Below are 56,666 nucleotides of genomic sequence, written 5' to 3' on the forward strand. Positions count from 1 at the left end.
TGACGACGGGCGGCACGCCACGCACATGCGTGAGCTCGGCAGTCACCCCGAACGGTGAGACGACATGCTCAACCGCGTCGGCGAGCACGGGACCCGCAAGCTCGGCCGCCCGCGCGTCGAGGCTGCGCAGCGTGCCCTTGAGCAGCCCCCGCGTGGGGATCGCGTTGTGAGCCTCCCCCGCCCGGATCGTGCCCCACGTGAGGTTGATGCCCGAGCGAGGGTCGAGCCTGCGCCCGAGGATGACGGGCAGCTGCGTCGCGAGCTGTGCGAGCGCCGCGACGACGTCACCCGTGAGGTGCGGGCGCGACGTGTGGCCACCCGCGCCCGCGATACGGATCGTCACGGAGTCGGACGCCGAGGTGATGGGGCCGATGCGCGTGCCCACGAGCGCGACGTCGAGCTTGGGCTCACAGTGCACCGTGAAGATCCGCGCGAGCCGCTCCGTGACGCCCTGCTGGAGAAGATCGAGCGCTCCCCCGGGCTGCACCTCCTCGGCCGGCTGGAACACGAGCCGCACCGGGTGCGGGAGCGGCGCCTCGCGGTGGAGCCGGGCGAGCGCGATCCCCGCACCGAGGACGGCCACCGTGTGGACGTCGTGCCCGCACGCGTGCGAGACGCCCGGGACGGTCGACGCGAACGGCAGGCCCGTCGACTCAGGCACGGGCAGCGCGTCGAGGTCGGCACGCAGTCCGACGCGCGGCCGTGTGTCACCTTCCCCCGTCGTGCCGACGTCGCACGTGAGGCCCGTCCCCGTGAGCATGCGCGGGACAAGACCCTCGGCGCGGAGCCGGTCGGCGACGAGCGTGGTCGTGCGCACCTCGGCGCGCGCGAGCTCTGGGTGGGCGTGGACGTCGCGCCGGAACGCGACGAGCTCGTCGGCGAGTTCGTCGACGAGCTCGCCGAGACGTCGGACCGGTGCGGTGCTCATCCTCCGAGGCTATCGCCGCTGGCCGGCGCAGGCCCGGAGCGTCCGCGCCGGCCAACGGCGCCGACCGAGTCAGAGCAGGTCGTCGCGGCCGCGGTCGCGGACCGCGTCGACCGCGGCCTTGACCTGCTGCGCGCGCGCACGCGTCGTCACGAGCACGACGTCGTCCGTGTCGACGACGACGACGTCGTCGAGACCGAGGACGACGATCTGCCGGCCCGCAGCGGGGACGACGACTGACCCTGCGCTCTCGATGCGCAGGACCTGGTCGACGTCGCCGAGGACCTTCGAGCCGCTGCCGTCGACCGCGGGCAGGAGCGCGGCGAGGGAGTTAAAGTCACCGACGTCGTCCCAGCCGAAGTCGCCCGGCACCATCGCGACGCCGCCCGCGGCGGCGACGGGCTCGGCGATCGCGTGGTCGATCGCGATCTTCTCGAGCGTCGGCCACACCCGGCCGAGGACCTCGGCACGCGCGGGCGTGTCCCAGGCACGGGCGACCTCGCGCAGGCCGTCGTGAAGCTCGGGGCGCTCGCGCGCGAGGTGGGCGAGGAGCACGTCCGAGCGGGTGAGGAACATCCCGGCGTTCCACCGGTACTCGCCCGACGCGAGGTAGCCGCGGGCCGTCGCCGCGTCGGGCTTCTCGGTGAAGCCGCGGACGCGCCGGACGCTGGGCGCTCCGGCGAGGCCGAGCGGCTCTCCGCCGTGGACGTAGCCGAACGCGACGGACGGTCGCGTCGCAGCGATGCCGATCGTCGTGACGTAGCCCGCGCGTGCGGCCTCGATGCCCTCGCGCACGGCCGCGACGAACGTGGGAGTGCTCGTGATGACCTGGTCCGCGGCGAACGAGCCGAGGACCACGGGGCCGTGGCGCTCCTCGAGGACGGCGGCAGCGAGCCCGATGGCCGCCATCGAATCGCGCGGGCTCGGCTCCGCGAGCACGTCGTCGGCGCCGAGCGCCGGCAACTGGCCGCGAACGGCGTCGACGTGGCGGACGCCGGTGACGATCGTCACGCCGGCATCACCGAGCCCGGCGAGCCGGTCGACCGTCGCCTGGAGGAGGCTGCGCCCGGTCCCCGTGAGGTCGTGGAGGAACTTCGGTGCGCCGGCACGCGAGAGCGGCCACAGGCGGGTGCCCGCGCCGCCGGCGGGGATGACCGCGTGGAACGGCAGGTCGGTGGCGTCGACGCCGGCGGGGAGGGCTGGGGTCGCGGGAAGGCTCGTCATGGCGACGATCCTAGGCGCTCGGGTCACGAAGCCCACCCACGCCCTGTGGAGTGCGTCACATTTCTCGGACCGCCCCGCACCGTTCCGTCACGCGCGGCGCACGAGTCCCGCCGGAGAACACTAGAGTGGCTCCATGTGGCAGGACTTCGGTCCTAGTCCCATGTCAGGAACGACGACGCCGACGTCGCCGTCCGGAACTCGCCCCCGGGAGGCCCACCGTGCCCAAGGCACCAGGCACCTTGTACCGCGGCCGTGAAGGCATGTGGTCGTGGGTCGCGCACCGCGTGACCGGAGTGCTCATCTTCTTCTTCCTTCTTGTGCACGTGCTCGACACCGCGCTCGTCCGGGTCTCCCCCGAGGCGTACAACGCGGTCATCGGCACGTACAAGAACCCGATCATGGGTCTTGGGGAGGCAGGCCTCGTCGCCGCGATCGTGTTCCACGCGTTCAACGGCCTGCGGATCATCCTCGTCGACTACTGGAGCAAGGGCGCCAAGCACCACCGCACCCTGTTCTGGATCGCGATGGGCCTGTTCGTCGTGACCATGGCGGGCTTCCTGCCGCGTCACCTCATGCACGTCTTCGGAGGCTGACCATGAGCACCCCCACCATCGCCTCGCCGCGCTCCCCGTACGCGCGCCGCAAGACCACCCGGGGCAACTTCGAGCTCTACGGCTGGGTCTTCATGCGGATCTCGGGCGTCGTCCTCGTCGCCCTCATCTTCACGCACCTGTTCGTCAACCTCCTCGCGGGCGAGGGCATCAACGCGATCGACTTCGCGTTCGTCGCCGGCAAGTGGGCAAGCCTCCCCTGGCGGATTGTCGACCTCATCATGCTGTGGCTCGCGATGATGCACGGGACCAACGGCGTGCGGACGATCATCAACGACTACGCCGAGAAGGACCGCACGCGCGGCATCCTCAAGGTCCTCCTCTACTCGGCGTTCGTCATCGTCGTCGTCACCGGCACCCTCGTGATCTTCACGTTTGAGCCGTGCCCTGCGGGCGCTGACCCCGCACTGCTCGCGGACTTCTGCACGCAGCTCTGATCCCGGCCCACGGCCAGCCCCACCCGTCACGTCCCAGGAGGCATCAGAAGCGATGCAGACCCACCAGTACGACGTCGTCATCGTCGGCGCAGGCGGCGCCGGCATGCGCGCGGCCCTGGAGTCCTCGACCCGCGCCCGCACCGCCGTCATCTCCAAGCTCTACCCCACCCGCTCCCACACCGGCGCGGCGCAGGGTGGCATGTGCGCCGCCCTCGCCAACGTCGAGGAGGACAACTGGGAGTGGCACACCTTCGACACCGTCAAGGGCGGCGACTACCTCGTCGACCAGGACGCTGCCGAGGTCATGGCCAAAGAGGCCATCGACGCGGTGCTCGACCTCGAGCGCATGGGTCTGCCGTTCAACCGCACCCCCGAGGGCAAGATCGACCAGCGTCGCTTCGGCGGGCACACGCGCAACCACGGCGAGGCCGCCGTGCGCCGCTCGTGCTACGCCGCGGACCGCACGGGCCACATGATCCTGCAGACGCTCTACCAGAACTGCGTGAAGAACGACGTCGAGTTCTTCAACGAGTTCTACGTCCTCGACATCATCCTCGACAAGGAGCTCGCGCACGAGGACGTCGCCGAGGGAGAGCCCGTCTCGGTCGCAGGCGTCGTCGCCTACGACCTCGCGACGGGCGAGATCCACATCTTCCGCGCGAAGTCCGTCATCCTTGCGACGGGTGGCGCGGGCAAGATCTTCAAGACGACCTCGAACGCCCACACCCTCACGGGCGACGGCATGGCGCTCGCGCTGCGCCGCGGCCTGCCGCTCGAGGACATGGAGTTCTTCCAGTTCCACCCGACCGGCCTCGCAGGCCTCGGCATCCTCCTGTCGGAGGCGGCTCGCGGCGAGGGCGGCATCCTGCGCAACGGCGACGGTGAGCGCTTCATGGAGCGCTACGCGCCGACCATCAAGGACCTCGCGCCGCGTGACATCGTCGCGCGCTCGATGGCCAACGAGGTCCGGGAGGGCCGAGGCGCTGGGCCGAACAAGGACTACGTCCTTCTCGACCTCACGCACCTCGAGCCCGCGCACATCGACGCCAAGCTCCCCGACATCACCGAGTTCGCCCGCACCTACCTCGGCATCGAGCCCTACACCGAGCCCGTGCCCGTCTACCCGACCGCGCACTACGCGATGGGCGGCGTCCCGACGAACATCACGACCGAGGTCCTGCGCAACAACACCGACGTCGTCCGTGGTCTCTACGCGGCCGGCGAGGTCGCGTGCGTGTCCGTGCACGGATCCAACCGGCTCGGCACGAACTCGCTCCTCGACATCAACGTCTTCGGCAAGCGCGCGGGCGTCGCGGCCGCCGAGTACGCGGCGAGCGCGTCGTTCGTCGACATGCCCGAGGACGCCGCAGCCGCGACGGTCGCCGAGCTCGAGGCCATGCGCTCGCGACCCGACGGCGAGCGCGTCGCCGACCTGCGCCGCGAGCTCCAGGAGTCCATGGACCGCGGTGCCCAGGTGTTCCGCACCGAGGCGTCGCTCACCGAGACCCTCGCGGTCGTCAAGGATCTGCAGCGTCGCTACGGCAACGTGTCCGTCCAGGACAAGGGCCGCCTCTTCAACACGGACCTCCTCGAGGCCGTCGAGCTCGGGTTCCTCCTCGACCTCGCCGAGGTCGTCGTCGTCGGCGCGCTCGAGCGCAAGGAGTCGCGCGGCGGCCACTTCCGCGAGGACTACCCCGACCGTGACGACGCGAACTTCATGGTCCACACCATGGCCTACCGCCGTGGTGACGCCGAGGCCGCCGACGCCGCCGGTATCCCCCCGCACGAGATCCGGCTCGAGCCGAAGCCGGTCGTCGTGACCCGCTACCAGCCGATGGAGCGTAAGTACTGATGACTGCCACGATCGAGCAGACCGGCCCCGCGACGTCGGTGGGTGAGGTCCCGACCTTCCAGGTGACGCTCCGCGTCCGCCGCTTCCTCCCCGAGGGTCCCCGCGGCGACGAGTCGTACTGGGACGACCACGTCCTCACGATGCACGGCACCGACCGCGTTCTCGACGCGCTCCACAAGATCAAGTGGGAGCAGGACGGCTCGCTGACGTTCCGGCGCTCGTGCGCACACGGCATCTGCGGTTCTGACGCCATGCGCATCAACGGCCGCAACCGCCTCGCGTGCAAGACACTCCTCAAGGACCTCGACATCCGCAAACCGATCACGGTCGAGCCCATCAAGGGCCTGCCCGTCATCAAGGACCTCGTCGTCGACATGGAGCCGTTCTTCGCGTCCTACCGCGAGATCATGCCGTTCCTCGTGACGAGCGGGAACCAGCCGTCGGCCGAGCGCGTCCAGTCGCCCGAGCAGCGGGCCGTCTACGACGACACGACGAAGTGCATCCTCTGCGCCGCGTGCACGTCGTCGTGCCCCGTGTTCTGGACCGACGGGCAGTACTTTGGCCCGGCCGCGATCGTCAACGCGCACCGCTTCATCTTTGACTCGCGCGACGAGGCCGCGACCCAGCGCCTCGAGATCCTCAACGACAAGGAGGGTGTGTGGCGCTGCCGCACGACCTTCAACTGCACCGAGGCGTGCCCGCGCGGCATCGAGATCACCAAGGCGATCGCTGAGGTCAAGCGCGCGATGATCACGCGCGCGTTCTGATCCACGCGGTTCCGTGCGTCGGGCCCCGCTCACCCTGAGGGTGAGCGGGGCCCGACGCGTTGTGGTCCCGGTTCCCTCCCCCGCGACTCGTAGGCCCTCAGCACCATTCGATAGTGCTCACAACCTACAAGTCACCCCACAGCACCGACTCGTAGGCCCTCAGCACCATTCGATAGTGCTCACGACCTACAAGTCACCCCACACCACCGACTCGTAGGCCCTCAGCACCATTCAATGGTGCTGAGGGCCTACGAGTCGGAGAGGGATGGGGCGGGTCAGCCCAGCGGGAACGCGCGGCGCGTGCGCCAGACGCCGTCGTCGCCGTGCTCGTAGAGGTCGATCTCGGTGACCTCAAAGACCGCGTCGTAGTCGGCCATGCTCACGAACGCGGCGTCGAGCGCCTCGTCCGGCACCTCGTGCGCGACGGTGACGTGCGGGTGGTAGTGGAAGCGGAGCTCCTGCGCGAGCAGACCGCTGCGGACGCGACCCTCGAGTTGCTCGCACTCGGCGATGCCCTGGACCACCTGGACGAACACGACCGGTGAGACGGGCCGGAAGGTCGCGGCGCCCCGCAGGTGGAGCGTGAACCGCTCCGCATCCTGCGCGATACGTGCGAGGTGCTCCTCGACCGCGGGCAGGTCCTCGACGTCGACGACGGTCGGCCCGAGAAGCGTGACGTGCGGCGGAATGAGGTCCGCATAGGCGTCCCCCGTCGCGCGCCGGGCGTCGGCGAGCTGCGAGCCGAAGGGCTCGGGCACGGTGAGCGAGACACCGATCCGTGCCTGCCCCGCACCACGCTCGGGGATCCTCATCGCGCCGCCGATGCCGGACGGACAAGACCGAAGCGGTCGTAGACCCGCTCGAGCGTCGCGGACGCCACGTCACGGGCGCGCTGCGCTCCACGGGCGAGGATCGCGTCGAGCTCGGCCGGGTCGTCGAGGTAGCCCCGCGCCGTCGCCTGGAGCGGCGTGAGGAACTCGACGACGATCTCGGCGAGGTCGACCTTGAGGTGGCCGTACATCTTGCCCTCGTACTCGGCGACGATCTCGTCGATCGAGCGGCCCGTGAGCACCGAGTAGATGGTGAGGAGATTGGAGATCCCCGGCTTGGTGACGGGGTCGAAGCGGATCTCGCTGCCGTCGTCGGTGACGGCCGAGCGGATGTTCTTCCGCGCCTGGGCGATGTCACCGAGCAGCTCGATCGACCCCTTGCCGGACTCGGACTTGCTCATCTTGCGCAGCGGGTTCTGGAGATCCTGGATCTTCGCGCCGGCCTTGAGGATGTGGGCCTCCGGCACGACGACCGTGCCGTCGCCGAAGCGGGTGTTGAGCCGCATCGCGAGGTCGCGCGTGAGCTCGAGGTGCTGGCGCTGGTCCTCCCCGACGGGCACGAGTGCCGTGTCGTAGAGAAGGATGTCCGCGGCCATGAGGACGGGGTACGTGAAGAGCCCGACGGTCGTGCCGTCGTTGCCGTTCTTCGCAGACTTGTCCTTGAACTGGGTCATCCGGGCGGCCTCGCCGAAGCCCGTCTGGCACGAGAGGACCCACGCGAGCTCGGCGTGCTCGGGAACGTGCGACTGGACGAAGAGCGCGGCGCGCTCGGGGTCGACACCGCCCGCGAGGTACTGCGCGGCGGTCGCGCGCGTGCGGTGGCGCAGCGCTGCCGGGTCCGGGTTCACCGTGAGCGCGTGAAGGTCGACGACGCAGTAGAACGCGTCGTAGGACTCTTGGAGCGCGACCCATTGGGACAGCGCCCCGATGTAGTTCCCGAGGTGGAGCGAGTCCTGCGTCGGCTGCATCCCCGAGAGGATGCGCGGGGTCGTCGGCGTCGTTGCGGGCATCTGCCCATCATGACAGGTGAGAACGGTCTCCACGTAATCCGCGGCGCCGCTGTGGACAGCCCCCACCCGAGGGTCGGGCAACCTCGCCCGGGCGGTCGTCGTCAGGTCGCCTCGTCGTCGAAGGGCGCGGGCTCTCCCGCCGGAAGCGCCGGCTGCGCGGGCACCGTGGCACGCCCGAGGGAGGCGCCTGCCGCGCTCACGGAAGCGCCTGCGGCGGCGTTCCGCGACGTGCCGGGCTCGTCGAGGAGCGCCTCGCGCACGATGCGCCGCGGGTCGTACTGCCGGGGGTCGAGGGCCTTCCAGTCGACGTCGCCGAGTTCCGCCTGGACCTCCTCGTCGACGCGCTCGCGCACCTTCGTCACCTGGTCGCGAGCGGCGCGCACGAACTGCGCGAGCTGTCGCGCATACTCGGGCAGCCGGTCCGGGCCGACGACGAGCGCGACGACGAGGAGGATGACGACGAGCTCGGCGCCGTTGACGTTGAAGAGGCCGCTGCCCATCAGTCCGCGGCCGCCTCGTCGAGCACGACCGAGACGTCACGGTCCGCGCCGTCCTCGCGGATCGTCAGCACGATCTCGTCGCCCGGCGCGAGCGCGCGGATCGCGACGAGCAGCTCGTCCTCCTGCGTCACGGGACGCCCGTTGATCGCGACGATGATGTCGCCGGGCTTGATGCCTGCCTTGTCGGCGGGACCGCCGGGCGACACCGGGTGCTCGCCCGCGGCGACGTCCTCGGACCGCACGACGCGCACGCCCTCGCCCTCGTAACGGTTGTCGATGAGCGCACCGATGATCGGACGCGTCGCGCGGCCCGTCTCGATGAGCTGCTGCGCGGTGCGCCGCACCTGGTTCGCGGGGATCGCGAAGCCGAGGCCGATCGATCCGGCGGCGGTCTGGCCGGAGCCGGGTGCCTGCGCGATCGCTGAGTTCACGCCGACGACCTCACCTGCGAGGTTGACGAGCGGCCCCCCGGAGTTGCCCGGGTTGATCGCGGCGTCGGTCTGCAGCGCGTTGATCCACGATGTCGCGCCCTGGTCGCCGGCCGTGACGGGGCGGTTGAGGGCGCTGACGATGCCTGTCGTCACGGTGCCCTCGAGGCCGAGCGGTGCGCCGATCGCGATGACGGGATCACCGACGACGACGACCTCGGAGTCGCCGAGCGTGAGCGGCACGAGACCGGTGCGGTCGACCTTGACGACTGCGAGATCGTAGCCCTCGGTGCGCCCGACGACGGTGCCCTCGGACTCCGTCCCGTCCGAGAAGGTCACGGTGATCGGAGAGGTACCGGCAGCACCGGCGACGACGTGGTTGTTCGTGATGACGAAGCCGTCGGCCGAGTACACGAAGCCTGAGCCGGTCGCGACGCCCTGCTGGCCCCGGACCTCGAGCGAGACGACCGAGGGCAGGACGGCGGCCGCCACGCCCGCGACCGATCCCGGGGCGCGGTCGGTCGTGCCGCCTGACGGTGTTCCGGGCACTTCGACGACCTCCGCGCGGCCCGAGCCGCCGTCCGCACGCGCATCGAGGAATACCTCCATACCGACCGCGCCGACGGCGCCTCCGAGCAGGCCGAGGACGAGCACGCCGACGATGCTGCCCGCGCCGAGCCCGCGCCGCGGCGGCCGGGGACGGCCGCCGGGCACGACCCGGGGAGCGGAGCCCCAGCTGCCGGGGGTGCCATAGGGCTGCGGAAGGCCTGGGTGGGCTGCCTGTTCCTGGCGCGAGCCGCCCGACGGTGCGCCGTACGGCGACGCGGGAGCGCCGTACGGTGACGTAGGTGCGCCGTACGGAGCGCCGTACGACCGGTCGGGAGACGCGAACGCTGCGGCAGGCGCTGCGGGGCGCTGACCGTACGGGACCGACGGCGACGAGGGCGCGGCTCCGGCAGCAGCGGGCGGCGCGTACGGTGACGCGGGCGGTGGCGGCACCGGCCCCGGAGGCACCGCGGACCGACCCGCGGGCGTGTGTCCGGGCTGCGACATCGGTTCGATCATCGGGAGATCTCCTGGGTGAGCACGGACCAGCCGCGGGCGACACGTGCGACGAGAGGGCTGCGTTCGTCGTCCTCGAGGGACGCGAGCACGTCGAGCGCAGGGCCGTCGTCGTCCGGCGCGTAGATCTCGACGACGACGTCGCCGACCTGGGTCGCGACGTGCCACGGCTCCGAAGTCAGCACGTAGACGGTGCGGCCCGCGACGCTCACAGCCGTGTGCTGCGCGAGCTCCGCCGCGAGCGTCCCGCGGCGTTCGACGACGATGACCGGCCCGGCCGGCGTGTCGAGGTCGAGCTCGAGGACGTCACGCTCGCTCCGGTGGCTCGCGAGGCTCACGCCGTCGGGCAGCCGCGCTGGCACGACCCAGCCGCCTCGTGCGAGGTCGGCGAGAACCGTGGCCGAGCCCGTCGTCGCCGAGATGCCGACGACCCCGGGGACGGGAGCGAGACCGAGCGTGCCGAGCGCCGAGACACGCTCCGGGTCAGGGTTGACGAGCGGGGGCCTGCCGAGCTCGGAGAGCCCGACGACGCCGAGGCCGACGACGGCGACGGACGCCGCGGCCCACCGCCACGCCCGGCCGCTGCGGCGAAGGTCGCCCGTGAGCGCGGGGAACGCCCGCCCGTCGGTGTCGGGGCGCAGGTCGGGGTGGCACTCGCGGCGCGGCGCGGGCTGCGTGGGAGGCGCAGGGCTCGCGCCCGCGAGGATGCGTGCCGCGAGGTCCGGTCCCGGCGCGACGTCGCGGGCCGCGAGGAGCATCGAGCGCGCGCGACGCTCGTCGCTGAGATCACGGGCGCAGTCTGCGCACACGACGAGGTGGGACTCGAGCCGCTCAGCCTTGGCAGGCGGCAGCTGCCCGTCGACGTAGGCGCTGATCCATGCGCCGAAGTGGCTCGTCACGGGTGAGCCTCGTGCGACGCGGCCCCCTCGTGGGAGCGCCGGTGGGCAAGCTGGGTCCTCAGCTGTACGCGTGCCCGGTGGATGCGGGAACGCACCGTGCCGAGCTTGATGCCAAGCGTCACCGCGATCTCCTCGTACGAGAGTCCTTCGATGTCGCACAGGACGACGGCCGCCCGGTACTCGGGCGCGAGAGCGTCGAGCGCCTGCTGGATGTCGAGGTCGAGGTTGCCGTGCTCGAAGCCGCGCTCGGGCTCGATCTCGGCGGACCCCGGCACCCGCGACGCGTCGTCACCCATCGCGTCCATGCGGATCCGCTGACGGCGGCGGGCGCCGTCGAGGAAGAGGTTCGTCGTGATCCGGTGCAACCAGCCGTCGAAGTTGCCCGGCTCGTACCGGTCGAGCGACCGCAGCACGCGGACGAAGACGTCCTGCGTGAGGTCCTCCGCGTCGTGACGGTTGCCCGTGAGCCGGTACGCGAGACGGAAGACGCGCGCTGAGTGGTCCTGGACGATCTGCTCCCAGGTCGGCACGGTGGTCTCGACGTCGCTCACCGAGCCAGTCTCTCAGGTCGACCGCGACCGCGTGAACCGGGTGCGCCACGGGCGAACACGCGTCGTCGTACGCCTGGCGCTCGCAGCGCCCAGCGCCTGCTCCCGTGCCGGGCGCGAGCACGGCGGTAGGATCGGCCCGAGGGCCGGTCGCGCGTCGCGGCGGCCCCGATCGTCCACGAGGAGGACATCATCTCCAGCGACAAGACCCTGGCCTGGGACTACTGCGAGGACTACGTCGTCGAGGACGACGTCCTCCTGCGCGCGCGTGAGCGCGCAGCCCAGTACGGCTGCCACGCGATCGCGCCCGGGGCGGGAGCAGTCCTGCGGCTGCTCGCGGCGACGCTGCGCGCCCGCACGGCCGTCGAGGTCGGCACGGGGACGGGGGTCGCGTCGCTGTGGCTCCTGCGTGGCATGGACGCGGACGGTGTCCTCACGACGATCGACCCCGAGGCCGAGAACCAGCGGGCTGCCAAGGCCGCGTTCGCCGAGGACGGCATCCGTCCCGAGCGTGCGCGCACGATCAACGGTCGCCCGCGCGACGTCCTGCCGCGGCTCGCCGACGCCGCGTACGACCTTGTCCTCGTCGGCTCGGATTCGCCCTCGGCCGCCGACCACGTCGAGCAGGCGCTGCGGCTCCTGCGTCCTGGTGGCGTGCTCGTCCTCGACGAGGCGCTCTGGCGAGGCCGCGTCGCGGACCCGGCGCGGCGCGACGAGGCGACGACGATGGTCCGCGAGATCGGGCGCTCGCTCCGCGAGGACCCGCGCGTCCTGCCCGCGATGATCCCGTCGGGCGACGGTCTGCTCCTCGCGGTCCGCCGCTGACCCACCGCCCTGACGACGAACCCCGCCGGCACGGTGTGCAGACGGGGTTCGTGCGTTCTGTCGGCCTTCGATGGCCGTCGGCGTGTCAGTCGCGTGCAGCAAGACCCTCGAGCGTGCTGAGGAGGAGCCGCGCGCCGAAGCCCGTCGCACCCGCAGGGACCTCGTGCGACGCCTTGTCGGCGTGCGCGGGTCCCGCGATGTCGACGTGCGCCCACGGGACGTCACCGACGAAGCGCCGCAGGAAGAGCGCTGCAGTGATCGCGCCGCCGCCACGCTCGTCGGCCGGCACGTTGCGGAGCTCAGTGACGGTCGAGCCGAGGCGCTCGTCGTACTCGTCGACGAGCGGCAGACGCCACACGGCTTCGCCCGTCGTGCGTGCGGACTGCTCGATCGTCGTGGCGAGCGCGTCGTCCGTCGCGAGCAGCGCCGCCGTGCGCGGGCCGAGCGCGACCGCGGCCGCACCCGTGAGCGTCGCGACGTCGATGAGGGCGTCGGGCGAGAACGTCGAACGCGCCCACGCGATGCCGTCGGCGAGCACGAGCCGCCCCTCGGCGTCCGTGTTGCCGACCTCGACGCGTGTGCCGTCGACCATCGTGAGGACGTCGGCGCGACGGTAGGAGCTCGCCCCGAAGTGGTTCTCGGCGAGCGGCAGGACCGCGGTGACGTGGAGCGGCAGACGGGCCTCGGCGGCCGCGAGGACCGTCGCGAGGACAACGGCGGCGCCGCTCATGTCGTTCTTCATCGTCACCATCGAGGTGCGCGGCTTGATGTCGATGCCGCCCGTGTCGTAGGTGATGCCCTTGCCGACGAGCACGACGCGACGTGCGTCGGCGGGCGCGTCCTCGGGCGTGTACGTCACGGCGACGAGCGCGGGCTCCGACGCGGAGCCCTGGCCAACGGCGGTGAGACCGCCGAAGCCGCCTGCGGCGAGCGCGGGACCGTCGAGGCGTGTCACATCGAGGCCTGCGGCGTGCGCGAGACGCTCGGCGACGTCGGCGACCCAGCCCGGGTTCTTGACGTTCGACGGGACAGTCGTGAGGTCGCGCACGAGCCATGCGGCGCGCGCCGCGCGCGCGGCCTCGTCGATCGCACGCTGGGCGTGGTCGCCGAGCAGCACGAGCTGCGCGGCCGGGTCCGTGCGCGGAGCGCCGGTCGCGGCCGTCGGTGCGCGGTACGCGCCGAGGAGGTACCCCTCGACGAGCGCACGCTGGTCCTCGAACGTGTCGGTTCCGCTCGCCGTCGTGAGCACGCGGCCCACGCCGCGGGTCTCGCGGGCGATCGCGGCACCGGCCCGGCGGAAGTCCTCGACGCGTGAGCGGCCGAGGCCGAGGAGGACGACGCGCTCGGGCAGGCCGGCCCACGGCAGCGCGTCGGCACTCCGGTGGGCGCGCGGCAGGTCGACGACGAGCGTCTCCCCCGCGGCACCGTCGAAGCTCGCGCGCTCCGCGAGCTCGGAGAAGTCGACACCGTACCGGAGCGCGGCATCGATCATCCCATGACGCGGCTCGAGGCCGTCGCCCTCCTCGGGCCCAGGGGCCACGGGGAGGACGACGACCTCGACCTCGTCCTGCGTGAGGAACGTGCACTCGGCCAGCCGCCCGGCCGCGACGACGACCTCAGGAAGGTCACGGTCGACGCTCCACGGGTCGACGACGGGCGCGGCCGTGCGTGCAGGCGTGCGCGGCAAGGTGTCAGCCCACCACGCCGTCGAGCGCGGCGCCGAGCTCGGCAGCCTCGTCAGCGTTGAGCTCGACGACGAGCCGACCACCACCCTCGAGCGGGACGCGCATGACGATGCCGCGGCCCTCCTTCGTCACCTCGAGCGGCCCGTCGCCGGTCCTCGGCTTCATCGCTGCCATGAGTGGCTCTCCCTTGCGTCGGTTGCGGCCGCCGCTCGGACGCCCGTCGCCTCCCACCCGCGCCGCAGCGCAGGTCGGAAGGCGTCCGTCGGGCGTCGCGGACGACGGATTCCGCCCCTATTCTAGGTCATGGGAGCGTCATGCCGCCCTCCCCGGGGCGTCGCGCGTTGTGCTGAGAGCGATGCTTAGAGCCCACGGACCGCCGCGCGCGGCGGGAGGTCGCCCCGGATCGCGGCCACCATGTCGAGCGTCCGCCGCGTCGCGCGCACGTCGTGGGCCCGGAACACGCGGGCGCCGCCCCACGCTGCGAGGGCCGTCGCCGCAAGCGTCCCCTCGAGGCGTTCGTCGACCGGGAGATCGAGGGTCTCGCCGACGAAGTCCTTGCGGGAGAGCGCCATGAGCACCGGGTGCCCGAGCGCGACGAGCGACGGGGTGCGACGCACGAGGCGTAGCGAGTCGACCGTGCGCTTGCCGAAGTCGTGCGTCGGGTCGACGAGCACCCCGAGCGGGTCGACGCCGCACGCGACGGCCCGCGCCGCACCGGCCGCGAGCGTCGTCACGACGTCGTGGACGACCGCGTCAAGCGGATCCGTGCCCGCCGGGGCGTCGGCAGGCAGGTCGAACCGCACGTCGCGCGGGTCCGTGCGGGGCGGCAGACCGCCCGTGTGCGAGACGACGACCGCGAGCCCCAGCCGCCCCGCGACCTCGACGAGGTGCGGATCGGCGCCGGCCCACGTGTCGTTGAGGAGGTCCGCGCCCGCGTCCGCGACCGCCTCCGCGACCTCGGCGCGCCACGTGTCGACCGAGAGGACGACCGTGTCGCCGAGCTCGGCGCGCAGGCGCGCGACGAACGGCGCGACCCTGTCGATCTCCTCCGCGGGCGAGACGTCGGGGCCCACCCCGGCGCGCACCCCGCCGACGTCGATGATCTCCGCGCCGTCACGCACGGCACGCTCGACGGCCGCGAGCGCGACGTCGTCGTCGGCGTGCCGTGCCCCCGGGAAGAACGAGTCGGTCGTGCGGTTGACGATCGCCATGACCGCACCACCGTGCGCCCCGACGTCACGTCCGCGCACGCGCAACGGCGGCGAGGCCGGCGGGAGCGCGTCGAGGGTCGGCGCGAGAGCGGCCCACGGCAGCGCGCCGTCCCGCGCCGACGTGCTCATGAGGCGTCGCGCGCGTCCGTGACGCGGCCGGCGGCAGCGTCCTGCGCCGTCTCGAGCTCCGCGAGAGCCTCGACCTGCGCGGCACGCAGCTCGAGGTCCCGGCCGACAACGATCTCGACCGCTTCTTCGGCCGTGTCGACAACCCTCACGAGGTCGAGGTCCGCCGCCGAGATCATGCCGCGCGCGAGCACGGGGCCGCGGAGCCACTCGAGCATGGGCGTCCAGTAGTCGGCGCCGACGAGGACGATCGAGAACTCCGTGACCTTGTGGGTCTGGACGAGCGTGAGAGCCTCGAAGAGCTCGTCGAACGTGCCGAAGCCGCCTGGGAGGACGACGAAGCCCGACGCGTACTTGACGAACATCGTCTTGCGGGCGAAGAAGTAACGGAAGTTCACGCCGAGGTCGACCCACTGATTCATGCCCTGCTCGAACGGCAACTCGATCCCGAGGCCGACCGAGACGCCACCGGCCTCCGAGGCGCCCTTGTTGGCAGCCTCCATGATGCCGGGGCCGCCGCCCGTAATGACGGCGTAGCCCTTCTCGACGAGCAGGCGCCCGACCTCGACCGCGAGCTCGTAGTCGGGCGTTCCCGGCTTCGTGCGCGCCGAGCCGAAGACGCTCATCGCGGGGCCGAGCTCGGCGAGCGCGCCGAAGCCCTCGACGAACTCCGACTGGATGCGCATGACGCGCCACGGGTCGCCGTGGACCCAGTCGGCGTCCCCGTCCTTCGACAGGAGCCGCTGATCGGTCGTCTGCTCGGGAATCTGGCCGCGGCGCAGCAGGACAGGGCCCTTGCGGTAGCCGGTTCCGGGCTGGGAGATGCCTTCGTCGCTCATGCCGTCCACCCTAGGGGCAGCCACCGACGTCCGGGTGGATGTCCGGCGACGGTTCAGCGCGCGGACAACCAGGAGAGCAGCGCGTCGTAGGTCGCCGTCACCTGAGCGACGGGGCAGCGCTCGTCGTCCTTGTGCGCGAGCAGCGGGTCGCCCGGGCCGAGGTTGACCGCGGGGACGCCGAGCGCGGAGAACCGTGCGACGTCCGTCCAGCCGAGCTTCGCGGTCGGCTGGCCGCCGGTCACGGCGAGCACGGAGGCGACGAGGTCGGCGACGAGCGGGTCGTCGAGCCCGGGACGCGCGCCCTCGGCGCCGTCGGTGCGCGTCACCTCGAAGCCGTCGAATAGCTCGCGTACGTGAGCCTCGGCCTGCGCGAGGCTCTTGTCGGGCGCGAAGCGGTAGTTGACGGTGACGACGCACTCGTCGGGGACGACGTTGCCCGAGATCCCGCCCCGGATGCCGACCGCGTTGAGGCCCTCTCGGTAGGCGAGGCCGTCGACGTCGACAGTCCGCGGCGCGTACGCCGCGAGGCGCGCGAGCACCTCCGCGGCGTCGTGGATCGCGTTGTGCCCCGTCCACGCGCGCGCCGAGTGCGCGGCGACGCCGCGCGTGCGCACGTCGACGCGCAACGTGCCGTTGCAGCCGCCCTCGATGCCGCCCGACGTCGGCTCGCACAGCACCGCGACGTCACCGGCGAGCCACTCGGGGTGGTTCCGGACGAGCCGGCCGAGGCCGTTGAGGGTCGCCGCAACCTCCTCGTGGTCGTAGAACACCCACGTGAGGTCCGCGGCCGGCACGACGTCCGCGCCGAGACGGGCCGCGAGCGCGAGCTGCACGGCGACGCCCGCCTTCATGTCGACCGTGCCGCGTCCCCACAGCTCGGGTCCGTCAGGGCCGTCGACGACGCGCACAGGGAGGTTCGGCGGGTCCGTGAGCGGCACCGTGTCGAGGTGGCCCGCGACGACGACGCGGCGCGCCAGACCGAGGTGGGTCCGCGCGACGACCGCGTCGCCGTCGCGCAGCACCTCGAGGTGGGGCAGCCCGCGCAGCGCGGCCTCGACCACGTCGGCGAGCCGCGTCTCGTCGCCCGACACCGAGGGGACGTCGCACAGCGCGGTGACGAGCGCGGCGAGGTCGCCGCGAAGATCGAGGGCGGGAGTGTGCTGCGGGGTCATGCGGGGATACTAGTCCTGCGGCCCCTCCTGCTGCCGAGCGTCGCCCAGCGCTCGGGATCGGTCGTGCCGCGCAGGATGCGAGACGGTCACGGCCCGTGCCCGACCCGCCCCCTAGGGTGGTCCCATGACCCAGACCTCCCGGAACGCCTGGGGTCTCGGACTTGCGACGATCGCAGCCGACGGCTCCGTCCTCGACACGTGGTACCCCGCGCCTCGCCTCGGCCTGGCGCCGGACGACCCGTGGGCGGACCCGCTCGCGGAGGATCTGGGTGCGCTCGCGACCGACGACGACGCGCGCCGCGTGCGCCGCGAGGTCGTCGTGCGCTCGATCGACCTCGACGCCCCGCCGACGGACGCGTCCGACGCCTACCTGCGCCTCCACGTCCTCTCGCACCGCCTCGCGGCCCCCGGGACGATCGACCTCACGGGGATCTTCGGTCTCCTCGCGAACGTCGTATGGACCGACCGTGGTCCGTGCGCGGTAGACGGCTTCGAGGAGACGCGGCTGCGGCTCGCCGCGAGCGGCCCCGTCACCGTCTGGTCCGTCGACCGGTTCCCCCGCATGGTCGACTATGTGCTGCCGTCGGGCGTGCGCATCGCGGACGCCGACCGTGTGCGCCTCGGCGCGCACCTCGCACCCGGCACGACCGTCATGCACGAGGGCTTCGTGAACTTCAACGCCGGCACCCTCGGCGCCTCGATGGTCGAGGGGCGCGTCTCGCAGGGCGTGACGGTCGGCGACGGCTCCGACGTCGGCGGCGGCGCGTCGATCATGGGGACGCTCTCGGGCGGCGGCACGACCGTCGTCTCGATCGGGCGGCGCACCCTCCTCGGCGCGAACGCCGGGCTCGGCATCCCCCTCGGTGACGACTGCGTCGTCGAGGCCGGCCTCTACGTCACGGCCGGCACGAAGGTCACCCTCCTCGGCGAGGGCCCGGGCGGCGACGTCGTCGTCAAGGCGCGTGACCTCGCGGGACGCAACGGGCTGCTCTTCCGCAGGTCCTCGCTCACCGGCCGCGTCGAGGCCCTCGTGCGCGAGGGCGTCGGCGTCACCCTCAACGAGGAGCTCCACGCCTGACATGACGTCTCCGCCCCGCTCCCGCACGTCGCGGCCTCGTTCGAGGCAGCGACGTGCGGCACGCGCGCTCGGCCGCGCGGTCGTCGGGGCAACGGCCGTCGTCGGTCTCGTCGCAGGCGGCCTGTGGGCCGTCCGTGAGGTCCTCGACGCGCGACGCCCCGAGCCCGAGCCACGCCACACGTGCTGGGCGAACGCAGGCGGCGACGACTGGTACCTCTCCCCCGACCAGGCGCAGAACGTCGCGCTGTTCGCCGCCATGGCGACCGAGCGCAGGCTGCCCCCGCGCGCGGTCACCATCGCCATCGCGACAGCCCTCCAGGAGTCGTGGGCGACGAACATCGACTACGGCGACCGCGACTCCGTCGGGCTCTTCCAGCAGCGGCCCTCACAGGGCTGGGGCGCGGTCGAGGAGATCATGGATCCCGTCTACTCGACGGGGAAGTTCTACGACGGGCTCGTCAGGGTCCGCGACTACGAGAAGCTCGAGGTGACGGTCGCGGCCCAGGCCGTCCAGCGTTCCGCGTTCCCCGACGCCTACGCGCAGCACGAGGGCAAGGCCCGCGCGTGGGCGTCCGCGCTCGCCGCGCAGGACGGCGCGACCCTCACGTGCGAGCTGCGCGCTGCCCTCCCCGGGGGCGACCCGGCGGCGTTCGCACGGCGCGTCGACCGGGACTGGCCGTCGGCGTCCGTCACCGCAGACACGGCGACGGGCACCGTCCGCATCTCCCCCGGGAAGCTCGGCAGCGACAAGGGGCGCACGCTCACGCGGCTCGCCCACTGGGCGGTCGCCGTCGCCGAGGACGGCCAGGTCGCTTCGGTCGCCGTCGGCGACCGCGTCTGGGAACGTTCGACGGCCGCGTGGCGGACCGTCGTCCCGACGGAAGGCACCGCACCGACCTCGAAGGCCGACGCGGTCACCGTGACGCTCGTCCCCTGACGGAGCCTCGCCCAGGCGACGAGCGCCCCGCTCCGGTCAGAACTCCGTGCGCCACACCGCGATCTGCGTGCTGATGCGCACGCGGAGCGACTCCGGAGCGCGCTCGCAGCACGAGCGGCGCAGCACGACGCGCATGATCTCCTCGATCTCGAGGGCGCCGAGCTCAGGCGCGACCTCGGCGACGTTCGCCCGCAGGTCTGCCGCGTCAGCGACCGTCATGTCCGAGCGCAGGTAGTCCTCGACATGACTGATGACCTCGGCGCACTCCTCGCCGTCGAGCGGACGGCCGTCGGGAGCGGTGCTGCTCATGACTCCTCCTGCGTCCCCGCGGGCAGGAGCCCGCGCTCGGCCGCGTACCCCGCGAGGAGCGTGCGCAGCTGCGCGCGCCCCCGGTGGAGCCGCGACATGACCGTGCCGATGGGCGTGCCCATGATCTCGGCGATCTCCTTGTACGGGAAACCCTCGACGTCCGCGAGGTACACGGCGATGCGCCGGTCCTCAGGAAGGGCCGCGAGCGCGTCCTTGACGTCGGAGTCCGGCAGCGCGTCGAGCGCCTCGACCTCCGCCGAGCGCAGGCCGGTCGACGTGTGCGACGCCGCGCGGGCGATCTGCCAGTCCTCGATATCCTCGGTCTGCGACTTCTTGGGCTCGCGCTGCTGCTTGCGGTACGTGTTGATGAACGTGTTCGTGAGGATGCGGTACAGCCACGCCTTGAGGTTCGTGTCCGGACGGTACTGGTGGAACGCCGCGAACGCCTTCACGAAGGCTTCCTGGACGAGGTCCTCGGCGTCCGTCGGGTTGCGCGTCATGCGCAGCGCGGCCGCGTAGAGGGCGTCAAGGTAGCCGAGCGCGTCGCGCTCGAAGCGCGCCCGCCGCTCGGCGTCGGTCTCGTCCGCGGGGGCTCGGCGGGTGTCGTCGGTCTCGTCCATCACGGGCAAGCCTAGCCGGGGCAGCGCGTACGGCGCCGTCGGTCGGTCGACGGCGCCCACGGTGGGACGAGGAGGGGCGGAGCAGCTCACATCCCGTCAACACGTTCCCCCTGCCAGGCATTCCCCACGAGCGCTACCGTGGGATCTCGTCGTACGTGTCCCGGCCGAAGGAGCCCCCCATGCTCGTCCGTCGTCTCGCCCGCCCGATGCTCGCCTCGTGGTACGTCCATGACGGACTTGACGCCGTGCGGACGCCCGCGCCGCACGTCGCGGTGGCCCGTCCCGTCGCGGACCGTGTGACCTCGGCCCTCGGCCGCGCGCCGCTGCCCGACCGCACGCTCGCGTGGGCCGTGCGCGCGCACGGCGCCGCGACGATCCTCGCAGGCGCAGGTCTTGCGCTCGGCCGGGCGCCGCGCTCGAGTGCCGCGACCCTCGCGCTCCTCACGCTGCCGCTCGTCGTGGCGCAGCAGCCCTTGACGTCCCGACGCACGGTCGACCGTGAACGTGTCACGCCGTTCGTCCACGCGCTCGGCGGACTTGGCGCCGCGGTGCTCACCGCGGTCGACCTCGAGGGACGCCCCGGGGTCGCGTGGCGCGTCGACAAGGCGCGACGCGACCGTGCGGACCGTGCGACGCACGAGGAGTGAGACGTCTCGCGGCCCGGCCGCGCCCGGCCCGTCCGACGCCGCTCCGATAGCCTGACGGCATGACCACCTCGACGCCGAACACCCCTGTGCCCGACGCCGCCTCCACCCCTGACCCGGCGTGGGCCGCGCCCACCGCCGCGAGCCCCCTCGACGCGACCGTCGAGGTTCCGGGCTCGAAGTCGCTCACGAACCGCTACCTCGTGCTCGCCGCGCTCGCGAACGGCCCGAGCGAGCTCCGCGGCGCGCTCAGCAGCCGTGACACGCTGCTCATGGCGGAGGCCCTGCGGCAGCTGGGTGTGGGCGTCGAGGTCGACGGCACGACGTGGCGCGTCGCCCCGGGCGAGCTGCGCGGCCCGGCGTCAATCGACTGCGGTCTCGCGGGGACGGTCATGCGGTTCCTGCCTGCGGTGGCCGCGCTCGCCGACGGTCCCGTGCGCTTCGACGGCGACGCAGGGGCGCGCGTGCGCCCCATGGGCCCGGTCCTCGCGGGCCTGCGCAACCTCGGCGTCCCCGTGACGGCTGACGACGGCACGGAGCCGTCGACCCTCCCGTTCACGGTCGAGGGTCGCGGCGGCGTCGTCGGCGGTGCGGTCGACGTCGACGCGAGCGCGTCGAGCCAGTTCGTCTCCGGCCTCCTCCTCGCGGGCGCACGCTTCGACCGGGGGCTGCGCCTGCGTCACGTCGGGACCGCGCTGCCGAGCCTCCCCCACATCGAGATGACCGTCGACGTCCTGCGCGGCGCAGGGGTCGAGGTCGACGATTCGACGCCGTCGACGTGGGTCGTCGCCCCGGGGCCGATCGTCGCGCGCGACGTGCGTGTCGAGCCCGACCTCTCGAACGCGAGCCCGTTCCTCGCGGCCGCACTCGTCGCAGGCGGCACCGTCCGCGTCTCGGGCTGGCCGACGTCGACGACGCAGCCGGGGGCGCTCGTCCCCGAGCTCTTCGAGCAGCTCGGCGCACGCACGCGTCGCGTGGGCGACGCGCTCGAGGTCACCGGCACGGGCCGCATCCGCGGCCTCGACGTCGACCTCCACGCCGCGGGCGAGCTCACCCCGACGATCGCGGCCCTCGCCGCGCTCGCCGAGACGCCCAGCCGCCTGCGCGGCATCGCGCACCTCCGCGGTCACGAGACCGACCGTCTCGCGGCGCTCGTCTGCGAGATCAACCGGCTCGGCGGCCGCGCGACCGAGACGGAGGACGGTCTGACGATCGAGCCTGCCGCGCTCCACGGCGGCACCGTCGAGACGTACCACGACCACCGCATGGCGACGTTCGGTGCGATCCTCGGCCTGCGCGTCCCCGGCGTGCGCGTCGAGGACGTCGCGACGACCGCGAAGACCCTCCCGGACTTCACCGGCATGTGGGGCTCGATGCTCGCGGCGACGGCACGGAGCTGACCCGCGTGAGCCCGCGGCAGCGTGACGAGTCGGACTTCCACGCGCGCCCGTCCCGCCGCGGCTCGCGGCCGCGCACCAAGCAGCGGCCCGAGCACGCGGACGCGGAGCGCGGGCTCGTCACGGGCGTCGACCGCGGGCGCTACACGCTCCTGCTCGACGAGGACGGTCCGGACGAGCGCATCGTCACCGCGATGAAGGCGCGCGAGCTCACCCGCTCGCGTGTCGTGTGCGGCGACGCGGTCGACGTCGTCGGCGACACGAGCGGCGACGACGGCTCGCTCGCACGTATCGTCCGCATCGCCGAGCGTGTCTCGGTGCTCCGGCGAACGGCCGACGACACCGACCCGTACGAGCGCATCGTCGTCGCGAACGCCGACCAGCTCGTCGTCGTCACCGCGCTCGCCGACCCCGAGCCCCGGCCGCGCATGATCGACCGGTGCGTCGTCGCCGCGTACGACGCCGGCATGGACGTCCTCCTGTGCCTGACGAAGTCGGACCTCGCGTCTCCGGACGCACTCCTGGCGCTCTACGAGCCGCTCGGCGTCGAGGTCGTCGTCACGCGGCGCGACGACGCGGGCGGCGTGCCCGCCGCGGACGCCGTTCGCGACCGCCTGCGCGGTCGCACGTCCGTGCTCGTCGGGCATTCGGGCGTCGGCAAGTCGACGCTCGTCAACGCGCTCGTCCCGGGAGCAGCGCGTGCGACCGGGCGCGTCAACGACGTCACGGGCCGAGGGCGGCACACGTCGACGAGCGCCGTCGCGCTGCGGCTGCCTGACCACGACGGCTGGGTCATCGACACCCCTGGCGTGCGGTCCTTCGGGCTCGCGCACGTCGAGCCCGCGACGATCCTCGCCGCGTTCGACGACCTCGCCGAAGCCGCCGCAGAGTGCCCCCGCGGATGTACGCACCTCGCGGACGCTCCCGACTGCGAGCTCGACACCTGGGTCGCGGCCGTCACCGACGACTCGGCCGAGCACACGTGGCGCGCGCGTCGGCTCGACTCGTTCCGGCGCGTCCTCGCGGCACGCACGGGCGCGGCGGAGTAAGCCCTCACGCTGAGCGCGGGTGCCCGCACGGCGGGCCGCGACGACGCGCGCACGCGGCGCCCGCTAGCGTGGGCGGCATGACCCAGACGGCTACGTACGACGACGACCTCCGCCTTGCGCACGCGATCGCCGACCAGGTCGACTCCCTGACGATGTCACGCTTCAAGGCGCTCGACCTTCACGTCGAGACGAAGCCCGACCACACCCCCGTCTCCGACGCCGACAAGGCCGCCGAGGACCTCGTCCGCAGCCTGCTGTCACGCTCGCGCGGCCGCGATGCGTTCCTCGGCGAGGAGACCGGCGCGAGCGGGCACAGCTCCCGCCAGTGGGTGCTCGACCCGATCGACGGCACGAAGAACTTCGTCCGCGGCGTCCCCGTCTGGGCGACCCTCATCGCGCTGCTCGTCGACGGCGAGCCCGTCGTCGGCCTCGTGAGCGCGCCCGCGCTCCAGCGCCGCTGGTGGGCCGCCCGCGGCACCGGCGCGTGGTCGGGCCGTTCGCTGTCCGCCGCGACCCGCCTCCACGTCTCGGGCGTGAGCAGCATCGACGACGCGTCGTTCTCGTATTCGAGCCTCACGGGCTGGCAGGACATCGATCGGCTCACGGGCCTGCTCACCGTCTCCGACGCCGTGTGGCGCACGCGCGCCTACGGCGACTTCTGGTCGTACATGCTCGTCGCCGAGGGCGCGGTCGACGCGGCCGCCGAGCCCGAACTCGCGCTCCACGACATGGCGGCGCTCGTCCCCATCGTCACGGAGGCCGGCGGACGCTTTACGTCCCTCGCGGGCGTCGACGGGCCGCACGGCGGCAACGCGATCGCGACGAACGGGCTCCTGCACGACGCGTTCCTCGAGCACCTCGGCACGGCCTGACACGCACCCGAAGCCGGCCAGGGCAGCGGCCGCCACCATCGTCGCCGGGGCGCCCGGTTCCCCGCTGGGGGCGGGGCGCTCAGCGCGGGATGTCGGCGATCTCGATCGCGTCGTACCAGAGCAGGTCACGCTCGACGAGGCGTTCGACCGCGGCGTCGTCGCCCGCGAGCGTCGCCACGACGTCCGCGGCAGCCTCGGGCTCGTCGACGTGCGCGCACACGAGCGTCGCTCCCTCAACCGGGGCGACGAGGTCGACCGCGCTCGGCGTGAGGATCGCCGCGTCCCCCGCGGCGTCGACAACGACGTCGTCGGGCACCTCGAGCGTGAGGACGAGCCTCAGCCGGGGTGCGGCCGGCGCGAGAGCGAGCGCCGTGAGCGAGTCGTCCGCGGCCGCGAGGTGCGCCGAGTACTCGAGCCCCTCCTGGTCCTCGTCAGGCAGCGCGGCCGCGAGCGCGGCCGTCACCGTGTGGGCCCGGCCCGGGGCGAGATCGAGCGTCGTGCGACCGCCCGCGGCGGACCGGGCACCGACGAGGAGCTCGAGCGTGGCGGGCAGGTAGATGCGCATGGGACCAGTCAACCACCGCTGCGCCCGCTGAGGACGCTGCCGTGCCGGGCGAGCGCCTCACGTCGACGGGCGAGGAGCTCGTCCGCGAGCGCGACGTAGGCGCGCCGCACGGGCGAGCCCGGCGCGTGCTCCGCGAGCGTCCCGCCCGCGAGGAGCGCGGCGTCGAGCGCGGGCCCGTCGTCGGGGACGACGTGGTCGGGCCGGACGCCCGCGTACCGGGCCAGCGCGTCACCGAGCACGGCTGCGGGCCGACCTCCCGTCACCGATGCTCGGGCCCTCGTGAGGACGAGCACCCGATCGCGGGTGAGCGCCGGGATCTCGCCGAGGTCGCCGAGCGCGTGGACGAGCCGCTGCACCGCGACGGGATCCGCGCCGCCGACGACGAGGATCGTGTCGGCCGCCGCGAGCGCAGAGAGCGTGGCGGCGTTGCGCTGTGGGGCTCGCGTGTCGTAGCTGAGCGCCTCGTCGTGCTCGAGCGGCGCAGCGACGTCGACGACGACGATGTCGGCGAGCTCACGCGCCGCGCGCCACACGACGTCGAGCGACGTGCCCGAGAGTTCTGGCCAGCGCGCGGCGCGCGCGATGCCCGTGAGGACGGGGAGCGCGCCGACGGGCGGGGCGAGACCCGCGAGGACAGCGGCGTCGAGCCTGCCCTGGCCCGCAGCGCGGACCGCGAGCGCGAGGCCCGAGGACTCGTCAAGCAGCGCGAGGTGCTGCGCGACGGCGGGTGCGTGCGAGTCTGCGTCGATGAGGAGGACGCGCGGGGTCTCGTGGCCGATCTGCCGTGGCCGGTGGGCGGCGAGCTCCGCGGCGACGTTCACCGCGGTCGTCGTGCGTCCCGGGGAGCCCGCGGGTCCCCACACGACGACGACGTGCCCGGGGAGCCTGCGCGGGTCCGCGCCGAGCAGGTCGTCGTCGCGCGGCGGGGCGGCCGTGGTGGCCGGCGCGGTCGAGGCCTCGCGGCGGGTGGCCGCGCCGAGCCGGTCGCCGAGCGTGTTGTCGAGCAGGGTGGTCGGCAGGACGAGGTCGGCGCCGAGCGCCCAGGCGCGGGCGGCCTCGGTGCTTCCGGTCTCGTCCGTCCCGTCGACGAGCACGACGACGACAGCGCCGCACGCGCGCGCCCGCGCGACTGTGTCACGGTCGAGTTGGTCACCCGGAGCGCGATCGAGGCTCACAAGGACGACCTCGCCCGTGCCGGACTCGAGGAGTCCGAGCATCTCGACGAGGTGCGCGCACCGGCGCACGAGACGGACGGGGGCGCCCGTGCCTGCGAGCGCGGTCGCGACGACGTCCTCGTGGTCCGCGCCAACGGCGCACAGGACGTCGCGGGGGCGTGCGAGGCGGCTCACGGGTCCGCCCGGGTCGGCTCGGCCGGGGGCGTCGCGTCGATGGCCGACGGAGCCGGGGCCGGTTCTGCGACCGTCCCCGCCGCCTCCTGCGTCGTCGAGCCGACTGCCACGGCGACGAGCGCGAGGTCGCCCTCGGCGGCGAGCGCGCCCAGCACCGTCGGCAGCTCGGCCTCGGCGACCCTCACCTCGACCGTCGTCCCGCCGGTGAGACCGCTGCCGAACGCCCCGGTCTCCGCCGTCACCGCCGTGACGTCGAGGCCGCGCGCGACCGCGCTCGGCGCGGCCGCGTCGCTGCCCGGCTCACGCGCCGGCAGGTGCCAGAGGTCGACGAGGCCGCCGACGACGACGTCGCCCGGCAGCGGACCCGCGACGGGGATCGCGACCGTGCGGAGCCCCGCCGCGGGCGGGGTGACGAGGAGTGCCCCGGGAACGAGCTCGCCCGCCCGGACGGGCCGCGCGAGGATCGTCCCCGTGACCACCGAGCGGTCCCGGAGGTACTGCTCCCCCGTCGCGCCGAGCGCGACCTCGACCGGGCGCAGGTCGCCGTCGGCGAGGACGTGCCCGGCCGGAAGGTCGGTCGCGGCGGCGAGCACGGGCACGGTCTGCCGTGCGGCACGCACCGTCCACGAGCCGAGAGCGACCGAAAGCGCCACGAGGAGGACGCCGACGACGAGGCGCGGGTCCTTCCACCCGGGACGCTGCAGTCGGAGGGCCGGTGCGGGTGCACCGGCGACGGCTGGACGGTTCACGGAACTCCCTCGATCGCGCGGACAACGGTGACATCCTGCCCGGATCCCCGAGGCGCGCAAGCTGAACGGTCGCCTGTGGACGACCGCGAGACCGGGGCGCGTCATGGTTGGATGTCCGCATGGCACCCCGGTTCATTACCCTCGCCGACGTCGCGACCGAGCTCGCGATCAGCGCCGACCAGGCGTACGCCCTCGTGCGGTCAGGCGAGCTCCCGGCGATCCAGATCGGCGGCCGCGGCCAGTGGCGCATCGAGGTGGCGGAGCTCGACAAGTTCGTCGCCCGCAAGTACCAGGAGACGAAGGCCCGCATCCAGGGCTGAACGCCCCGCGCGGCGAGGCGCCGGGCCCGGGGCGTCACGTCCGGCACCCCGCCCGGCGTCTCGACGCGTACCCGCTCAGCGCACCTGGTCCGCGACGAGCACCACTGCGCCGACGGGGACGACCGTCCTCAGCGCACCGTCCGGACCGCCGCGCTCGCCCCACGCAGGGGCCGCGACGAGATCGAGGTGGTCGGCGCCGACCCGCTCGACGCGCCCCGCGAGGGACGTGTGGCGCGTGCGCACGTGGACGACCGTCCGGTCGCGCGCGAGCCCCCGCAGGACGTGCCCAAGCGAGAGGCGTGAGGCAACGCCGTCGACGGGTCCCGCCGCTCCCGGGCCGAGGCCCCGAACATGGTCGACGGCGTGGAGCGGGACGACGACCTGGTGCCCCGCGACGCTGAGGAGCACCCACTCGCGAGCGACGTCCTCGACGCGTCCTGTCACGGGGTCGCCCGCGCACACATGGAGGGTGACCTCGTGCCCTGCGGCACTGCGCAGCCGGTCGACGAGTGTCGAGTCGCCAGCGAAGGCGCGCGTGAGTTCGGCGACGTCGGCGTCGCGGACGGCACGGTCGTCGGCGTCGAGCTGGGCGGAGAGGTCGGCGATGAGGTGCGTCCAACGCATGAGGCCACGCTAGCGAGGACCTCACGGATACGCGCGTCGTCCACATCGCGGCGTTCGAGTGGACAGGTCGACCAACCCGGTGTTCGATCAACGCATGCCGACGCCCACCAAACAGCATCAAACAGCATCGCTGCCCACCGAAATACGCCGTGGCGGACGGTCGGCGCTCGCCGCCGTGCGGGCAATCGTCATCGCGGCCGTCCTGCTCGCCGTCGCGGCCGGCCTCGCCCTCTCGGTCGTCCACGCGCTCCGCGCGGGCACTGACACGGACCCGAGCGCAGTCGTCCGCGCAGCCGTCGGTGCCCTCGGCGCGCTCGTCGCCGTCCGGTCGGCGTTCTGGTCGTGCGTCGCAGCGTTCGTGTGCCTCGCCGAGGGCGCGGGACGCACCGCACGCCGGGCCGAGCGCGCGCTGCGCTCCCGAGCTCCCTTCCTCGCCCGGAAGCTCCTCGTCGGGACCGTCGGAGCGACGCTCGTCCTCGCTCCCCTGCCGGCCTCCGCCGTTGTCACCGCCCCCGACGTCGCCGCACCAGCCCACGTCGCGGCGGACGCGCGGATCCTCCCCGGCCAGGTCCTCGCCTGGCCTGTCACGACCGAACCACCCGCGTCGCGCACGACGCGGGGCGCCCCGGACGAGGCCGCCCGCACGGTCGTCGTCCGCCACGGGGACACCCTCTGGGGTCTCACCGCCGCGGCGCTGCCCGACGCCTCGCCCGCGGATCTCGTCGCCGCCTGGCCCGTCCTCCACCGGCTCAACCACGACGCCGTCGGCGACGACCCACGTCAGCTCCAGCCGGGCACCCGGCTGCACCTCCCGGCCGTCGACGACGACGGCCGTGCCTTCCTCACGACCGACCTCGACCGACCGGAGACACGATGACGACCACGCTCAGCCCCGCCCGCCACGCACGGCCGCACGTCACCCACGCCGATCCCTCACCCCGGGGCCGTCCCACCACGACCGCCCGGGCGTCGAGGAACCACGCCGAGCCGCTGTCCGCGACGGCCGCGCCACGGGTACGGACGCCGAGCGCTCTCCGCGAGGCCGTCCCCGCGCACGTCGCAGGGCGCGACGCAGGACGCCCGAGCGACCCGACCGCACTCGCGTGCGCGATCGCCCAGGCTGTCGTCGAGGCGTTGCGCGGGGTGCGGCCGCTCGCCCAGCTCACGCGTTGGCTCGCCCCCGAGATCTACGCCGTCGTCACCCGACGGTGCGAGGTCACGCTCGCCGCCGGCCCGTACCCCACGCGGCCCGCACGGGTCCGTCGGGCACGGGTGCACCGCGTCGACGACAGGACGGCCGAGGCGACCGTCGTCGTCGAGGACCTCGACCGCGTCCGGGCCGCGGCCCTGCGCCTCGAGCACGTCCGGGGCGCCTGGCGGGTCACGGCGCTCGTGCTGGGGTGAGGCATGCTCACCACGTCACCTGGCGCAGGAAGGCCCCGCCGCCCCCGTGACGGGGCGGCGGGGCCGGGCGCGCGGATCGCACACCCCTGCACACGACCGCAGGTCAGCGCATACGCACGACCGTCGGCTTCTTCGACACCGACACCTTGACCTTGAGCGTGCGCTCAGCCACGCGCTTGCTGCCCGGAAGCCGAACGCTCAGCGTGTGCCTGCCCGCGGGCAGGCTCGTGAGCCTCACCCGGGCGACACCCTTGACGACCTTCGCCCGCCCGATCGTGCGGCCCTTGACCGACACCGTCACGGACGCCTTCGACGGCAGGCCCGGAGCCGCGACGCGGACGACGAGACGGTTCGACCGGACCGACGCCGACATCGACGGGCGTGCCTTCGTGACGACGAGCCGGACCGTGGCCGAACGTCCCGACACGGTCGAGCTCGACCCGCCGTACACCGCGCGGAGCGTGTGCGTCCCGACCGCAAGGTTCTTCGGCAGCTTCACTGTCACCTGGCCGGTCCGGCCGCTGACGACGAGGCGTCCCGTCGCGATGCGGCGCGAGCCGTCGTAGAGGCTCACGATCCCCGACGGGGCCGCCGTCGCACCGACGACGCGGATCTTCGCGTTCGTCGTCGAGCCGTAGCCGAGGCGCGTCCGTGAGAGCGAGAGCGACACCGAGACCTTCGACGGCGCCGTCGTCGGCGGCGCCGTGATCGGAGGTGCGGTCGTCGGAGATGCGGTGGTCGGAGGAACCGTCGTCGGCTCCGACGTCGGTTCAGCGCCGACGACGACCCGCACCGTCGTGCTCGGTGCGGTCGCCGTGTTCGTCGGCACGGCGGCCGTCGCCTGGACCACGAGGTCCTGCGCACCGGACGTGCGCGCGTCGAAGCCCGTCACCGTGAACTCGTCCGCCGCGAGCGGGCGCGCACCACCCGCCGCAAGCGTGCCCGTCACACACTGCGCTCCTCACAAGCGTTGGCAGAGTTCCGTCACAGGACCGTGACCACACTCCCATTGACTGTGACCGTGCGCAGCCGAATGCTCGCGGGCACAGGAGGGACGACGAAGGGGCGGGGGGCCCGGGCATCGACCGGGCACCCCGCCCCTTCACCACGCCGGGTCCCCCTGGCGCATGGTTACTTCTTCTTGCGCGCCTTCGCCGCCCGACGACGCTCCTCACGGTTGCCCGAGCCGACGGCGCCGCCCTCGGCATCAGTCTGCTCAGCCTCGCCGGACTCGCCCGGCGCCGAGTACTGCAGCGGGACGCGCTGCCCCGGACCGTCGAGCCCCTTGGCGACGAGTTTCGTCGCCGGACGCGCGGCAGCAGCCTCCTCGGCCTCGGCGTCGAGCGCGTCGAGGTCGATCTCGTCGTCGGCGACCTCGTCGCCCTCCTCGACGGGCGCGACAGTCACCTCAAGGTTAAAGAGGTACGCGACCGACTCCTCCTTGATGGCCTCGGTCATCGACTGGAAGAGCTGGAAGCCCTCGCGCTGGTACTCGATGAGCGGGTCACGCTGGGCCATCGCGCGCAGCCCGATGCCCTCCTTGAGGTAGTCCATCTCGTAGAGGTGCTCGCGCCACTTGCGGTCGAGGACCGAGAGGACGACGCGGCGCTCGAGCTCCCGCACGTTCTCCGCACCGAGCTGCGCCTCGCGCGTCGCGTACGCGACCCGCGCATCGCCCTTGAGCTCCGTCGAGAGGAGCTCGTTCGAAAGAAGCTCGCGCCCGCCGGCCTCCTCGACGACGTCGTCGACCGAGATCGAGACGGGGTAGATCGCCTTGAGCGCCGTCCACAGCGTGTCGAGGTCCCACTCGTCGGGCGTGCCCTCGGCCGTCGCGCCGTCGACGTAGCCGCCCACGACGTCCGCGATGAAGTGCTGGATCTGATCACCCATGTCCTCGCCCTCGAGGACCCGACGACGCTCGTCGTAGATGACCTCGCGCTGGCGCGACATGACGTCGTCGTACTTAAGGACGTTCTTGCGGATCTCGAAGTTGCGAGCCTCGACCTGCGTCTGCGCGGACTGGATCGAGCGTGTCACCATCTTCGACTCGAGCGGCATGTCGTCAGGGAAGCCCGCGCGGTTCATCATCGACTCGGCAAGACCCGAAGAGAACAGGCGCATGAGCTCGTCCTGCATCGACAGGTAGAACCGGGACTCGCCTGGGTCACCCTGACGGCCGGAACGACCACGCAGCTGGTTGTCGATGCGCCGCGACTCGTGACGCTCCGTGCCGAGCACGTAGAGACCACCGAGTTCGACGACCTCGTCGTGCTCGGCCTTCACCGACGCCTCGCACTCCTCGAGGACCTTCGGCCACGCCTCGTTGTACTCGTCCTCGTTCTCGACCGGGTCGAGACCCAGCTCAGCCATGCGGTCGTGCGCGAGGAACTCGACGTTGCCGCCGAGCATGATGTCCGTACCACGACCCGCCATGTTCGTCGCGACCGTCACGGCGCCCTTGCGGCCCGCCATCGCGACGACCTGCGCCTCACGCTCGTGGTGCTTCGCGTTGAGGACCTCGTGCGGGACGCCCTGCTTGCGCAACGCCTCCGAGAGGAGCTCCGACTTCTCGACGCTCGTCGTGCCGACGAGGACTGGCTGGCCCTTGGCGTGCCGCTCGACGATGTCCGCGACGACCGCCGTGAACTTGCCGGCCTCGTTCTTGAAGACGAGGTCCGGCTGGTCGATGCGCTGCATCGGACGGTTCGTCGGGATGGGGACGACCCCGAGCTTGTACGTGCCCTGGAACTCCGCGGCCTCGGTGTCGGCCGTACCCGTCATGCCCGAGAGCTTGCTGTAGAGGCGGAAGTAGTTCTGGAGCGTGATCGTCGCGAGCGTCTGGTTCTCCGCTTGGATCGCGACGCCCTCCTTCGCCTCGATCGCCTGGTGCATGCCCTCGTTGTAGCGACGGCCCGGCAGGATGCGGCCCGTGTGCTCGTCGACGATGAGGACCTCGCCCTTGAGGACGACGTAGTCCTTATCGCGCTTGAAGAGCTCCTTGGCCTTGATCGCGTTGTTGAGGAACCCGATGAGCGGCGTGTTGAGCGACTCGTAGAGGTTGTCGATGCCGAGGTAGTCCTCGACCTTCGCGATGCCCGGCTCGAGGACACCGATCGTGCGCTTCTTCTCGTCGACCTCGTAGTCCGTGCCCGGGGTGAGGCGGCGGACGACCTTGGCGAACTCGCTGTACCACTTGTTGACGTCGCCCGAGGCGGGGCCCGAGATGATGAGTGGCGTGCGCGCCTCGTCAATGAGGATCGAGTCGACCTCGTCGACGATCGCGAAGAAGTGGCCGCGCTGGACGAGGTCGTCGGATGACCACGCCATGTTGTCGCGCAGGTAGTCGAAGCCGAACTCGTTGTTCGTGCCGTAGGTGATGTCCGCGGCGTACTGCTGACGACGCTCAGCAGGGTCCATCGACGAGAGGATGCATCCCGTCGACATGCCGAGAAAGCGGAAGACACGGCCCATGAGCTCGCTCTGGTACTGCGCGAGGTAGTCGTTGACCGTGACGACGTGGACACCCTTGCCCGCGAGCGCGTTGAGGTACGCGGGCGCGGTCGCGACAAGCGTCTTGCCCTCACCGGTCTTCATCTCGGCGATGTTGCCGAGGTGGAGCGCCGCACCACCCATGAGCTGGACGTCGAAGTGACGCTGGCCGAGCGTACGGCGCGCCGCCTCACGCACCGCGGCGAAGGCCTCCGGCATGAGGTCGTCGAGCGTCTCGCCCTCCGCGAGGCGCGCGCGGAAGCGCGTCGTCTCCTCACGGAGCTCCTCGTCGGAGAGCGCTGTGAAACTGTCCTCGAGCCGGTTCACCTGGGCTGCCACGCCCGACAGCTTCTTGAGGATGCGTCCTTCGCCGAGGCGGAGGACCTTCTCGAGGATCGCAGCCACGCGCCACTCCCGAATCGTTGAGGTTGAGACCGTCACCCTGAACGACGACGGCATACTCGCCCATCCTATGCGCGGACGTGCCTCCCAGGTCACACCTGTGTCACGGCGCTACGCGCAGAGCGGACACGAGATCGCCGCGCGCGTCCTCCGGGACGACGACGCGCTCCGCCCCGAGCCACGCCCCAAGCCGGGCGAGCTCCGCGTGCACGACACCGGGCAGGTCCGCCACCGGACGCTCCCGGGCCCCCGGCGCACGCCCCGGCTCGTGGAACGCCCCGAGGACCTCGACCGCCCCCGCACGGCGGTCGAGCCGCAGGTCGAGGCGCGCGACGAACCTGTCCCCCACGAGCAGCGGAAGCGCGTAGTACCCGAACGTGCGCCGCGCCGCAGGCGTGTAGATCTCGATGCGGTACGTCACCCCGAAGAGGGCCTCAAGCCGTGGCCGGAACCACACGAGCGGGTCGAATGGGCTCACGAGCGTCGACGCCCTCGCGCTCCCGGGCAGCGTCGCGTCCCGGTGGAGATACGTCGGGGCGTCCCAGCCGCGCACGGTCACGGGTCGCAGCGTGCCGTCGGCGACGAGCTCCGCGAACGCCGCGTCGACGAGAGGTCCGCGCAGTCGGAAGTAGTCGCGGAAGCAGGCCGCGGTGCCGACGCCGTGGGCACGCGCACCGATCTCGAGGAGGCCACGCACGCACGTCGCGTCGTCCGGCTCCGCCGCGAGGACCTCGGCCGGCAGGACCCGCGACGGCAGGTCGTAGAGGCGCTCGAACGTCGGTGTCCGTCCCGCGACCGCGACCCCTCCGGTCGTGAGGAGCAGCTCGAGGCAGCGCTTCGCGACCGACCAGTTCCAGCCCCACTCGGTTCGCGCGCCCCGCGGGTGCTCGTGCTCGATGGCCGCCTGCACGCCGGCCGCCGTCACCGGGCCAAGCTCGCCGACGAGCTCGAGCACCCGCGTGACGACCTCCGGGTGCGTCCGTGCGACGGACGAGATGCCGCCCCACGCGTACTCCTCGGCGCGGCGACGCCGGACCGCGAGCAACGGGTACGTGCTCACCGGCACGATCGAGGCCTCGTGCGCCCACGTCTCGACGAGCCGACGCGGACCGCGGCCCGACGCCCGCTCGAGCGCAGCGACGTCGTACGCCCCGTGACGCGAGTACGTCGGCACGAGGTGGGCGCGCGCGAGCACCTGGATCGAGTCGATCTGCAGAAGACCCCGGCTCGCGACGGAACGCGCGAGCGCGGCGGGCCCGAGGCCGGGCGTCGCGACGACGCTCGGCCGGTGCAGGCCCTGCGCGCCGAGCGCGACACGACGGGCCTCGCCGAGGGAGAGCATCTCGCGGGTGATCGCCATGCCCCGATCGAACCACGTGCCGCCGACATCGCCACAGCGGGCACGTAGGGGTGCACGACCCCCGCCCGACGAGGGCGAGGCCCCGGTCCGTGGGACCGGGGCCTCGCTGTCGTGCGGTCGGGCCGGGTGTCAGTTTGCGGTGGCCTCGGCCTCGGTGACGTCGAGCTCGATGACGCCGTAGGACCAGCCCCGACGGTTGTAGACCGCCGAGGGGCGGCCGGTCGCCGAGTTGACGAAGAGGAAGAAGTCGTGACCGACGAGCTCCATCTCGTAGAGCGCGTCGTCGATCGTCATGGGACGCGCGGCGTGCACCTTCTGCCGGATGAGCACCGGAGAGTCGCCGAGCGTGGACTCCGAGACCTCGCCCGCGGCGAGCGGCGCGGCCGGAACCTCCGGCTCGGCCGGCGGCTCCGCGGAGTACGGCCGGACGTCGACCGGCGGCGCCACCAAGTTGCCGCGGTGGTCCTTGCGGCGGTCACGCACCCTCCGAAGGCGCTCCATGAGCTTGGCGCTCGCAAGGTCCAGCGCCGCGTAGCGGTCGTCCGCCGCGGCCTCGGCCCGCACGACGGGTCCCCTGTCACGGACGGTGAGCTCGACCCGTTCCCGCACGTCGGCGAGCCTCGGGTTCTTCTCCTCCGTGACCTCGACCTCGATACGCTGCGCGCGCGGCGCGAGTTGCGAGACCTTGCTGAGCTTGTCCTCGACGTGTCGGCGGAAACGTTCGGGCACCTCGGTGTGTCGGCCGACGATCGCGATCTCCATGTGAGCCTCCGTTGTGGGCTGGCGAGCGCTCCCTCCGGAACGCTCGCGGACTGTCGTCTGGGGGTGGGCCACCAGGGCCTCGAGGTCCGATCACCTCCTTGACGAGTCGTACGTCGCCCCACCCTCGTCCGGCTCCCGGGCACAGATGGTCCGGGGTGAGATCCAGGTGGGCTGGCTCACGTCGAGCCTATCCCGTCCGCCGCCGTGCTCACAGCACCTGGGTCCCTGGCGTTGCCGCGAGGACGACCGCCCCGAGCACGCAGCGCCCCGCCGCGACGAGCGCGTCGTGCACCGCCGCGAGGGTCGCGCCCGTCGTGAGGACGTCATCGACGACGACGACGGGCGTCGACACGTCGCCCGCGCGGGCGACCAGCGCCCCTGCGAGGTTCCTGCCGCGTGCGTCGCGGCCGAGCCCCGCCTGGTCCCGCACCCACGCCCGACGCCGCAGCGCGCCCTCGTCGCACCGCGCGTCGACACCCCCGGCGCGCAGGCCCCGCACGAGACCCGCCGCGAGGACCTCGACGGGCACGCAGCCGCGGCGCAGCGTCGAGCGCGGCGACGACGGCACGGGCACGACCGCGACGGGGCCGGGCGTCGTGGCACGCACGACGCGCGCGAGCGCGCACCCCGCACGCTCCATAGCGTCCGCGAGCGCCGCGTCAACGTCCCGCCGTCCGCCGTCCTTCCAGGCGACGACGAGGCCGTGGACGGGTCCGCGCAGTGCCGCGAGCGCCCACACGGGCAGGGGCGGCAGCCCGTCCGTCCGGTCGAGCCGTGGCGCGCCCTGCTCGCAGCGGTGCGGACCTCCGAGCAGCGTGACGCATGCGGGGCAGAGCACGAGACCCCGGGCGCCGCAGCCCGCGCACGCGAGCGGGACGACGAGGTCGCCGAGCCGCGCCAAGGGTCGCCACCGGGCCTGGTCCACCCCGAGATCCTCACGTACGACGGCCGCCGGGAACGCTGACCTGTGGACGCCCGGCCCGGTTCTCCGGCCTGGGGTCGACCGGTCAGCCCGGGTACGTGAGCCTGCGCACGCCCGAGACCACCGGCGTCCAGTTCGTGCCCGTCGCGCCGCGGCCGAAGACCTCGCCGTCCGACGTCTCGACGTACACCGCGCGCCGGCCACGCCCCGCCGTGAGCGCCACGGCACTATCGACGGTCGACATCGTCTCGCTCGTCCCCCCGACCGGGACGACGTACGCCGCGAGATGCGCTCCCCCGGGCGGTGCGCCGAGGACGACGAGTGTCGACTCGTCGACCCAGTCGACGTCCGTCACGGTCGTGAGGGACGCGCCGCCGCTCACCGGAGTCGTGAGCCCCGTCGGCGTCCCGTCCTCGGCGCGCACGACGCCCGCGACGAAGACCCGCGCGCTCCCCGGCGCCCCGACGACGACCGCGACACGGGCCCCGTCGCGCGCGACGCGCAGCGCCACGACGCTCGTGTCCTCGAGCCACGGGGCCTCGAGCAGCAGCGGCTCGTCCGCTCCCGGCGTGAGGACCATGAGCGCTGGGCCGTGACCGCTTCCGGCCGTCCAGATGCGTCCCGTCCGGTCGACCGACGGCACGACGAGGTTCTTTCCCTCGACGAGCGACGTCGGCGGCGCCCCGTCGGTCGCGAGCCGGAGGATCCGCGACGTGCCCTCCCGCGCGACGAGGACCGTACCGTCGGCCGACGAAGCGAGGCCCGTGACGTCGACGCCCTCGAGCGGCGCCACGCCCTCGACGGGCGCAAGCTCCCGACCCTCGAGCCGGACGAGGACCGAGTCCTCGGTCCTCAGTCCGATGGGCGGCCCTCCGGGCGACAGGTCGCGCTCGAGCTGCAGCGGCGACGCCCCCGTGAGTGGCACTCCGCCCACCCTGAGGTCCACGCCCGCCACGCCGAGCGGTCGGAGGGTCGCGTCGATCTGTGCGGCGAGGAGCGACCGCTGCCGTTCGTCCGCCGCGAGCACCTGCTGGCTGAGGTCGACCGTCACCCGGCCGGTCTCGTCCGGCCGCACGCCCTCGACGGAGAGCGTCGTCCCCTGCGGAGCACCCGAGACGACGACGTCACGCAGCAGCGTCGACGGCCCTGCGAGGAGAGACGAGATCGCGTAGGACGCGTGGTTCTCACGCGGGAACCAGCGCACCTCGGGAACGAGGAACGCGAGATCCGTCGTCGCGAAGTACACCGACGTCGACTCGTAGGCCGCGCGGAAGTTCGGCTGCGACACGAGCAGACCGTCCGGGACGGCGGCGATCCGCCACTCGCCCTCGGCGGTCCGCTCGAGCTCGACCTGGACGTCCTGGACCGCCTCGGGATCCGCCTCCGTGAGCCGGCCCGCCCCGTCGACGGACGCCGACACGCGGGCGTGCCCCGTGAGCGCGAGACGAGTCGACGTCGCGACGTCGAGCGTCGGCGTAGGGGACGGCACCTCCGTGCCGCCCTCGGTGCCGCCTCCGGTCCCCTCCCCGTCCGGCACCGTCGCGGCGCCCGAGCGCGACGGCTCGTCCGCTGCCGCGCCGGAGTCCTGCCCCTCGGCCGTGTTCGGGCTCGGGCTCGGGACATCGTGCGGGTCGTCGAACGCGAGATCACCCGCATAGACGGTGATGCCCGTGCGGGGGTCCCACGCGTCGACGGCCGCAGGCGTGAGGAACGCCCGCGCGGTCTCGAAGCGGTCGACCGCGCCGGCGGCCTGCGCCGTGACGAACCCGCGGACGATCTGCTCGGGCGACGCGCCAGCGACCGGCCCGTCGATGATGAGGTAGATGGGGTCCTGCCCGTCGACCGCGTCGGCCGCGCCACGCGTGACCGGCCCCGCGGTCGGGAGCGACACGCACCCGGCCAGGGCCGCGGCTGCGAGCGCCGCCACCGCCGTGGTGCGGGCACGCTGCGCTCTCGACGCCGTCATGACTCCTCCTCGTCGCCGTCGGTGAGCACGGGCACGGACGCGGCGCCGAAGCCGCCAGGGGCGCTGCTCGGATCGTGGTGCTCAGGGTCTCGCGGCTCGGCGCTCTCGGGGACGAGCGGCACAGGCGACGTCACGAGCCGGATGCCTGCGCGGCGTGGGAGCGTGAGCCGGAACGCCGCGCCCTCCCCCGGACGCCCCCAGGCCTCGAGCCAGCCGCCGTGGAGCCGCGCGTCCTCGAGAGAGATGGCGAGACCGAGGCCGGTCCCCCCGGTCGTGCGCGCCCGCGCCGGGTCGGCGCGCCAGAACCTGTCGAACACGCGCGACGCGGCCTCCGCGGTCATCCCGACACCGAAGTCGCGGACGTGGACGGCGACGGCGTGCGCGTCCGACGCGACCGTCACCTCGACGGGACCGTCCTCGGCGTGCTCGATCGCGTTGACGAGCAGGTTCCGCACGATGCGCTCGAGACGCACTGGGTCGACGTCGGCCCGCGCGGGGGTGTCCTCGTAGTCGACCGAGAGGAAGACGCCCTTGGCGCCGGCGAGCACGACCGCGTTGTCGACGGCACGGTCGACGATGTCCCGCACGTCGCGGTGCTCGGCGTCGAGCGTCGCCGCGCCCGCGTCGAAGCGCGAGATCTCGAGGAGGTCCGCGAGCAGCGACTCGAAGCGGTCGAGCTGGAGCGAGAGGAGCTCCGCGGAGCGCCGCACGACGGGATCGAACTCGTCCCGCGCGTCGTTAATCATCTCGGCGGCCATGCGGATCGTCGTGAGCGGCGTGCGCAGCTCGTGCGAGACGTCGGAGACGAAGCGCCGCTGGACGGCGCTCAGCTCCTCCATCTGCTCGATCTGCCGCTGGAGGCTCGCGGCCATCTCGTTGAACGACCGGCCGAGCGTCGCCATCTCGTCGCTCCCCCGCACGGCGAGCCGCTCCCCGAGATGCCCCTCGGCGAGCCGCTCGGCGCTGAGCGCCGCCCGCTGGACGGGGCGGACGACCTGACGGGTCGAGACATACGTGATGACGACGAGGATCGCGATGAGCGCTGCCGCTCCGACCAGCAGCACGCTCTGGATGAACCCGAGCGTGTCCTGCTCCGCGGCGAGCGAGTAGACGAAGTAGAGCTCGAACGGCCCCGCGAGCGGAACCTCGACGAGCGACCCGACGACGATCCCGGGACCGGACCCGGCGACAGTCGGGATCGCGACCGACTGCCACAGCTGCCCCTCGCCGCGGACGACCGCGGCGCGCAGATCGTCGCTGATGAGCGGGATGAGCGACTGCGCGGTCGTGATGTCGACGATCCCCGGCGCCACCTGAGCCGCCTCGGTGCGCAGGAGGACGACCTCGCGCGAACTCGTCCCGCTCGAGCGCAACTTGGGCAGCATGTCGTTGAGCAGCAACTGGACCTGCGTCGAGGTCGCCGCCGTCGAGGTGTCGAACGTCAGCTGGGCCTGCTGAGTCGTCCGCGCGGAGTCGAGGAGGACCTCCTCGAGCCGCTGATCGAAGACGCCGTCACGGATGGATCCCGAGAGGTAGCCGCCGAGCACGAGGAGCAGGACGGTCCCGACGACGAGCGCGGTCGAGACGACCTTGACCTGGATCGAGCGTCGCCAGTGGTGCACGAACCTGCCGAGCGGACCGAGCCGCACGGGCGCCTCCGCGTCGACAGCCTCGGTGCTCATGCTCCCGAGGAGCCTGCGCGATAGCCGACACCACGGACCGTCACGACGATCTCGGGCCGCTCGGGATCGTGCTCGATCTTCGAGCGGAGCCGCTGGACGTGAACGTTGACGAGGCGAGTATCCGCCGCGTGCCGGTAGCCCCAGACCTTCTCGAGGAGCACCTCCCGCGAGAACACCTGCCACGGCTTGCGCGCGAGCGCGACAAGCAGGTCGAACTCGAGGGGCGTGAGGGAGATCGCCGTGCCGTCGCGCAGGACGCGGTGCCCGGTGACGTCGATCTCGAGGTCGCCGACGGTCAGGCGCTCGGCCTCGACCTCCTCGTTGCGGCGCAGCCGCGCACGGATCCGCGCAATGAGTTCCTTGGGCTTGAACGGCTTGGACACGTAGTCGTCGGCCCCGGCTTCGAGGCCCAGGACGACGTCGACCGTGTCGGTGCGTGCCGTGAGCATGATGATCGGGACGCCCGACTCGGCGCGGATGAGCCGGCAGACCTCGTTGCCGTCCTTGCCCGGCAGCATGAGATCGAGGAGCACGAGGTCGGGCTTGGCGGCACGGAAAGCCGCGAGCGCACCATCGCCGTCGGCGCAGAAGGACGGCTCGAAGCCCTCCGAGCGCAGGACGATGCCGATCATCTCCGCCAGTGCGGTGTCGTCGTCGACGACGAGGACGCGTTCCTTCATGGCGGCCAGTCTGCCATCTGGCGTGGTCACATGGTGCGGACCGGCCTGCGCGGCGGGTGAGGTTCGTGGCACGATGGCGCGTGTCCGCGCGGCGAGAGGTGCCGTCGGGCGCACCGACGGGGGCTGGGAGGTCGCACGGATGTCGAGCGGAGACGGTACGGGGTGGGGTCAGCCGAACCCCGACGGGCACGACGGGACGCCGCGGCCGGAGCCTCGGTACGGCCAGTACGCGCCGACGCCGCCGGAGCAGCCGCAGTACGGCCAACCCCAGTACGGGCAACCGCAGTACGGCCAACCGCAGTACGGCCAACCGCAGTACGGCCAACCGCAGTACGGGCAGCCCCAGTACGGGCAGCCCCAGTACGGGCAGCCCCCCACCGGCTACGGGCCGCCGCAGGGATTTGCGGGCCCGCCGCCCTCGTTGCGCCCCGGCATTATCCCGCTGCGTCCGCTCAGCCTCGGTGAGCTGTTCGACGGCGCCTTTGGTGCGATTCGCACGAACCCGCGCGTCATGGTCGGTCTCACGACGCTCGTCGTCGCGATCACCGTCGCGCTCGGCATCCTCGGTCAGCAGGCCATCACGGACCTCTTCCCACAGATTTTCGGCACCGGCCTCGGCGAGTTCTTCGGCGAGGAACTCTCGACTTCCGAGGTCGAGGAGATGCAGTCCGTCGTGGCGCCGCTCGTCGCGACGATCCTCCTCACCCCGCTCATGTCGCTCGTCGTCACGCCCGTGATGACCGGCATGCTCACGGTCTCCGTCTCCCGCTCCGTGCTCGGCCACCGCGCGACGACGGGCGAGATTTGGGCGGCGACACGACCCGTCGTGTGGCGCCTCATCGGGTTCGCGCTTCTGCTCGGCCTCGCGTCGAGCATCGTCGTCGCCCTCGGGATCGGGCTCGTGGTCGTGGTCGCGCTGCCGCTCGCGTCGAGCACCAAGGGCGGGCTCGTCACGATCCTCGTGGCGATCTTCGTCGTGCTCGGGCTCGTCGTCCTCTTCACGTGGTTCGCCGTCCGCACGATGCTCATCGCGCCGTGCATCGTCCTCGAGAAGCTCCCGATCGGCACGGCGATCGTCCGTGGATGGGGCCTCACTCGCGGCGGGTTCTGGCGGCTCCTCGGCATCTACATCCTCGCCCTGATCGCCGTGAACTTCGTCGCGCAGATCCTCGTCGTCCCGATCGGCTTCGTCTTCGGGCTCCTTGGGGCGTTTCTCCCCCTCGACGCGGCGATGACCGGGGTGACGGTGCTCTCGACGCTCATCAGCTACGTCGTGACCATCACGTTCCTCGGCTCGCTCGTCGCGCTGCTCTACATCGACGTCCGCATGCGTCGTGAGGGGCTCGACGTCGAGCTCGCCGCCGCAGCAGCACGCGAGACCCCCTGAGGTGCTTCCACTCCCGCGGCTCGCACTGAGCATCCCCGTCGACCCCGACGCGCCGACCGCGCGCCGGTGGCTCGAGGACGAGCTCGCGCGGCCGGAGTACCACGAGGGCCCCTCGCTCCTCGAGCGCTTCCTCACGTGGATCACCGAGAAGATCGGCGCGCTGCTCGCCGCGGGAGGTGACGTCTCCCCTGCCCTCCTCGTGACGCTCGTCGCCCTCGTCGTCGCAGTCGTCGTCGCCGCGGTGTGGATCGCCGGACCTGCCCGGCTGCGCGCCAAGCGACTCGCACCTGGGGCGGTCGCCGCGGCCGACGACGCACGCACCGCCGCGCAGATGCGAGCCGCGTCGCTCGACGCCGCCGCACGCGGTGATCTCGCGACCGCGGTCGTCGAGCGGTTCCGCGCCGTCGTGCGCGCCGCCGAGGAGCGAGTCGTCCTCGCCGAGCTCCCCGGACGCACCGCGGACGAGGCTGCGACCGAGCTCGGTGCCGCGTTCCCCGGCGCGGCTGCGGGCGTGCGCGCCGCCGCCCGGCTCTTCGACGACACGCTCTACGGCGAACGTCCTGCCACGGCGCAGCACCTCGCGACGCTCGTCGCGCTCGACGAGGAGCTCGACGCGAGCCGGCCGCTACCCTCGGCCGAGCGCGCCGCCGTCCCCGGGAGGCTCGCATGAGCGCCGACGTTGCACGCACCGACGACGCCGTCGGCGTCACGGGCGACGGGTCCGACGTGCGGTCGCGCGTCCGCGCACGTTGGCGGCGGTGGCGGTGGCCCCTCGGGGTCGTCGTCGTGCTCGTCGCCACGGTCCTCGTCCTCACCGTGCTCTCGCCGCGCCGCAGCTCCGTCCCGCTCGACGTCGCGAACGTCGGCGACGACGGCGCCCGGGCCGTCGCCCAGGTCCTGGGCCGGCAGGGCGTCGACGTCGTGCAGACCACGAGCGCATCCGACGCCACGCGCAGGGCGCAGAGCGGCTCGACCCTCGCGGTCGTCGGCGGCGGTCCGCTCGCCGACGCGGTGCTCGACGAGCTCGCACACGCGCGCGCGGACCTCGTGCTCGTCGGCGTCGACGCCGACGCCGTCGCACGACTCACGGCGGGCCGTGTCACGGCCGGCACCACCGGCACCGTCCCGACCGTCCCGCTCGACGCAGGCTGCGCCGACCCCGACGCGGTCGCCGCAGGACGCATCGCGGTGCTCGGCACGACGTACGTCGCGGGCGAGGGCGCCACGGGCTGCTTCGTCGTGCCCGGGACGACGGCCGCAGCCGTCGTCTCCGTCGTCCTCGACGATGGTCGTCGCGTCGACGTGCTCGGCTCGACCGATCTCGTGACGAACGGTGCGGTGGCGCGCGACGGCAACGCGGCGCTCGCCCTGCGCACCCTCGGACGGCACGCCGACCTCGTGTGGTTCCTGCCGCGCGCCGTCGCGCCGGTGGTCGAGGGCGTCGGCCCGCAGTCGCTGCTCGACCTCCTGCCCGACGAAGGCGGGGCGCTCACGCTCCTCGCCGCGTTCGTCGCCCTCGCGGCGGTCCTGTGGCGCGGCCGCCGGCTCGGCCCTGTCGTCTCCGAGGCGCTCCCCGTCGAGGTCCGCGCCGTCGAGTCGACGTACGGTCGCGGCCGGCTCTACCGCCGCGCCTCGGCACGCGGGCACTCCGCCGCCGCGCTGCGCGCGGGCGCCGCCGACCGCATGGCGCGCAGGGTCGGCCTGCCCCGCTCGGCGGACGGCCCGACGCTCGTCGATGCCCTCGCGCGGGCGACCGGCCGCGACGCCCCGTCGATCACCCAGCTGCTCCACGGCCCCCCGCCCTCCGACGACGCGGCGTTCGCCGCCCTCATCCACCAGCTTGACCAGCTCGAGAGAGAGGTTGACCGCTCGTGACCGACGAGAACATCCCGACGCAGGACGCCGCGGTCCCCACCAGCGCCGTCCCCGCGAACGCCGCGCCCACGGTCGACGCGCCCACCGCACCGGCACCGGCCGCGCCGGAGACCCGGCCCGCGGAGAGCGACGAGGCCGCACTCCGCGCGGCGCTCGCGGCCGTGCGCGCGGAGGTCGCCAAGGCCGTCGTTGGCCAGGACTCCGCCGTGACGTGCCTGCTCATCGCGCTGCTGTGCCGCGGGCACGTGCTGCTCGAGGGTGTTCCCGGGGTCGCCAAGACGCTCCTCGTGCGCACGCTGTCGGCCTCGCTGTCGCTCGACACGGCGCGCGTGCAGTTCACGCCGGACCTCATGCCCGGCGACATCACGGGCTCCCTCGTCTACGACGCACGCACGGCCGAGTTCTCCTTCCGCGAGGGCCCCGTCTTCACGAACCTCCTGCTCGCGGACGAGATCAACCGCACGCCCCCGAAGACGCAGTCCTCGCTCCTCGAGGCCATGGAGGAGCGCCAAGTGTCGGTCGACGGCACGCCGCGCCCTCTGCCGGACCCGTTCCTCGTCATCGCGACGCAGAACCCCGTCGAGTACGAGGGCACGTACCCGCTGCCCGAGGCACAGCTCGACCGCTTCCTCCTCAAGGTCGTCCTGCCGCTCCCCGAGCGCGAGCAGGAGTTCGAGATCCTGCGGCGCCACGCGACCGGCTTCTCGCCGCGTGACCTCGCAAGCGCGGGGGTCAGCCCCGTCGCGGACGCAGCGACCCTCGAGGCCGCGCGCGAGCGCGTCGCACGCGTCCAGGTCGCACCCGAGATCCTCACGTACATCGTCGACCTGTGCCGCGCGACGCGCAGCTCGCCGTCGCTCTCGCTCGGCGTCTCGCCGCGTGGCGCGACCGCGCTCCTCGCGACATCGCGCGCGTGGGCGTGGCTCGCGGGCCGCGACTACGTGACGCCCGACGACGTCAAGGCGCTCGTCACGACGACCCTGCGCCACCGCGTCCAAGTCCGGCCCGAGGCCGAGCTCGAGGGCGTCACGGCCGAGTCGGTGCTCGCGACGGTACTCGCGAGCGTGCCGGTCCCCCGATGACGCTCGCTCCTCACCACGGCGCCGGGGAGGCCCAGTGGTCGTGACCGGTCGCGCCGTCGCCCTCCTCGGGCTCGGCGCGCTGCCCGTGATCCTGCGCCCCGAGGTCGCGACGGTCCTCGCGTGGGTCGTCCTCGTCGTCCTCGTCTGGGTGCTCGACGTCGCCCTCGCGGCGTCGCCGCACCGCCTCACGGTCGCCCGCACGGTGCCCGCGTCGGTGCGCCTCGAAGAGCCGACGACGTCGACCGTCGTCCTCACGAACGTCTCGGGGCGTCGCGCGCGCGGACTGCTCCGCGACGCGTGGCCGCCGTCAGCGGGCGCCGCAGCGCCGGTCCACGACTTCGACGTCCCTGCGGGCGAGGGTGCCCGGATGCGCACGACGCTCGTGCCACAGCGCCGCGGCGACCGCACGGCAGCAGGCGTGACGGTGCGGACGTACGGTCCGCTCCGCGTCGGCGGGCGTCAGGTGACGCTCGACGTCCCGGCGACCCTGCGCGTCCTGCCGCCCTTCCGCTCGCGCCGTCACCTGCCGTCACGGCTCGCGCGGCTGCGCGAGATGGACGGACGCTCGGCCGTCCAGGTGCGCGGCGAGGGCACGGAGTTCGACTCCCTGCGCGAGTACGTCATCGGCGACGACGTCCGGTCGATCGACTGGCGGGCGACGGCGCGCGGCGGCGACGTCGTCGTGCGCACGTGGCGTCCCGAGCGTGACCGTCGGGTGCTCATCGTCCTCGACACGTCACGGACCTCGGCCGCACGCATCGGCGACGAGCCGCGGCTCGACGCAGGCATCGAGGCGTCGCTGCTGCTCTCGGCGCTCGCGTCAGGCGCCGGCGACCGTGTCGAGCTCCTCGCGTTCGACCGGCGTGCGCGTGCACGTGTTGCGGGCGCGTCCGGTGCGCGGCTCATGCCCGCGCTCGCGGAGGCGCTCGCGCCCGTCGAGCCGCAGCTCGTCGAGACGGACTGGCCCGCGCTCGTCACGGCCGTCGGAGAGCGGCTCAGCCAGCGCGCGCTCGTCGTCCTCCTCACGACGACGGACCCGGCGGCCGTCGAGGCGGGGCTCCTGCCCGTCGTCGACGGGATCGTGCGCGACCACCTCGTCGTCGTNGCGCTCGTCACGGCCGTCGGAGAGCGGCTCAGCCAGCGCGCGCTCGTCGTCCTCCTCACGACGACGGACCCGGCGGCCGTCGAGGCGGGGCTCCTGCCCGTCGTCGACGGGATCGTGCGCGACCACCTCGTCGTCGTCGCATCCGTGCGGGACCCGGAGATCGACGAGCTGCGTCGCACCCGCTCCGACGTCGAGGGGCTCTACGACGCTGCGGCCGCCGAGCGCGGCGAGCTCGAGCGGACATCGGTCGCGACCGTCCTGCGGCGACGCGGCGTCGAGGTTCTGCACGCGCCGCCTGACGAGCTCGCGCCCGCGCTCGCCGACCTCTACCTCGCGCTGAAGTCGGCCGGCCGGCTCTGAACCGACCGGCGCGCACGTCGCTTCGGCGTGCGTAGCGTCCCGGCGAGCCTCGTCGCGTGGCTGCGTTCGGTCGGGGCGGGCCCCATGTCGCTGTCTGCGAGGATGGGTGTCATGAGTGCGCCCCAGCAGACCGAACGTGAACGCCGCCGCCGCAGGGTGGCCCTCGTCGTCGTGGGCGCGATGATTGCGAGCTTCGTGATCCCGGCGCTGACGATCCTCGTCCTCTGAGGCTCCGTCACGCCCGACGCCGGACGGATTGACGCGGCGCCCCCTCGAACGGGGTCACGGCGTCAGTCCGTCGTCACGACGCCCGCTCGACTACGCGTAGAGCTGGACGCCGCCTGCGCGGTCCTCGTCGAGGTCGCCCGTCTCCCCCGCCCGCACCGCTCGGCGGCCAAGAACCGTCACCCACGTCCAGAACGCGGCGAGCACGATCGCCCCGATGACGATCTTCACCCACCACGGCAGCGTCGACCCCGTCACCCAGCCCTCGACGATGCCGGACACGGCGAGAGCCACCGCGAGCGTCACGACGATCGTGAACGTCGCACGGCCCTCCTGGGCCAGAGCGACGCCGCGCGGGCGCCGGCCTGGATCGACGATCGTCCAGAACAGCCTCAAGCCAGCCGCTCCCGCGACGAAGATCGCAGTGAGCTCGAGCAGCCCGTGGGGCGTGATGAGCGCGAAGAAGATGTCGAGGCGGCCGTGCTCGGCCATGAGCCCGCCCATCGCCCCGACGTTGACCGCGTTGTTTGCGAGGACGTAGAACGGCCACACGCCCGTGATGCCGAGGGCGATGCACTGGGCGGCGATCCACGCGTTGTTCGTCCACACGGTGAGGGCGAAGTCGAGCCCCGGGTCGTAGTACTGCGCGAAGGCCTCGTCGACGTAGTGCTGCTGGTCCTCAGGGCTGCCGAGCAGCGCGAGGATCGACGGGTCGCTCGCGGCGGCGAAGCCCGCGACGACCGCGACGAGCACGCATGCGGCGGTCACCCCGTGGACCCACCAGCGGATGCGGTAGACGGCAGCGGGGGCGCTCACGGTCGCGAAGCGCACGACGTCGGACCAGCGCGGGTCGTGCGCGCCCGCGAGCGCGTTGCGCGCGCGGGAGACGAGCACGGAGAGCCGCTGCACGAGCCCGGGGTCGGGCGCGCTCGACCGCACGACGGACAGGTGCGTCGCGACCGACTGGTAGAGCCGCACGAGCTCGTCGGCCTCCGCGCCGCCGAGCCTCCTGCGACGCGTGAGCTCGGCGAGCCGCTGCCACTCGGGCTCGTGCGTGAGTCGGAAGGCGTCGAGGTCCACGACCGCTACCCTAGCGGGAGCGGCTCGGACGGCGAGCGCAACATCCAGGGAGGTCATGTGCGCGACGGCATCGTCACCGGGGAGGGCGTCGTCGTCGATGCCCGGCCCGCCGCATTCCTCACGCGGGGCCTCGCACTCCTCCTCGACCTCGTCCTCCTCACGGTCGTCATCCTGCTCACCGTGTGGATGATGTCGGGGGTCTCGCTGCCGACCGGGTACGAGGGGCCGATCATCATCGCTCTGCTCGTCACGGTCACGGTCGTCATCCCCACGACGATCGAGACCCTCACGCGTGGGCTCTCGCTCGGCAAGCTCGCTCTCGGAATCCGGGTCGTGCGCATGGACGGTGGCCCCATCACGGTGCGTCACGCGTTCATCCGCGCGCTCGTCGCCGTCGGCGAGACATACCTGACGTCGGGGGCCCTCGCGCTCACCGTGTCCCTCCTCAACGAGAAGGGACGCCGGCTCGGGGACCTCCTCGCGGGCACGTACGTCGTGCGCGACCGTGGTCGCAGCACGGTCGACGTCACGCTCGTCATGCCGCCCCAGCTCGCGGCGTGGGCGCGGACCGCGGACATGCGCCGGCTGCCCGACGGTCTCGCGCTCGCCGCGCGTCAGATGCTCTCGCGCGCGCACCGCCTCGCGCCGGCCGCACGCGAGCGTCTGGGTCGGTCTCTCGCGGCGGAGACCGAGCAGTTCGTCGCGCCCGGTCCGCCGCCGGGCACGCATCCGGAGGCGTTCCTCATGGCGGTGCTCACCGAGCGCCGCGAGCGCGAATGGGCGTCGGCCCAGCGCACCCGGGACGCGGCGCTCGAGCAGGCCTCGATGATCCACCGTCTCCCGTACGGGGTTCCGGACCCGTCCTGAGCAGGCGCCCCCGCGCACGACGACGGGCCGCACGCACCTGGGTGCGCGCGGCCCGTCGTCGTCGGCTCAGTAGCGGTAGTGCTCGGGCTTGTAGGGACCCTCGACCGGGACGCCGATGTAGTCGGCCTGAGCGGGGCTCAGCTCCGTGAGGCGGACACCGAGCGCGTCGAGGTGGAGGCGCGCAACCTTCTCGTCGAGCACCTTGGGCAGACGGTGGACGTCGGTCGCGTAGGCGTCCGGCGTGCCAGCCTTCGTGAAGATCTCGACCTGAGCGATCGTCTGGTTGGCGAACGAGTTCGACATGACGAACGACGGGTGGCCGGTCGCGTTGCCGAGGTTGAGGAGGCGGCCCTCGGAGAGCACGATGATCGAGCGGCCGTCGGGGAACGTCCACTCGTGAACCTGCGGCTTGATCTCGGTGCGCGTGACGCCCGGGACCTTGGCGAGGCCGGCCATGTCGATCTCGTTGTCGAAGTGGCCGATGTTGCCGACGACCGCCTTGTTCTTCATGCGCGTCATGTGGTCGGCGGTGATGACGCCGAAGTTGCCGGTCGTCGTGATGAAGAAGTCGGCGGTGCCGAGGACGTCCTCGATGCGTGCGACCTGGAAGCCGTCCATCGCGGCCTGGAGCGCGCAGATGGGGTCGACCTCGGAGACAATGACGCGGGCGCCCTGGCCGCGGAAGGCCTCGGCTGCGCCCTTGCCGACGTCGCCGTAGCCGGCGACGAACGCGACCTTGCCGCCCATGAGGACGTCGGTCGCGCGGTTGATGCCGTCGGGCAGCGAGTGGCGGATGCCGTACTTGTTGTCGAACTTCGACTTCGTCACGGAGTCGTTGACGTTGATCGCAGGGAAGAGGAGCTCGCCCGTCTCGGCGAGCTGGTAGAGGCGGTGGACGCCTGTCGTCGTCTCCTCGGTGACGCCGAGGATTCCGGGGGCGATGCGGGTCCAGCGCGTGGGGTCGGCGGCGAGGCCGCGGCGCAGCACGGCGCGGACGACGTTCATCTCCTCGGAGTGATCCGTGTCGCCGTCGGCCGTGTCGGCCTCAACCGCGCCAGCCTTCTCGGCGGCGAGGCCGAGGTGGACGAGCATCGTCGCGTCGCCGCCGTCGTCGAGGATCATGTTGGGACCCTCGAGACCGCCGTCGTCCGTGGGCCACAGCATGATCTGCTCGGTGCAGTCCCAGTACTCCTCGAGGGACTCGCCCTTCCACGCGAAGACGGGCACGCCAGCGGGGGCCTCGGGGGTCCCCGTGCCGACGGCGATCGCGGCCGCGGCCTCGTCCTGGGTCGAGAAGATGTTGCACGACGCCCAGCGGACCTCGGCCCCGAGCGCGGTGAGCGTCTCGATGAGCACGGCCGTCTGGACGGTCATGTGGAGCGATCCGGCGATGCGCGCGCCACGCAGCGGCTGCGCGTCGGCGTACTCGGCGCGGAGCGCCATGAGCCCGGGCATCTCGTGCTCGGCGAGACGGATCTGGTGGCGGCCGGCCTCGGCGAGGGCGAGCGAACGCACCTTGTACTGGCCGGGCACCTCGTCGAACGAGGACATGGGGCTCCCTGGGTCGGGCGGAGGAGGACGTCGTCAGGATATCCCGCGCCGCACTGTCCGGGACGTGCCCCTGGGCACATCCCCACGGGACGGAAGTGAGGGTTGAGACAGGCGGGGACGCACGCCGGGGCTTTATTCGTGGGCCGCGCTGAGGCAGACTGTCGCCATGCACGCCCCTGCACGCCCTCGCCCGCGCCATCGCCGACGCCGCACGTGGACCGCACCGCTCCTCGCGCTCGTCCTCGCCGTCCCGACGCTCGCCGCCGTCGCGGCGCCCGCGGCGACAGCGGTGTCCGGCAAGGTGACGATCGCCTCGTCCGTGAGCAGCTCGACGGTCACTCGGGGGACGAAGATCACGGTGCGAGGCACCTACCGGCAGGGCGGCAAGGCTGTGACCTGCTGCTCCCTGCGCCTCCAAGAGCGTACGACGGGATCGTGGCGCACCGTGGCGACGCTCAAGCCGTCACAGGGCAAGATGAGTCGCACCCTGGCCCCCAAGGTGACGACGAGCTACCGCTTCATCACGACAAGCGGCAAGACCGTCTCTCCTGTCCGCACCGTCAAGGTACGCGCCGTCACGGCCGCGAGCGCGAAGGTGACGCTGTCCTCGTCGGCGAGCGCCTCGAAGGTCAAGCCGGGCACGAAGGTGACCGTCACCGGCTACTACCGGCAGGGGAAGAAGCCGATCTCCCGCTACTCGGTGCGCCTGCAGCAGCGCACGACGGGTTCCTGGACGACCGTCCGGACGGTCCGTCCGTCGTCGAAGGGCAAGCTCACGGCCAAGGTGTCACCGACCCGCACGACGCAGTACCGGTGGACGACGACGTCCGGCAAGACGGTTTCACCGACCCGCAAGGTCACGGTCTCGAAGGTCGCGAGCGGCGTCACCGTCTCGTCGAAGGCCTCAGCGTCTCGCGTCACCGCCGGGGAGTCCGTGACGCTCACGAGCCGCTACCGCTCGAACGGCGCACCGGTCACCTGCTGCTACCTCCGCGTCCAGGCGTCGACCACCGGTAGCTGGAAGACGCTGCGCACGCTGCCGCCGTCGAGCACCGGCAACTACACGTACCGCGTGAAGCCGACCACGACAACGAGCTACCGCTTCGTCACGACGAGCGGCAAGACGGCCTCGCCCGTCCGCAAGGTCACCGTGACGCCCCGCACGAACGTTCCCGAGCAGACGCCCGAGGCGCCGAAGCCCGGTCCCGAGCCCGATCCCGAGACGTCCGCGCCGCCGAGCGCGACCGCGCCCGACGGGTTCACGATCGCGGGCAAGGGGTTCGGGCACGGCCTCGGCATGTCACAGTTCGGCGCGTACGGCATGGCGAAGGCCGGCCGCACGTCGACGCAGATCCTCGAGCACTACTTCACGGGTACGAGCGTCGCGAACCGCACGCTGCCGAAGGACGTCGCCGTGCAGGTCATCGCGAAGAGCGACCCGGACACGCTGACGTTCACGATCGACGAGGGAGTGTGGCGCATCCGGACGGCCAAGGGCACGACGGCGCGCGACAAGATCCCCGCGGACACGACAGGCACGCTGAAGATCGTCGGCGGCAAGCCCGTCGTCGTCGTGGGCGGGACGACGTACCCCCAAGCGTCCGAGCGAGGCGCGACGCTGCGCCTGCACTGGTCGGGCACCGAGTACTACGAGAGCACCGGAACCCCTGCGGTCGCTCGGCTGCTGCGGGAATCGGGCAGCGCCGCGACGCACGGCTCCTACCGTCACGGCCGGTTCACCGTCACCGTCATCGACGGGCACCTCAACGTCGTCAACGAGCTGCGCTTCGCTGACGAGTACCTCTACGGGCTCGGCGAGATGCCGTCGTCGTGGCCCCAGGACGCACTCGAGGCGCAGGCGATCGCGGGACGCAGCTATGCGTTCGGGAAGGTTGCGGCGCCGCGCCGCGCCGCGTGCAACTGCAACGTCGTCGACTCGACGTCCGACCAGTTCTTCACGGGCTGGAACAAGGAGAACGAGGGGACGAACGGCTACTACGGCAAGCGTTGGCAGGCCGCGGTCGATGCCGTGACGAGCGGGGCCAAGGGACGCGTCGTCCTTCACGACGGGGGCGTCGCGACGACGTACTACTCGTCGTCGACCGGGGGACGCACGGCGAACTCCGAAGAGGTGTGGTTCGAGAAGATTCCTTACATCCGGTCGGTCGACGACCCGTGGAGCCAGCAGGCCCCGGGCGACCTCAGGAAGACCAACCGCGTGTGGACGAGCACGCTCACGCAGACACAAGCCTCGTCGATCTTCGGGCTCACGGACATCGCCCGGATCGAGGTCACCGAGACGTGGGAGAGCGGCCAAGCCAAGACCCTGCGGGCGACGTCGGTCGACGGGCGCAGCGTGGTGCGCACCGAGCAGGGCGACCGGTTCCGGACTCTCCTCGGGCTGCCTGGCGGCTGGATCGACAAGGTGACCCCTGCGCAGTGACACCTCTCACCCCTGCGCCAAGGGGTGAACATTCACGCAGATCAGGTGAGCCCCTCTTGTCTTCGTGAGCATTCTCTCGCCGTCAAGGTCTTGATTCTCACGGTGGGTCTCGCCCTACGATGGCCGCGCCCGCGGGATCCCCGCGGCACCGCAGCCCCGGGAGCCCACCGCATGACCGCACCGCACCACCGCCGCCGACCGACCGCAGCCCTCGTGACGCTCGGCCTCGCGCTCGCCGGCCTCCTCCCCGTCGCCGCAGCGACGCCCGCCGACGCCGCACCGGTCTCCGCAGCCTCGACGCGTGTCGCCGCGACCCAAGCAGCGCGCCCCGTCGTCACCGTCGTCCCCGGTGACCGGCGCCTCGCGCTCTCCTGGAGCCGCGTGAGCGGCGCCAAGCGCTACACCGTCGAGTGGTCGACGTCGAAGAAGTTCACGACGAAGACGACGAAGCGTGCGACGACCTCGTCCCGCACCCGCACCCTCACGAAGCTCAAGCTGCGCACCGACTACTGGGTCCGCGTCCGCGCCGTGACGAGCACGGACACCGTGACGAGCAAGGCCGTCAAGACCCGCGTCGACACCCGTGCGGTCGGCCGCGTGCCGATCACGGTGAAGCCCGCGGGCACGCACAAGGTCAGGGTCTCGTGGGGCCGGCTCCCGCGCGGCACGAGCATCTCGCTCAACGCGTCGTGGCACTATTCCCACCTCACGACGAAGGGCAAGCACTTCACGGTGACGGGTATCCGCCCGACCGAGACGTCACGGGTCGTCACCGTCCCGTCGTCGTTCCGCAAGTACGTCGGCTCGTCGACCGGCAACCCGCTCTACATCCAGGCCACGTACCGCAACGGACCCAAGAAGAGCACGTCGCGCTTCGGCTACTCCCGCACGGGCTCGAGCCCGACGGGAGCCCAGGGCGCAGACCCGCTCCGCGTCGCGACGTACAACATCGGCTCGATCGCAGCGACGAAGAACACCTCCCGCACCTGGGAGAAGCGGCGCTCCGCCGTCGTCAACGCCATCAAGCGCGCCGACGCCGACGTCATCGCGGTCCAGGAGGCGACGACCGCCAAGGAGGCGGACACGAACACGCGCCAGATCGAGGGGCTCGTCAGCAAGCTCGGTGGTGACTACCGGCTCGCCTACTCGGCCAGCTCGATCGGCAACGTCGACGGCTGGGCCACCAAGGGCGCGCACCTCATCGTCCGCAAGGACCGCGTCAAGGTCCTCTCCTCCGGGCTCACCTCGATCAACGGGATCGTCAGCCAGGAGCACCGGCTCGACAAAAACCGGTTCTTCGCGTGGGCGCACGTCGAGGACCGCGCGACGAAGCAGCGCACCTGGGTCGCGTCCCTCCACCTCGAGAACGACAAGCTCGGCAGCGCGACGCAGCGCCGTGCCGCCGCCCTCGCGATCGACGACCTCATCACGCGCAAGCGCGGCTCGGCCAGCGAGCCGATCATCCTCATGGGCGACCTCAACTCCGACGTCGTCCGGCACCCGTCAGGCCCGACGACAGCGCTCGTCGAGCGTGGCTACGTCGACACGCTCTCGGGCCCCCGTGCCACGGGAAGTCGCTGGAGCACGTCGAACAACCAGAACGGCGCGAAGGACGGCGGTTACCCCGACAAGCCGTTCCACTACGCCTACGCACCGACCCGCATCGACTACGTGTTCGTCAAGGACGCCGCGGGCGTCCGGCAGCACACGAACCAGGTGATTCTCACGGGCGGGAAGTTCGACGCCCGCTACCGCGGTTCGGACCACAACCTCCAGCACGCGGACATCGTCCTGGGCTGACACGCGCCGGCCCCGGTTCGGGCACCGCTCAGCGGTGCCCGAACCGGCGTGCCAGGACGCGGCGCGCCCTGCGCGCCTGCACCCCGGCGCGTGTGCGCGCCGGTCGGACGAACGACGTCGTCCGCGCCCGTGCGATGCTCGCGTCGAAATCCGATGCGTCCTCGCCGTCGTCGTACACCGTCCTCAGCCCGTTGCGGTGGAGGAACGCGACGTACGCGTCGAAGCGGTCCGGGAAGAGCTCGTGGAACCGCGTCATGTCCGTACGCTCCGCAAGCTCCGCGACCGACGGGACGCTCGTGAGGTCCTCGATCCGCGTGTGCGGGATGCCGTGCAGCTCCGCGAGCTCGCGCGTCCGGCTGTCGTGGACGAGCAGGTGCGACGGCGTGCCGCCCAGCAGCCCCGCGATCGTGCCGTGCAGCCGGTAGCCGACGAGAAGGTCCTGCCGACCGACCCAGTCGATCCACCCCCACGGGCTCGGAAAGTACACGAGCCGTCGCGTGCGGAATAGTTCGTCGACGATCTCCGGTCGTGCTCCGCCCGGGGGTTCCTTGCCCGCGACGATCCACCGGGCGCTCCGTGAGTCCTGCACGGGGACACGAAGTCGCGGATGCTCGCGCAGGGCACGTTCCGCGAACGCCGTCGCGCCGTCGACCCGGAAGTCCGCCCCGAGCCCAACGTGCGAGCGACGGCCGATCGGGCCAGCGACCTCGCGCACCCGGTGGTCCCGCCCCCACATGAAGAGCGACGGGCACCCGATGACGTCGACCCGCGCGGGATCGACGCCGAGGGAGACGAGGTACGTGCGGGTGAGCTCGCCGCGGACCCCGATCGACTCGGACCGGGCGAGCACCGCGTTGACGAAACGTCGGACGACGGCATCGTGCCGTGCGGCCTCGGCTGCGGCCGCAACCTTCTCCGACCCGGTGCGTCCCATCCGGATGTGGGCCGGGTCGTCCGCCGCGTCAGCCGTCGTCTGCGCGCCGATACCGACGACCGTCACCGGGATGTCGAGCTGTTCGATGATCGCGGCGAGATTCTCGAGGTACGCGGAGAAGCCGATGCGGAACGCGTTCGACATCGGGAGGACGAGGTGGTCGTACCGCGACGAGACCTTGGCCGCCCATGCTGCCGGGTCGTCGAGCAGGTGCGCCTTGAAGGCTCCTGCACGCACGGTCGTGCTCCGCGTCGAGAGCGTACGGTGCACCGCGTGCGCGTAGAGGAGGTTGCCCGTGTTGCCGCCGACCGCGAAGGTCGACGCGTACGGCTCGAGGACCCGCGCAGGGTCCTGGGCGCTCCGCAGGAGGATCCGCGTCATCCGCGACTCCCCGCCGGCCAGAGTCGACGGGGAACTGTACATGACAGGGCGTTGATCATCCCTCGAGGCTAGGCGCTGGGCGGCCCCACGGCGACCGCTGGGGGTGCAGAGCCCTACCCGCGGGACCGCGTCAACCGTCGACGCACCTTCTGGAGGAATGTCACGCTGGGGCGGACCGGGCCGACGCGGCGGCCGCGCGCGATCGCCGCATCGAACGCCGTCGCGTCCCGCCCCTCGTCGAACACGGTCTCGAGGCCGTTGCGCCGCAGGAAGTCGAGGTACGTCGCGAACCGCTCCGGCTGCAGCGCGTGAAATCTCTCGTAGTCGGTCCGCGCCGCGAGCTCCGCGACGTCCGGCACGCCGTCGAGGGCATCGATCCGCGTCGAGGGGATCGCGTGGTACTCGGCCAGCTCGAGCGTCCGCGAGTCGTGGACGAGGAGATGGGCGGGCGTCCCGCCGAGGATCCCCGCCACGTTCCCGTGGAGCCGCGTCCCGACGACGAGATCCTGCCGACCGAGCGTGTCGATCCATCCCCACGGGTTGGGGTGGAAGAGCATGCGCCGCTCCCGGTAGAGCGGGTGCCCGGTGTGGATCGGCAGCCGGACGTCGTGGCGTGTCATGTCAAACTCGTCGACGCCGTGGACGACCGCACACATCGAGCGGAAGTCCTGGACCGCGACCGTAAGGCCCGGGTACCGTGCGGCGTTGCGCTCGACAAGGTCGGCGACGCCGGCGACCCGGTGGTCGATGTTGAGCGAGATCCGCGCGTCGCGGGGCAGCGGTAGCTGCAGCTGCCGCACGCGCAGGTCGGGACCCCACGTGAAGAGCGAGGGGCACCCGATGACGTCGACCCGCTGCGGATCGACGCCGAGCCCTACGAGGTAGCGGCGCGTGAGATCGCCGCGCACACCGATCGACGCGGAGCGCTCGAGGACCGCGTCGACGAACCGCCGCACGACCGCGTCGTGGCGCGAGGCGCCCCGCGCCCCGGGAAGCCGTTCCGACCCCGTGCGTCCCATGATGAGCGGTCCGTCGCCGTCGATCGCCCCGAGGGTCGTCTGCGCGCCCACGCCGACGACCGTCACGGGGATGTCGAGCAGCTCGACCGCGGCGGCGAGCCGCTCGAGGTCGTCCGTGAACGACGCCCGAAACGCGTTCGACATCGGGATGACGAAGCGGTCGTAACGCGAGCTGACGTCCGCCGCCCAGGCGCGCGGGTTCTCGAGTTCCTCCATGCCGAACGCCCCGGCGACGACCTCGGTTCCCGTGACCGAGAGCGCGCGGTGCACCGCGTGCGCGTAGAGGAGGTTGCCGGCGTTCCCGCCCATCCGGCGCAGCGACTCGGCAGCGGGAAGCACAGCCGCAGGATCCTGGGCGCTGCGGAGGAGGATACGTGCCATGGAGAACCTCTCGGACGTGCGGGGCATACCGACGGGCCCGCTGCG

The 56,666-nt window shown here is 72.6% G+C and carries 53 protein-coding genes (1 of these 53 running past the window's edge); 22 read left to right on the forward strand and 31 right to left on the reverse strand.

Going from position 1 to position 56,666, the window contains the following annotated elements; genetic code table 11:
* Positions 1–928, reverse strand: partial view of an amidohydrolase gene (locus tag C1729_RS06320; RefSeq protein ID WP_102509188.1) — the 5' portion only. It extends 263 nt beyond the left edge of the window; 928 of the gene's 1,191 nt are visible here — the first part of the coding sequence; it begins with the start codon at positions 926–928; its stop codon lies beyond the left edge, outside the window.
* Between the two features lie 69 nt (positions 929–997).
* Positions 998–2,149 (reverse strand): mannose-1-phosphate guanylyltransferase, encoded by a 1,152-nt coding sequence (locus C1729_RS06325; RefSeq protein WP_102509189.1) that lies wholly within the window; start codon positions 2,147–2,149, stop codon positions 998–1,000.
* Positions 2,150–2,367: 218 nt separating this feature from the next.
* Here C1729_RS06325 and sdhC point away from each other — a divergent pair, with 218 nt between their 5' ends.
* The 4 genes from sdhC to C1729_RS06345 are packed head-to-tail and all read left to right on the forward strand — an operon-like array spanning position 2,368 to position 5,816.
* Positions 2,368–2,742: a succinate dehydrogenase, cytochrome b556 subunit gene (gene sdhC / locus C1729_RS06330; protein WP_102509190.1), complete on the forward strand. Its 375-nt coding sequence runs from the start codon at positions 2,368–2,370 to the stop codon at positions 2,740–2,742.
* 2 nt (positions 2,743–2,744) lie between these two features.
* Positions 2,745–3,197 carry a succinate dehydrogenase hydrophobic membrane anchor subunit gene (locus C1729_RS06335; RefSeq protein ID WP_102509191.1) on the forward strand — a complete coding sequence of 151 codons (453 nt, stop codon included), beginning with the start codon at positions 2,745–2,747 and terminating at the stop codon, positions 3,195–3,197.
* 52 nt (positions 3,198–3,249) lie between these two features.
* Positions 3,250–5,049: a succinate dehydrogenase flavoprotein subunit gene (gene sdhA, locus C1729_RS06340; RefSeq protein WP_102509192.1), complete on the forward strand. Its 1,800-nt coding sequence runs from the start codon at positions 3,250–3,252 to the stop codon at positions 5,047–5,049.
* A complete protein-coding gene (locus tag C1729_RS06345; protein WP_102509193.1) occupies positions 5,049–5,816 on the forward strand; it encodes a succinate dehydrogenase iron-sulfur subunit in 768 nt (255 codons plus the stop codon). The genes sdhA and C1729_RS06345 overlap by 1 nt, the downstream gene beginning before the upstream one ends.
* Positions 5,817–6,091: 275 nt before the next feature.
* Here C1729_RS06345 and C1729_RS06350 read toward each other — a convergent pair whose 3' ends face one another.
* The 6 genes from C1729_RS06350 to sigE form a co-directional block, all read right to left on the reverse strand.
* Complete coding sequence (locus C1729_RS06350; protein ID WP_102509194.1) at positions 6,092–6,628, reverse strand: 2'-5' RNA ligase family protein; 537 nt, start codon at positions 6,626–6,628, stop codon at positions 6,092–6,094.
* Complete coding sequence (trpS, locus tag C1729_RS06355; RefSeq protein WP_102509195.1) at positions 6,625–7,656, reverse strand: tryptophan--tRNA ligase; 1,032 nt, start codon at positions 7,654–7,656, stop codon at positions 6,625–6,627. The genes C1729_RS06350 and trpS overlap by 4 nt, the downstream gene beginning before the upstream one ends.
* Positions 7,657–7,757: 101 nt before the next feature.
* The gene (locus C1729_RS06360) at positions 7,758–8,156 is read right to left on the reverse strand and encodes a twin-arginine translocase TatA/TatE family subunit (RefSeq protein WP_102509196.1); all 399 of its coding nucleotides are present in this window, start codon (positions 8,154–8,156) and stop codon (positions 7,758–7,760) included.
* Positions 8,156–9,637, reverse strand: coding sequence for a S1C family serine protease (locus C1729_RS06365; protein ID WP_242493740.1), 1,482 nt, complete (start codon positions 9,635–9,637; stop codon positions 8,156–8,158). Before C1729_RS06365 ends, C1729_RS06360 begins: the two co-directional genes overlap by 1 nt.
* Before the next feature lie 8 nt (positions 9,638–9,645).
* Positions 9,646–10,545 carry an anti-sigma factor gene (locus C1729_RS06370; RefSeq protein ID WP_102509198.1) on the reverse strand — a complete coding sequence of 300 codons (900 nt, stop codon included), beginning with the start codon at positions 10,543–10,545 and terminating at the stop codon, positions 9,646–9,648.
* Positions 10,542–11,096, reverse strand: coding sequence for an RNA polymerase sigma factor SigE (sigE, locus tag C1729_RS06375; RefSeq protein WP_102509199.1), 555 nt, complete (start codon positions 11,094–11,096; stop codon positions 10,542–10,544). Before sigE ends, C1729_RS06370 begins: the two co-directional genes overlap by 4 nt.
* A 189-nt stretch (positions 11,097–11,285) precedes the next feature.
* On the opposite strand from sigE, the gene C1729_RS06380 reads away from it, so the two are divergent.
* The gene (locus C1729_RS06380; RefSeq protein WP_102509200.1) at positions 11,286–11,918 is read left to right on the forward strand and encodes an O-methyltransferase; all 633 of its coding nucleotides are present in this window, start codon (positions 11,286–11,288) and stop codon (positions 11,916–11,918) included.
* An 85-nt stretch (positions 11,919–12,003) separates the two neighbouring features.
* On the opposite strand, the gene C1729_RS06385 is transcribed toward C1729_RS06380, so the two are convergent.
* The 5 genes from C1729_RS06385 to dapE all read right to left on the reverse strand — a co-directional run bounded on the left by C1729_RS06385 (position 12,004) and on the right by dapE (position 16,951).
* On the reverse strand, positions 12,004–13,605 hold the full coding sequence (locus tag C1729_RS06385) for a leucyl aminopeptidase family protein (RefSeq protein ID WP_102509201.1): 1,602 nt from the start codon (positions 13,603–13,605) through the stop codon (positions 12,004–12,006).
* A gap of 4 nt (positions 13,606–13,609) precedes the next feature.
* The gene (locus C1729_RS06390) at positions 13,610–13,777 is read right to left on the reverse strand and encodes a DUF3117 domain-containing protein (RefSeq protein ID WP_102509202.1); all 168 of its coding nucleotides are present in this window, start codon (positions 13,775–13,777) and stop codon (positions 13,610–13,612) included.
* A 185-nt stretch (positions 13,778–13,962) separates the two neighbouring features.
* Positions 13,963–14,943: a dihydropteroate synthase gene (gene folP, locus C1729_RS06395; RefSeq protein ID WP_102509203.1), complete on the reverse strand. Its 981-nt coding sequence runs from the start codon at positions 14,941–14,943 to the stop codon at positions 13,963–13,965.
* A complete protein-coding gene (locus C1729_RS06400; protein WP_102510558.1) occupies positions 14,940–15,779 on the reverse strand; it encodes an LOG family protein in 840 nt (279 codons plus the stop codon). Before C1729_RS06400 ends, folP begins: the two co-directional genes overlap by 4 nt.
* Before the next feature lie 53 nt (positions 15,780–15,832).
* Positions 15,833–16,951 carry a succinyl-diaminopimelate desuccinylase gene (gene dapE, locus C1729_RS06405; RefSeq protein ID WP_102509204.1) on the reverse strand — a complete coding sequence of 373 codons (1,119 nt, stop codon included), beginning with the start codon at positions 16,949–16,951 and terminating at the stop codon, positions 15,833–15,835.
* Between the two features lie 124 nt (positions 16,952–17,075).
* Here dapE and dapD point away from each other — a divergent pair, with 124 nt between their 5' ends.
* Together dapD and C1729_RS06415 are read left to right on the forward strand one after the other, a co-directional pair.
* On the forward strand, positions 17,076–18,029 hold the full coding sequence (gene dapD / locus C1729_RS06410; RefSeq protein WP_102509205.1) for a 2,3,4,5-tetrahydropyridine-2,6-dicarboxylate N-succinyltransferase: 954 nt from the start codon (positions 17,076–17,078) through the stop codon (positions 18,027–18,029).
* 1 nt (position 18,030) lies between these two features.
* On the forward strand, positions 18,031–18,966 hold the full coding sequence (locus tag C1729_RS06415) for a hypothetical protein (protein ID WP_102509206.1): 936 nt from the start codon (positions 18,031–18,033) through the stop codon (positions 18,964–18,966).
* Between the two features lie 36 nt (positions 18,967–19,002).
* Here C1729_RS06415 and C1729_RS06420 read toward each other — a convergent pair whose 3' ends face one another.
* On the reverse strand, positions 19,003–19,275 hold the full coding sequence (locus C1729_RS06420; protein WP_102509207.1) for an anti-sigma factor: 273 nt from the start codon (positions 19,273–19,275) through the stop codon (positions 19,003–19,005).
* On the reverse strand, positions 19,272–19,985 hold the full coding sequence (locus tag C1729_RS06425; RefSeq protein WP_422917642.1) for a sigma-70 family RNA polymerase sigma factor: 714 nt from the start codon (positions 19,983–19,985) through the stop codon (positions 19,272–19,274). Before C1729_RS06425 ends, C1729_RS06420 begins: the two co-directional genes overlap by 4 nt.
* A gap of 89 nt (positions 19,986–20,074) precedes the next feature.
* Here C1729_RS06425 and C1729_RS06430 point away from each other — a divergent pair, with 89 nt between their 5' ends.
* The 4 genes from C1729_RS06430 (at position 20,075) to hisN (ending at position 23,857) form a co-directional block, all read left to right on the forward strand.
* Positions 20,075–20,542 carry a DoxX family membrane protein gene (locus C1729_RS06430; RefSeq protein WP_102509208.1) on the forward strand — a complete coding sequence of 156 codons (468 nt, stop codon included), beginning with the start codon at positions 20,075–20,077 and terminating at the stop codon, positions 20,540–20,542.
* A 59-nt stretch (positions 20,543–20,601) separates the two neighbouring features.
* Complete coding sequence (aroA, locus tag C1729_RS14740) at positions 20,602–21,939, forward strand: 3-phosphoshikimate 1-carboxyvinyltransferase (RefSeq protein ID WP_102509209.1); 1,338 nt, start codon at positions 20,602–20,604, stop codon at positions 21,937–21,939.
* A 5-nt stretch (positions 21,940–21,944) separates the two neighbouring features.
* A complete protein-coding gene (gene rsgA, locus C1729_RS06440; RefSeq protein ID WP_207204570.1) occupies positions 21,945–22,985 on the forward strand; it encodes a ribosome small subunit-dependent GTPase A in 1,041 nt (346 codons plus the stop codon).
* 77 nt (positions 22,986–23,062) lie between these two features.
* Positions 23,063–23,857, forward strand: coding sequence for a histidinol-phosphatase (gene hisN / locus C1729_RS06445; protein ID WP_102509211.1), 795 nt, complete (start codon positions 23,063–23,065; stop codon positions 23,855–23,857).
* A 79-nt stretch (positions 23,858–23,936) separates the two neighbouring features.
* On the opposite strand, the gene C1729_RS06450 is transcribed toward hisN, so the two are convergent.
* From C1729_RS06450 to C1729_RS06460, 3 genes are read right to left on the reverse strand one after another with little or no spacing between them, the layout of a single operon-like run.
* Positions 23,937–24,422, reverse strand: coding sequence for a DUF6912 family protein (locus C1729_RS06450; protein ID WP_102509212.1), 486 nt, complete (start codon positions 24,420–24,422; stop codon positions 23,937–23,939).
* Positions 24,423–24,430: 8 nt separating this feature from the next.
* Entirely contained in the window at positions 24,431–25,771 is a 1,341-nt protein-coding gene (locus C1729_RS06455; protein WP_129590681.1) for a CpaE/TadZ family protein, read from the reverse strand.
* The gene (locus tag C1729_RS06460; RefSeq protein WP_165375436.1) at positions 25,768–26,520 is read right to left on the reverse strand and encodes an SAF domain-containing protein; all 753 of its coding nucleotides are present in this window, start codon (positions 26,518–26,520) and stop codon (positions 25,768–25,770) included. Before C1729_RS06460 ends, C1729_RS06455 begins: the two co-directional genes overlap by 4 nt.
* Positions 26,521–26,639: 119 nt before the next feature.
* Here C1729_RS06460 and C1729_RS06465 point away from each other — a divergent pair, with 119 nt between their 5' ends.
* Complete coding sequence (locus C1729_RS06465; protein WP_102509214.1) at positions 26,640–26,840, forward strand: helix-turn-helix domain-containing protein; 201 nt, start codon at positions 26,640–26,642, stop codon at positions 26,838–26,840.
* A gap of 75 nt (positions 26,841–26,915) precedes the next feature.
* Here the strand turns inward: C1729_RS06465 and C1729_RS06470 are convergent, their stop codons facing one another.
* Positions 26,916–27,464 carry a hypothetical protein gene (locus C1729_RS06470; protein ID WP_102509215.1) on the reverse strand — a complete coding sequence of 183 codons (549 nt, stop codon included), beginning with the start codon at positions 27,462–27,464 and terminating at the stop codon, positions 26,916–26,918.
* 94 nt (positions 27,465–27,558) lie between these two features.
* Here C1729_RS06470 and C1729_RS06475 point away from each other — a divergent pair, with 94 nt between their 5' ends.
* A complete protein-coding gene (locus C1729_RS06475; protein ID WP_129590682.1) occupies positions 27,559–28,341 on the forward strand; it encodes a LysM peptidoglycan-binding domain-containing protein in 783 nt (260 codons plus the stop codon).
* Positions 28,338–28,868 carry an Rv3235 family protein gene (locus C1729_RS06480; RefSeq protein ID WP_102509217.1) on the forward strand — a complete coding sequence of 177 codons (531 nt, stop codon included), beginning with the start codon at positions 28,338–28,340 and terminating at the stop codon, positions 28,866–28,868. Before C1729_RS06475 ends, C1729_RS06480 begins: the two co-directional genes overlap by 4 nt.
* Positions 28,869–28,971: 103 nt before the next feature.
* Here C1729_RS06480 and C1729_RS06485 read toward each other — a convergent pair whose 3' ends face one another.
* The 8 genes from C1729_RS06485 to mtrA all read right to left on the reverse strand — a co-directional run bounded on the left by C1729_RS06485 (position 28,972) and on the right by mtrA (position 40,131).
* The gene (locus C1729_RS06485; RefSeq protein WP_102509218.1) at positions 28,972–29,817 is read right to left on the reverse strand and encodes an Ig-like domain repeat protein; all 846 of its coding nucleotides are present in this window, start codon (positions 29,815–29,817) and stop codon (positions 28,972–28,974) included.
* A gap of 182 nt (positions 29,818–29,999) precedes the next feature.
* The gene (gene secA, locus C1729_RS06490) at positions 30,000–32,762 is read right to left on the reverse strand and encodes a preprotein translocase subunit SecA (RefSeq protein WP_102510560.1); all 2,763 of its coding nucleotides are present in this window, start codon (positions 32,760–32,762) and stop codon (positions 30,000–30,002) included.
* A gap of 100 nt (positions 32,763–32,862) precedes the next feature.
* The gene (locus C1729_RS06495; protein WP_102509219.1) at positions 32,863–34,119 is read right to left on the reverse strand and encodes a winged helix-turn-helix domain-containing protein; all 1,257 of its coding nucleotides are present in this window, start codon (positions 34,117–34,119) and stop codon (positions 32,863–32,865) included.
* Positions 34,120–34,248: 129 nt separating this feature from the next.
* Positions 34,249–34,881 carry a ribosome hibernation-promoting factor, HPF/YfiA family gene (gene hpf, locus C1729_RS06500; protein ID WP_102509220.1) on the reverse strand — a complete coding sequence of 211 codons (633 nt, stop codon included), beginning with the start codon at positions 34,879–34,881 and terminating at the stop codon, positions 34,249–34,251.
* Positions 34,882–35,089: 208 nt separating this feature from the next.
* Entirely contained in the window at positions 35,090–35,806 is a 717-nt protein-coding gene (locus tag C1729_RS06505; protein WP_102509221.1) for a ComF family protein, read from the reverse strand.
* Between the two features lie 82 nt (positions 35,807–35,888).
* Positions 35,889–37,769: an LpqB family beta-propeller domain-containing protein gene (locus tag C1729_RS06510; RefSeq protein ID WP_102509222.1), complete on the reverse strand. Its 1,881-nt coding sequence runs from the start codon at positions 37,767–37,769 to the stop codon at positions 35,889–35,891.
* Entirely contained in the window at positions 37,766–39,451 is a 1,686-nt protein-coding gene (gene mtrB, locus C1729_RS06515; protein WP_102509223.1) for an MtrAB system histidine kinase MtrB, read from the reverse strand. Before mtrB ends, C1729_RS06510 begins: the two co-directional genes overlap by 4 nt.
* Complete coding sequence (gene mtrA, locus C1729_RS06520) at positions 39,448–40,131, reverse strand: MtrAB system response regulator MtrA (RefSeq protein ID WP_102509224.1); 684 nt, start codon at positions 40,129–40,131, stop codon at positions 39,448–39,450. Before mtrA ends, mtrB begins: the two co-directional genes overlap by 4 nt.
* A 139-nt stretch (positions 40,132–40,270) precedes the next feature.
* On the opposite strand from mtrA, the gene C1729_RS06530 reads away from it, so the two are divergent.
* Genes C1729_RS06530 through C1729_RS06550 form a run of 5 tightly spaced genes read left to right on the forward strand, consistent with a single transcriptional unit; the run spans position 40,271 to position 45,940 of the window.
* Positions 40,271–41,518: a DUF7847 domain-containing protein gene (locus tag C1729_RS06530; protein ID WP_165375437.1), complete on the forward strand. Its 1,248-nt coding sequence runs from the start codon at positions 40,271–40,273 to the stop codon at positions 41,516–41,518.
* Position 41,519: 1 nt separating this feature from the next.
* Positions 41,520–42,188: a DUF4129 domain-containing protein gene (locus C1729_RS06535; protein WP_102509227.1), complete on the forward strand. Its 669-nt coding sequence runs from the start codon at positions 41,520–41,522 to the stop codon at positions 42,186–42,188.
* The gene (locus C1729_RS06540) at positions 42,185–43,393 is read left to right on the forward strand and encodes a DUF4350 domain-containing protein (RefSeq protein WP_102509228.1); all 1,209 of its coding nucleotides are present in this window, start codon (positions 42,185–42,187) and stop codon (positions 43,391–43,393) included. The genes C1729_RS06535 and C1729_RS06540 overlap by 4 nt, the downstream gene beginning before the upstream one ends.
* Positions 43,390–44,475: an AAA family ATPase gene (locus tag C1729_RS06545; RefSeq protein WP_242493741.1), complete on the forward strand. Its 1,086-nt coding sequence runs from the start codon at positions 43,390–43,392 to the stop codon at positions 44,473–44,475. The genes C1729_RS06540 and C1729_RS06545 overlap by 4 nt, the downstream gene beginning before the upstream one ends.
* A gap of 34 nt (positions 44,476–44,509) precedes the next feature.
* Positions 44,510–45,940 carry a DUF58 domain-containing protein gene (locus tag C1729_RS06550; RefSeq protein WP_102509229.1) on the forward strand — a complete coding sequence of 477 codons (1,431 nt, stop codon included), beginning with the start codon at positions 44,510–44,512 and terminating at the stop codon, positions 45,938–45,940.
* Positions 45,941–46,258: 318 nt separating this feature from the next.
* Here C1729_RS06550 and C1729_RS06560 read toward each other — a convergent pair whose 3' ends face one another.
* Positions 46,259–47,245: a stage II sporulation protein M gene (locus C1729_RS06560; protein ID WP_102509231.1), complete on the reverse strand. Its 987-nt coding sequence runs from the start codon at positions 47,243–47,245 to the stop codon at positions 46,259–46,261.
* 57 nt (positions 47,246–47,302) lie between these two features.
* Here C1729_RS06560 and C1729_RS06565 point away from each other — a divergent pair, with 57 nt between their 5' ends.
* Positions 47,303–48,112 (forward strand): RDD family protein, encoded by an 810-nt coding sequence (locus C1729_RS06565; RefSeq protein ID WP_102510562.1) that lies wholly within the window; start codon positions 47,303–47,305, stop codon positions 48,110–48,112.
* Between the two features lie 66 nt (positions 48,113–48,178).
* Here the strand turns inward: C1729_RS06565 and ahcY are convergent, their stop codons facing one another.
* Positions 48,179–49,663: an adenosylhomocysteinase gene (gene ahcY / locus C1729_RS06570; protein ID WP_102509232.1), complete on the reverse strand. Its 1,485-nt coding sequence runs from the start codon at positions 49,661–49,663 to the stop codon at positions 48,179–48,181.
* A gap of 166 nt (positions 49,664–49,829) precedes the next feature.
* Between ahcY and C1729_RS06575 the strand changes: the two genes are divergently transcribed.
* Positions 49,830–52,106, forward strand: a complete 2,277-nt coding sequence (locus C1729_RS06575) for a SpoIID/LytB domain-containing protein (protein WP_102509233.1) — start codon at positions 49,830–49,832, stop codon at positions 52,104–52,106.
* A gap of 171 nt (positions 52,107–52,277) precedes the next feature.
* The gene (locus C1729_RS06580) at positions 52,278–53,906 is read left to right on the forward strand and encodes an endonuclease/exonuclease/phosphatase family protein (RefSeq protein WP_102509234.1); all 1,629 of its coding nucleotides are present in this window, start codon (positions 52,278–52,280) and stop codon (positions 53,904–53,906) included.
* A 28-nt stretch (positions 53,907–53,934) separates the two neighbouring features.
* On the opposite strand, the gene C1729_RS06585 is transcribed toward C1729_RS06580, so the two are convergent.
* Both C1729_RS06585 and C1729_RS06590 read right to left on the reverse strand, forming a co-directional pair.
* Positions 53,935–55,221: a polysaccharide pyruvyl transferase family protein gene (locus C1729_RS06585; protein WP_165375438.1), complete on the reverse strand. Its 1,287-nt coding sequence runs from the start codon at positions 55,219–55,221 to the stop codon at positions 53,935–53,937.
* A gap of 113 nt (positions 55,222–55,334) precedes the next feature.
* A complete protein-coding gene (locus C1729_RS06590; RefSeq protein ID WP_165375439.1) occupies positions 55,335–56,621 on the reverse strand; it encodes a polysaccharide pyruvyl transferase family protein in 1,287 nt (428 codons plus the stop codon).
* Positions 56,622–56,666 lie beyond the last annotated feature (45 nt).

This window comes from Sanguibacter massiliensis (assembly GCF_900240335.1).
GTDB lineage: Bacteria > Actinomycetota > Actinomycetes > Actinomycetales > Cellulomonadaceae > Flavimobilis > Flavimobilis massiliensis.

Bases quoted from the DNA above. Each gene is read 5' to 3' on its own strand.
- hpf (WP_102509220.1), bottom strand. From the start codon at position 34,881: ATGGAGATCGCGATCGTCGGCCGACACACCGAGGTGCCCGAACGTTTC.
- dapD (WP_102509205.1), top strand. From the start codon at position 17,076: ATGACCCAGACCTCCCGGAACGCCTGGGGTCTCGGACTTGCGACGATC.
- hisN (WP_102509211.1), top strand. From the start codon at position 23,063: ATGACCCAGACGGCTACGTACGACGACGACCTCCGCCTTGCGCACGCG.
- C1729_RS06450 (WP_102509212.1), bottom strand. From the start codon at position 24,422: ATGCGCATCTACCTGCCCGCCACGCTCGAGCTCCTCGTCGGTGCCCGG.
- C1729_RS06510 (WP_102509222.1), bottom strand. From the start codon at position 37,769: ATGACGGCGTCGAGAGCGCAGCGTGCCCGCACCACGGCGGTGGCGGCG.
- C1729_RS06400 (WP_102510558.1), bottom strand. From the start codon at position 15,779: ATGAGCGACGAAGGCATCTCCCAGCCCGGAACCGGCTACCGCAAGGGC.
- C1729_RS06430 (WP_102509208.1), top strand. From the start codon at position 20,075: ATGCTCGTCCGTCGTCTCGCCCGCCCGATGCTCGCCTCGTGGTACGTC.
- C1729_RS06575 (WP_102509233.1), top strand. From the start codon at position 49,830: ATGCACGCCCCTGCACGCCCTCGCCCGCGCCATCGCCGACGCCGCACG.
- C1729_RS06530 (WP_165375437.1), top strand. From the start codon at position 40,271: ATGTCGAGCGGAGACGGTACGGGGTGGGGTCAGCCGAACCCCGACGGG.
- ahcY (WP_102509232.1), bottom strand. From the start codon at position 49,663: ATGTCCTCGTTCGACGAGGTGCCCGGCCAGTACAAGGTGCGTTCGCTC.
- folP (WP_102509203.1), bottom strand. From the start codon at position 14,943: ATGAGCACGTCGGCGCGGGACGGCGCGCTGCCGTGGGCCGCTCTCGCG.
- C1729_RS06590 (WP_165375439.1), bottom strand. From the start codon at position 56,621: ATGGCACGTATCCTCCTCCGCAGCGCCCAGGATCCTGCGGCTGTGCTT.
- C1729_RS06415 (WP_102509206.1), top strand. From the start codon at position 18,031: ATGACGTCTCCGCCCCGCTCCCGCACGTCGCGGCCTCGTTCGAGGCAG.
- C1729_RS06580 (WP_102509234.1), top strand. From the start codon at position 52,278: ATGACCGCACCGCACCACCGCCGCCGACCGACCGCAGCCCTCGTGACG.
- C1729_RS06345 (WP_102509193.1), top strand. From the start codon at position 5,049: ATGACTGCCACGATCGAGCAGACCGGCCCCGCGACGTCGGTGGGTGAG.
- C1729_RS06475 (WP_129590682.1), top strand. From the start codon at position 27,559: ATGCCGACGCCCACCAAACAGCATCAAACAGCATCGCTGCCCACCGAA.
- mtrA (WP_102509224.1), bottom strand. From the start codon at position 40,131: ATGAAGGAACGCGTCCTCGTCGTCGACGACGACACCGCACTGGCGGAG.
- C1729_RS06480 (WP_102509217.1), top strand. From the start codon at position 28,338: ATGACGACCACGCTCAGCCCCGCCCGCCACGCACGGCCGCACGTCACC.
- C1729_RS06495 (WP_102509219.1), bottom strand. From the start codon at position 34,119: ATGGCGATCACCCGCGAGATGCTCTCCCTCGGCGAGGCCCGTCGTGTC.
- C1729_RS06470 (WP_102509215.1), bottom strand. From the start codon at position 27,464: ATGCGTTGGACGCACCTCATCGCCGACCTCTCCGCCCAGCTCGACGCC.
- mtrB (WP_102509223.1), bottom strand. From the start codon at position 39,451: ATGAGCACCGAGGCTGTCGACGCGGAGGCGCCCGTGCGGCTCGGTCCG.
- C1729_RS06585 (WP_165375438.1), bottom strand. From the start codon at position 55,221: ATGACGCGGATCCTCCTGCGGAGCGCCCAGGACCCTGCGCGGGTCCTC.
- C1729_RS06365 (WP_242493740.1), bottom strand. From the start codon at position 9,637: ATGTCGCAGCCCGGACACACGCCCGCGGGTCGGTCCGCGGTGCCTCCG.
- C1729_RS06350 (WP_102509194.1), bottom strand. From the start codon at position 6,628: ATGAGGATCCCCGAGCGTGGTGCGGGGCAGGCACGGATCGGTGTCTCG.
- sdhA (WP_102509192.1), top strand. From the start codon at position 3,250: ATGCAGACCCACCAGTACGACGTCGTCATCGTCGGCGCAGGCGGCGCC.
- C1729_RS06540 (WP_102509228.1), top strand. From the start codon at position 42,185: ATGAGCGCCGACGTTGCACGCACCGACGACGCCGTCGGCGTCACGGGC.
- dapE (WP_102509204.1), bottom strand. From the start codon at position 16,951: ATGACCCCGCAGCACACTCCCGCCCTCGATCTTCGCGGCGACCTCGCC.
- aroA (WP_102509209.1), top strand. From the start codon at position 20,602: ATGACCACCTCGACGCCGAACACCCCTGTGCCCGACGCCGCCTCCACC.
- C1729_RS06390 (WP_102509202.1), bottom strand. From the start codon at position 13,777: ATGGCAGCGATGAAGCCGAGGACCGGCGACGGGCCGCTCGAGGTGACG.
- C1729_RS06325 (WP_102509189.1), bottom strand. From the start codon at position 2,149: ATGACGAGCCTTCCCGCGACCCCAGCCCTCCCCGCCGGCGTCGACGCC.
- C1729_RS06335 (WP_102509191.1), top strand. From the start codon at position 2,745: ATGAGCACCCCCACCATCGCCTCGCCGCGCTCCCCGTACGCGCGCCGC.
- C1729_RS06465 (WP_102509214.1), top strand. From the start codon at position 26,640: ATGGCACCCCGGTTCATTACCCTCGCCGACGTCGCGACCGAGCTCGCG.
- C1729_RS06360 (WP_102509196.1), bottom strand. From the start codon at position 8,156: ATGGGCAGCGGCCTCTTCAACGTCAACGGCGCCGAGCTCGTCGTCATC.
- trpS (WP_102509195.1), bottom strand. From the start codon at position 7,656: ATGCCCGCAACGACGCCGACGACCCCGCGCATCCTCTCGGGGATGCAG.
- C1729_RS06420 (WP_102509207.1), bottom strand. From the start codon at position 19,275: ATGAGCAGCACCGCTCCCGACGGCCGTCCGCTCGACGGCGAGGAGTGC.